Genomic DNA, 56285 nt, shown 5'->3' with positions numbered 1-56285 from the left:
GGAGAGGCCCGCGGCCTCATGGACACCTACTTCGAGCGGTTCGGCGGGGTCAGGGACTACCTGCGCCGCGTGGTGGACGAGGCGAGGGCGACCGGCTACACGGAGACGCTGTTCGGGCGCCGGCGCTACCTGCCCGACCTGAACAGCGACAACCGCCAGCGCCGGGAGATGGCGGAGCGCATGGCGCTCAACGCGCCGATCCAGGGCACGGCCGCGGACATCGTCAAGATCGCCATGCTGAACGTGGACCGGGCGCTGGGTGGGGAGGGGCTGGAGTCCCGCATGCTCCTGCAGGTGCACGACGAGATCGTGCTGGAGGTCGCCTCGGGCGAGCGTGAGCGGGTGGAGGAGCTGGTGCGCCGCGAGATGGCGGGGGCGGTCCGGCTGCGGGCGCCGCTGGACGTGTCGGTGGGCGCGGGAGGCGACTGGGAGTCGGCCGCGCACTGAGTCCCGGCCGGGGGCGTGGGGCGGCCACCCGGCTCCCCGCGCTCCCGCGCGGCGGGTGTCACCCGTGTGGTCGCGGTGGGCGGGGCAGGACGGCGGCCGGGGTGTAGAGAATGCCCCATGGGTATACGTCCGCCGCCCCGCTCGGGCTGTGCGCCCGGGGTGAGCACCGTCCGTCTGCCCGGCCTCTCCCGGACCGCCCGTGCCCTCGTGCTCGTCACCCTGGCGGCGAGGGCCCTGCGGGACGCCTGGAAGGCGCGGGCCGACCGCCTGCGGCGCCTGCCGGGCCGTTCGGGGCCGAGCTGCGCCCGGGTGGGCGACCTGCGGGGCCACGAGGCGGACGGTTCGGTGGCCGTGCGGTTCCGTGCCGTGGGCGCCGCCGTCCGCGCGTCGGTGGCGGCGCTGTGCGCGGCCGTCCACCGTCGCCGCTTCCCGTCCCGGCCCGCCGGAGCGGTCAGCGGGACGTCTGGCCCAGCGGCGCCGTTCGAGCGTCCTCCGGGCCGGCCGGAGCCGGACGCCAGGCCCTGACGCCGGCCGCGCACAGCGCCAGCCCCACGGCGAGACCCGCGCCGGCGCCGAAGCAGACCGTCGGGATCAGGTCCCAGGGCCGGGCCGCCGCTCCCCAGTACGCCCACCAGCGTGAGGCGCGCTGCACCGCTCCGGCCGCCGCGCACGCGCCGATCACCGAGCCCGCCAGCCAGCGGTCGGCCCACGACAGCAGGGGCACGGCCGAGATCGCGGTGGAACCGGTCGGCACCCGCCTCAGCGCCCGCGCCACGAACAGCGCGATCACCGCCGCCGCCAGCACGGAACTCCCGTACTGCAGGTACCAGTACAGCGGGGCACCGGCGATCTGGCGCCCCAGCGCGGGGATCTGCCGTGTCCCCCAGCGGTCGGGGTGGGTGAAGTCGTCCCACACGACATGTGTCAGCGCGCCCAGCGCCGCGGAGACGTACCACCACAGGACCGTCCGGAAGGAGAGCCTGCGGCGTGGGGCGCCGCAGCGCGCCAGCGCCGCCACCCGCTTCTGCCACGTCTGCGGCAGCAGCGCCACCAAGGGCTCGCGTACGGCCAGCCAGGCCCCCGCCAGTGCCCACGCGAGGAGCACGTCGATCGTGAACACCCCGCCCAGGGAGTGCGTGACGTCACCGAACCTCATGCCCCCGGACAGCACGCTGGCCGCGTAGTAGGTCAGGTCGGGTGCGAACGACCCCGCCACCAGGACCGCCGGGACCAGCCGCCCGCGACCGGTTCCGTCCGTGTGCACGGCGGGCAGCACGGCCGCGGCATGGCTGAGGGTGAACGGCACATCGGCTCCCCGCGGCAGTCGTCGGCCGGGTACAACCACCCGGCGATCACACGCGTCCAGTATGAGGGACACATGAGAAAGGCGGGGCGGTACGTCCGGCTTCGGCACGCGGCCCAACCGGACATGGCCAACCGGTGAATACCGGGCGCGTACGGGTCCCGGGTCAAAGGAAGTTGTCGTAGGGTCACTTGGTCGCCGCACCCGGTGAGGGGTGCGGACGGCATGACGACCGGACAGAAGGTCCACGGGAGGGGTTCAGTCGATGGCGGTGCATTTCGGCGCGAGGTTGCGCAAGGGGGCGACGACCACCGCCGTGGCCGCGGCGGCGGTCGCGGCTCTGGCGGCGTCCCAGGCACCGGGAGCGGCCGGCGAGCAGGGCCGGCATCCCACCGGCACCCCGGCCGCCCCCGACATCGAGGCCGCCGGCAGCGGCCGCAGCGGTGACGGCGACGGCTCCGCCACCGGAAACAGCCGCTACTACACCGACCTGCCGCCGCTCAACAGCCCCACCGCGACCCCCAGCCCGAGCGCGGGACCCGTCACCGGCCCGGGCGGGAGCTTCTCGGGCGGCATACCGGCCACCGTTCTCGACGCCTACCAGAAGGCCGAGGCCGAGCTCCGGCGCTCCAAGCCGCAATGCAATCTGCCGTGGCAACTCCTCGCCGCGATCGGCAAGGTGGAGTCGGGTCAGGCCGAGGGCGGCCGGGTCGACGCGGACGGCACGACGTACGGCAAGATCCTCGGCCCGGTGCTGAACGGCGACGGCTTCGCCAGCATCCCGGACACCGACGGCGGCGCGTACGACGGTGACAGCGCCTACGACCGCGCGGTCGGCCCCATGCAGTTCATCCCGTCCACCTGGCGGTGGGCGGGCCGCGACGGCAACGGGGACGGGGTCAAGGACCCGAACAACGTCTACGACGCCGCCCTCGCCGCCGGCCACTACCTGTGCCGTGCGGACCGCGACCTGACGGTCCAGGCCGACATGAACGCCGCGATCCTCGGCTACAACGACTCACAGGACTACCTGAACACCGTTCTGTCCTGGTACGAGTACTACCGCAAGGGGATCCACACGATCCCGGACGGCACGGGCGCACTGCCCTCGCACCACAGCGACGACCGTTCCGGCGCGAGGCCCGCGCCCACGCCGTCGAAGAAGCACCGGCCGCGCCCCGACACCCACAAGCCGGCCGGTGGGGGCACGGCACCCGACCCGAAGCCGTCGGCCCCGGGCAAGCCGGGGACGACGACGCCGCCCACCCCCACCGACACGGTGGACCACCTGGCGGACGGCGGCACCGGTGAACTCTCCGCGCGCACAGGGGACACCTTCGGCCGCAAGGCCGTGGTGAAGGCGGTGACCAAGGCGGGACGGGCCGTGGCGAAGGTGCGCGTGCGGTTCACGGTCAGCGGCGACACGGACGCCCTCTTCGCGGGCGGCGAGAAGGTGGCGACGGTCGTCACCGACGCGTCGGGCAGGGCCACCGCGCCCGCGCTGGTCGCCGGGGCGAAGACGGGCGACTTCAAGGTCAGCGCCTTCGTGGTGGGCCGCACGGTGAGCGTCCTCTCCCTCCCGGCCACCGTCACCGAACGCCGGGCGGACCTCCTCGCCCGTACCGCCGACACCGAGCTGACCTGCACTCCGGGCGGGGAGTTCGCGGACCAGGTCGAGGTGAAGGCCACGTACAAGGGTGCCGTCGCGGACGGCGTCGCCGCCACCGCCACCCTCGTCACCTCGGCCGACGACCCGGCCGAGAACGACGAGGGGCCCTCCTTCAAGGACGCGGACGGCAAGCCCGTACGGACCCTCACCGGCCTGAAGACCGACGCGCACGGCCTGCTGAAGCTTCCGAAGCTGTACGCCGACGACACGACCGGCACCTTCCTGCTCCGCGTCACCACCGCGGGCGGGGCCACCGTGACCGTCGAGCTGAAGGTCGCTCAGGCCGCGCCGTCCTCCGACCCCACCTCGGGCTCCTCGCCCACCCCCTCGCCGAGCGGCTCGCCGAGCCCGTCCGCCTAGTCGCGCTCCTCCACGGTGGCGTCCCCTTCGTCTTCGTCCGAAGGGGGCGCCACCGTCGTCGTTGGCACGACCTGTTCTCATCTCGTGCGCCCGTTGCTACGGTGGCCGACCTGACGATCCATCAGTTGTGGTCGGGGAGGCCCGGATGCGCGCCCTCGTAGCAGCCGCGATCGGTCTCGCCGCCGCGTTCGCCCTGGTGCTCGCCCTGACCGCCGTGGGTTCCCCGACCGGGAAGACGTCCCCGAAACCGCTGCTGACGACGGTTCCCAGCCACCCGTGACGCACCGGAGGACGACGAGATGCGACGCACGGCCGCTCTGATCCTGCTCGCCTTCGCCGTGTTCCTCACGGCGCTGTCCCCGCTGCTGCGCTGGTACGCCTACCCGCGCCTGGCGCGGATCCCCGCGAACCAGTACCAGGCCGTGGTCCTGGAGGCGAGGAACGCCACCCTCCTCGACTACGGCACCATGCAGGCCCGCACGGTCCCGAAGGTCACCATCGTGCAGACCCTCAAGGGCGACGTGGAGGCCGCCGCGGAGATCGACAGGACGGCCGGCCGGGACGTGGTGGTCTGGGACGGCCTCTCCTACGTGCAGGGCCCCGACGGCAAGATGGTCTCCCGCGTGCCCGAGCGCTACATCTTCGACGCGCACAGCCAGGAACCCGTCCACGCGACCGGCGAGACGGTGGACGGCGACCCCGTGCGCCGGGACGGTATCGAGTTCAAGTGGCCGTTCCTGACCCAGAAGAGGGACTACGAGTACTTCGACGCGCAGACGCGCACCACGTCCCCCATCCACTACAAGGGCACGCGGACCTTCCGGGGCCTGCGGGTCTACTACTTCGAGCAGACCGTCCCCTGGAGGAAGGTGCCCTTCCCCAAGAGCATGCCCGTACAGGGCATCACCCCCGAGTCGGTCGCGAGGACCGGCACGACCCGCTGGTACACCACGGTCCGCCGGTTCTGGGTCGAGCCCGTCACCGGCGCGCCCGTCTACGGCGAGGAGAGCCACAAGGAGGAGCTGCGCGGTGGCACGCTCCTCGGCGGCCGCGACAAGGTCACGGCGTTCGCGGGCGACGTGAAGATGCGCGAGGACTACGTCAGGTCGACCGTCGCCCTGGTCGAACACAACCGCGTGCTGATCCTGATGCTGACGTCGTACCTGCCGTGGGGCTTCCTGGGGCTGGGTCTCGGCCTGGCGGCGCTGTCCCTGTACGTCGAGGCGCGCGGCCGGCGGCCCGCCGAGCCGGCCCCCGGGCGGACCGGTGAGCCGGAGCCCGTCACCGCCTGAGCCGGGCGTTCGTGTGCCGGGTGGGCTCCGCGGTGGCCGGGTCCTCGGGCCAGGGGTGCTTGGGGTAGCGGCCCCGCAGCTCCGCCCGCACGGCGCGGTAGCCGCTGCGCCAGAAGGAGGCGAGGTCGGCGGTGACGGCGGCCGGACGCCCGGCGGGGGAGAGCAGATGGACGAGCACCGGCACACCCGCGATCTCGGGTGAGGAGCGCAGTCCGAACATCTCCTGGAGCTTCACGGCCAGTACGGGGCGCTCGGGGTCGGCGTAGTCGACGGTGATCCTGGACCCGCTGGGGACGGTGATCCGTTCCGGGGCCAGCTCGTCCAGGCGGGCGGCGTCCCCGGTGGACCAGGGCAGCAGCCGGGACAGGCACTGACCGGCGTCGATCCGCGCCAGGTCGGCGCGCCGCCTGGCGCGGCCGAGTTCGGGCTCCAGCCATTCGTCCACGCGCGCGTGCAGCGCGTCGTCCCCGACAGCGGGCCAGGGCTCACCCAGACGCAGCCGCAGAAAGGCGAGCCGCTGCCGCAGCAGCCGGGCCTCGGGGGTCCAGCGCAGCAGACCGAGCCCCTCCTCGCGAAGTCCCTCCCGAAGAGCCTCGCCCACGGCCGCCGGGGCGGGCTCCCGCAGGGGGCGCACCGTCAGCTCGACGGCGCCGAGCCGCTCCACGCTCCGGGCGACGACATCCCCGTCGGCCCAGCGCACCTCCTGGGCGGCGGAGCGCACCGCGCCCGCGGCCCGCCGCGCCACCTCCTCGTCCACGACGGCCGCGAGACGCACGCGCGCGTGCCGTGCCCCGACGGGCCGGTCGGCGACGGCGACCGCGAGCCAGGGGGCACCGCGCAGGGCAGAACCGTCCCCGGTCTCCGCCCGACTGCCGTTCACCATGAGATACGACCCGCCGTCGTCCCGCGCCAGACGCTCGGGGAAGGCGAGGGCGGCGACCAGGCCCACGGCATGGTCGTCCGACACGCGCGCCGCACCGGCGGAGGAGCCGCTCGCGTCGGCCCCGTCCGCCGCGTCGGCCGTGTCAGCGGGATCGGCGAGGCCGCCAGGATCGGCGAGGCCGTCAGGTTCGGCAGGGCCGTGGGAAGAAGCCGACGGCGCGGCGTTCTCGTACGCGGCCCGCAGCCGGCGCGCCTCCTCCCGCCAGCGAGCCGCGTACGCGTCGCCCCCGCGCCGGGCCGCCCGCCACACGGCCGCCAGATCGTCCCCGTACTCCTGGGGCGGCTCCTCGCTCAGGAGCGCGACGACCTCGGCGGCGCGCACCGGACCGACGGACGGCGCGGCGTCCAGCAGCGCCCTCGCCAGCCGCGGATGCAGGCCGATCCGGGACATCCGGGCGCCCCGCCGCGTGGCCCGCCCCGCCGTGTCCACCGCGCCGATCGCCGACAGCACCGACCGCGCCGCCGCCATCGCTCCGTCCGGCGGAGCGTCCAGGAAGCGCAGCCCGGTCGCGTCCGGGTCGCCCCAGCACGCGACCTGAAGGGCGAAGGCCGTCAGATCGGCGAGCCTGATCTCCGGCGCCGGGAAGGCGGGCAGCCGTAGGTCCTCGGCCTCGGGCCAGCAGCGGTACACCCGGCCCGCCGCCTCACGGCCCGCCCGACCCGCACGCTGCCGGCCCGCCGCCCGCGAGGCCCGTACCGTCGTCAGCGCGCTCAGCCCGCGCGCGTGGTCCACCCGCGGCTCGCGCGCGAGCCCCGAGTCGACCACCACGCGCACCCCGGGCACGGTCAGCGAGGACTCCGCGACGGAGGTCGAGAGCACCACCCGCCGTCGCGCGCCGGGGGACAGCACCGCGTCCTGCACGGCGGCCGGTGCCCTGCCGTGCACCTGGAGCACCTCCACGCCGTCCAGGCCGCCCAACCGGGCCGCCACGCGCGCGATCTCCCCGACTCCGGGCAGGAAGCACAGCACGTCCCCCTCGCACTCGGCCAGCGCCCGGCGCACCACCGACGCCACGTGCGCCACGAGCGCCGGATCCACGCGCAGCCCGTGCGGCGGCCTCACCGGACGGGCGGGCGGCGCCCACACCACCTCGACGGGATGCGCGACCCCCTGGGCCTCGACGACCGGGGCGCCGCCCAGCAGCCCGGCCCAGCCCGCGGCGTCCGTCGTCGCGGAGGCCGCGACCAGCCGCAGGTCGGGCCGCAGGGTCTCCCGGACGTCGAGCAGGAACGCGGCGGCCGTGTCGGCGTCCAGATGCCGCTCATGGCACTCGTCCAGCACCACCACGTCCACGCCGGACAGCTCCTGGTCGCGCTGCAGCCGCTGGAGCAGCACACCGGTGGTGACGACCTCCACGCGTGTGTGGCGCCCCCTCACCCGCTCCCCGCGCACGGTGTGGCCGACGCTGCCTCCGGGCTTCTCCCCGAGCAGCCACGCCATACGCCGGGCCGCGGCCCGCGCGGCGATCCGCCGGGGCTCGGCGACCACCACCCGGCGTGCCGGACCGCCGCCCACCAGACCGGCCAGGACCAGCGGCACGAGCGTGGTCTTGCCGGTGCCGGGCGGCGCGCACAGCACCGCGGCACCGTGCTCCTCCAGCGCGTCCTGGAGAGCGGGGACGGCGGAGTGGACGGGAAGGCGGTCCAGAGCGTCGTGGCGGATCACCGCACCAGTGTTCCAGGCGGCCAGGTCAGGGGTGGAAGGTGTGACGGCAGCGCGTGCAGTACAGCGTCCCGCGCCACGCGGCCCGGCGCCGCGCCGCCTGGACCACCCGGTCGCGCAGCGACACCAGCCACACGCCGCCGCCGGCCACGCCGACGAACCCCAGCCAGGCCTCCGAGACGAGCAGGGCGCAGCCCAGGACCAGCAGGGCGAGCGGCGCGGTCAGCCGGTCGTCGTGCAGCGGGGGAGGGGCCAGCCGGGGTGCCGCGGCCCGCCGGTCGGGCGGCAGCGACCGCCAGTAGGCGCTCAGCCCGGTGGTGCGGTCGCCGCGCTCGCAGACCGGGCAGCTCTGCATGCGCGGCACCCCCGTACGCCCGGCGCTGCGGCGGCACCTCCCCGACCCGCCCGGGTCGTCGGTGCCCCGTCCCTACTCCGCTCGGATCGTTGCTGCCCCGCGCGCGCCACGCCCATGCGCGCGCCCGCCGCCGTCACCGCGGATCGGCCGGAACCGGCCCCTCGATGACGTGCGGACGCGTGCGGGTCGTACGCGTTCCGGCCGTACGCGTTCCGGCCGTGCGCGTGCCGGTCGGACCGGGAGCGCGCGGGACGGTCGGCTCGGCCGTGCCCGTCAGCCGAGGTCCCGCTCGCGCTCGCACACGAAGATCGCGGTGCCCGGGATCAGGTTCCCGCGCAGCGGAGACCACCCGCCCCACTCGGAGGTGTTCCAGACGGGCCACTCCGGCTCGACCACGTCGACCAGGCGCAGACCGGAGGCGACGACGTCCCGCACCCGGTCGCCGAGCGTGCGGTGGTGCTCCACGTACACCGCGCGGCCCTCCTCGTCCTGCTCGACGTAGGGCGTGCGGTCGAAGTAGGACGCCGACACGGTCAGGCCCTCCGGCCCGGGCTCGTCGGGGAACGCCCAGCGGAGCGGATGCGTCACCGAGAAGACGAACCGGGCGCCGGGGCGCAGCACCCGGTGCACCTCGCGCAGGACCAATACGGGGTCCGCGACGAACGGCAGCGCGCCGTAGGCCGAGCACGCGAGGTCGAAGGAGGCGTCGGCGAAGGGCAGGGCGCCGGCGTCGGCCTGGACCAGGGGAAAGCCGCCACCGATGCGCAGCGCGTGCTGGAGCTGGCGGTGGGAGAGGTCGAGAGCCACCGGGCGGGCCCCCTGCGCGGACAGCCAGCGTGAACACTGGGCCGCGCCCGCGCCGATCTCCAGCACGTCCTTGCCCTTGAGGTCCTCCACCGGGCCGAGCAGCTCGGCCTCGGTCTCGTCCAGTCCCTCGGGGCACCAGACGAAACGGTCGTCCCCGAGGAACGTGCCGTGCTCGACCTGGTACTCGTCGGCGTTGCGGTCCCACCAGCCCCGGTTGGCCCGGGAGCTCTCCGTGACTCCCGCCGCACGTCGGGTGGCTTCCGGCTCGAACTGCTCGGACTCTTGGATGATCTGCTCCCTCGTCGTACTCTTCCGTCCGGCCCGCCTCGGCGGCGCCACGGTGGACTGTTCTGGTCAAAGTGGCCCAAAGGGGCGCGCCGCTGTCCGGTATACGGGTGGCGTCCGGCAAGGACTTGTGCCGGGAATGCGGGGAACCGCCCCCGGTGCGCGCTTCGCACATTGACCCTGTCCGCCTGCCCCCGTATGCTACAAGTTGCGCTGCGGGCCTGCGCGCCTCAGACCTAGCAGGCTGCGCTCGCATCTGTTGTATGTCCCCTCGGTTCTCGAGGCGTCGCCGGGCACTTGGTGCCCATGGTGACGCTTCCTAGGCTGTCCGGCTTCGGCAGAGCGAAACGGGCTCCCGGCGTAAGCAGTACCTACGACTTCAATGTCCGTACCGGAGCCCTTTCCCACATGACGAGCAGCACCGAGACCACCGCCACCACCCCGCAGGTAGCGGTCAACGACATCGGTAACGAGGAAGCCTTCCTCGCCGCGATCGACGAGACGATCAAGTACTTCAACGACGGCGACATCGTCGACGGCGTCATCGTGAAGGTCGACCGGGACGAGGTCCTGCTCGACATCGGTTACAAGACCGAAGGTGTCATCCCGAGCCGCGAGCTCTCGATCAAGCACGACGTCGACCCGAACGAGGTCGTGGCCGTCGGCGACGAGATCGAGGCCCTGGTTCTCCAGAAGGAGGACAAGGAAGGCCGCCTGATCCTCTCGAAGAAGCGCGCTCAGTACGAGCGCGCCTGGGGCACCATCGAGAAGATCAAGGAAGAGGACGGCATCGTCACCGGTACCGTCATCGAGGTCGTCAAGGGTGGTCTCATCCTCGACATCGGCCTCCGCGGCTTCCTCCCGGCCTCCCTGGTCGAGATGCGTCGCGTCCGCGACCTCCAGCCGTACGTCGGCAAGGAGCTCGAGGCGAAGATCATCGAGCTGGACAAGAACCGCAACAACGTGGTCCTGTCCCGCCGTGCCTGGCTGGAGCAGACCCAGTCCGAGGTCCGCCAGACGTTCCTCACGACCCTCCAGAAGGGTCAGGTCCGCTCCGGCGTGGTCTCCTCGATCGTCAACTTCGGTGCCTTCGTGGACCTGGGTGGCGTCGACGGTCTGGTCCACGTCTCCGAGCTGTCCTGGAAGCACATCGACCACCCGTCCGAGGTTGTCGAGGTCGGCCAGGAGGTCACCGTCGAGGTTCTCGACGTGGACATGGACCGCGAGCGTGTCTCCCTGTCGCTGAAGGCGACGCAGGAGGACCCGTGGCAGCAGTTCGCCCGCACCCACCAGATCGGCCAGGTCGTGCCCGGTAAGGTCACGAAGCTGGTGCCGTTCGGTGCGTTCGTCCGCGTGGACGAGGGCATCGAGGGTCTGGTCCACATCTCCGAGCTGGCCGAGCGCCACGTGGAGATCCCGGAGCAGGTCGTCCAGGTCAACGACGAGATCTTCGTCAAGGTCATCGACATCGACCTCGAGCGCCGCCGCATCAGCCTCTCGCTGAAGCAGGCCAACGAGTCCTTCGGTGCCGACCCGGCCTCGGTCGAGTTCGACCCGACCCTGTACGGCATGGCCGCGTCCTACGACGACCAGGGCAACTACATCTACCCCGAGGGCTTCGACCCCGAGACCAACGACTGGCTCGAGGGCTACGAGAAGCAGCGTGAGGAGTGGGAGCGCCAGTACGCGGAGGCGCAGACCCGCTTCGAGCAGCACCAGCAGCAGGTCATCAAGTCCCGCGAGGCGGACGCTGCCGCTGCCGCCGAGGGTGGCGAGGCTGCCGCTCCGGCCGCGACCGGTGGCGGTTCGTACTCCTCCGAGGGTGGCGACACCTCCGGCGCGCTGGCCTCGGACGAGGCGCTCGCCGCGCTGCGCGAGAAGCTGGCCGGCGGCCAGAGCTGACGCTCAGCGTTTGACGCCCAGCTGTTGATCGAGGGCCCGCACCCCACCGGGGTGCGGGCCTTCGGCGTGTTGTGCCCTCGGGCGGCACCGGGTGCTTCGCGCCGACTGCCGCCCGTGCCGCCCGCCCGTGCCGTCCGTGCCGTGCAAGCGGTGCGGCACAGGCGCTCCTGACGGTCCGTGACCGCGAGCCGGTACCCGCCTCCACCGGGCCCGCCCGGGCGAGCCTCGGACGAGCCCCGGACGTGTGCCCGAAGCGGGAATGACCATGCCCCGGCGCACGTTGTGCAGTACGAACACGAGGAGGAGCGGTCTGGTGCTTGATCCGCAGGGTTTGTACGCATGGGAGCCGAAGGGGCTGGCCGTCGTCGACATGGCGCTCGCCCAGGAGTCGGCGGGCCTGGTGATGCTCTACCACTTCGACGGCTACATCGACGCGGGGGAGACCGGCGAGCAGATCGTGGACCGGCTCCTCGACTCACTTCCCCAGCAGGTCGTGGCGCGCTTCGACCACGACCGGCTCGTGGACTACCGGGCCCGCCGCCCGCTGCTCACCTTCAAGCGCGACCGCTGGACGCACTACGAGGAGCCCACCATCGAGGTGCGCCTCGTCCAGGACGCCACCGGTGCCCCCTTCCTGCTGCTGTGTGGTCCCGAGCCGGACGTCGAGTGGGAGCGCTTCGCGGCCGCCGTCCGCCAGATCGTGGAACGCCTAGGCGTCCGGCTGTCCGTGAACTTCCACGGCATCCCCATGGGCGTCCCGCACACCCGCCCGGTGGGACTCACCCCGCACGGCAACCGCGCCGACCTGGTGCCGGGCCACCGCAGCCCCTTCCAGGAGGCGCAGGTGCCGGGAAGCGCTGAGTCCCTGGTCGAGTACCGCCTCATGGAGGCCGGGCACGACGTCCTGGGCGTGGCGGCGCACGTGCCGCACTACATCGCCCGCTCGGCCTACCCGGATGCCGCGCTCACCGTCCTCGAGTCCATCACGGCGGCGACCGGACTCGTCCTGCCCGGCGTCGCCCACGCCCTGCGCACGGACGCCCACCGCACGCAGACGGAGATCGACCGGCAGATCCAGGAGGGCGACGAGGAACTGGTGGCGCTCATCCAGGGCCTTGAGCACCAGTACGACGCCGCGGCGGGCGCCGAGACGCGCGGCAACATGCTCGCCGAACCGGTGGACATCCCGTCGGCGGACGAGATCGGGCAGGAGTTCGAGCGATTCCTGGCGGAGCGGGAAGGCGAGAGCTGATCCGCTAGGGTGACGGACGGTATGACCGCACCCCGCCCGGCCCCCCTCCCGCACGGAGGTCTCCCCTCCCGCACGGAGGCGACCCGGTCGCCCTGACCGGTGGGACGTGATCGGGGGCGACGGGTTCTCCCCGCGGCAGCGGGGCTGGGAGGTGGAGGCGCGGCCATGCTGTCCGTGGGCCTGACCGGCGGCATCGGCGCCGGCAAGAGCGAGGTGTCCCGACTGCTCGTGCGGTACGGGGCGGTACTGATCGACGCGGACCGCATCGCACGCGAGGTGGTCGAGCCCGGGACTCCCGGGCTGGCCGCGGTCGTCGAAGCCTTCGGCCAGGAGGTCCTGCTGCCCGACGGGGGGCTGGACCGCCCGGCGCTGGGCGCGATCGTCTTCGCGGACCCGGAGAAGCTCACCGCCCTCAACGCGATCGTGCATCCCCTGGTGGGCGCCCGCTCCCGGGAGCTGGAGGAGGCGGCGCCGGCGGATGCCGTGGTCGTCCATGACGTGCCGCTCCTGGCCGAGAACGGGCTGGCTCCCCTCTACGACGTCGTGGTCGTCGTCGACGTGAGCCCCGCGACCCAGCTCGACCGGCTCGTTCGGCTGCGCGGCATGAGCGAGGAGGACGCGCGCGCCCGCATGGCCGCCCAGGCGACGCGCGAGAAGCGCCTGGAGATCGCCGACGTCGTCATCGACAACGACGTTCCCCTGGAGCGGCTGGAGCAGAGCGTGGCAGCGGTGTGGGCGGATCTCAGCCGCAGGGCACGGGACGCCCAGGAATAGCGGGCGAGGCGGGGGGCGTTGAACGGGTCCAGCGAGGGAAGGATTCTGCCGTGCCCGAGAACAGCGATCCGGCCGGACGTACTCCGGAGACCCACGTGATCGACTTCCGCGCCGCGGAGCAACTGCTCGCCGCGCGGGACCCCAGGGGCGCGGTGAAGCTGCTCGACGGAGTGATAGCCGCGCACCCCGAGAACACGGCGGCGCGGCTTCTGCGCGCCCGAGCCTTCTTCGCCGCCGCGCAACTGCGCCCCGCCGAGCTGGAGTTCAGCATCGTGCTGGAGCGTGAGCCGGACAACGCGTTCGCGCACTTCGCGCTGGCCCGCACCTATGAGCGCCAAGCCCGGCACGACGAGGCCAAACGGCACTTCCGGCTGGCCGCCGCGCTCGACCCGAACCCGCGCTATCTGAAGGCGGCACGCTTCGAGTCGTAGGCGCGCCCACCGTGCCGCCCGCCACCGCCACCGTCAGCGGTCGTGGTGCTCCGGGGGCGTGTACGGCGGGATCTGGCGGCCGGGCTGCCAGTGCGGGCCCTGGTGGATGTGGTGCAGGATCACCGCGAGGTCGACCGAGACGACCAGCCACAGCACGCCGCAGGCGGCGGCCCAGCCGGGCTGCCCGACGAGTGCGAAGACCACCGTGCCGAACGTCGCCCACACCAGGCCCCAGACGCTCAGCCAGAAACGCGCCCGCAGGGCACTGCGCGCCGTCGTCGGCTCACTGCCTGTGCGCATGGGCACCACCGTTCCTCCCACCACGAGTACCCTCCGCCGCGCACCTGCACCACGGAAGAAGGAGCCCGGCGGGTCGCCCGGTCTCCGATGGAGAACATTCGTTCTCTTCTCGAACTGTCACCCCATCGAGTGATGGCATGCCGGAAACCAGGCGAGTGGGTCCGCCCGTTGAATCGGCATGAGGACAAACACGCGGGACGGATATCAGGGGACCGGCCCCGGCGCCGTCACGCCGGACGGCTGCGCGGTGGAGGTGTCGCCGGCGAGCGGGCGTCCACAGCCACTCGCCGTCCCCGTCTCCGTCCCCGGCCCGTCAGGACTCCCCGGTGCCTCCGGGGTCCCGCGGGCTGCCGGAATCCGTGGTGTCGTCCCGGCCGGAGGACCGGTTCCGGTCGCCCGGGCGGTGCCGCTTCTCCGCGGGACGGCCCTGCGCCCCCGAGCGGCCCTGGCCTCCAGGGCGCCCCCGGCCTCCGAGGGCGCTCGCGAAGCCGCTGCCCGGGGCTGCCGCCAGGCCGCGGAGGCGTTCCAGCTCACGTCGGTCGCGCTTGGTGGGGCGACCGGTGCCGCGGTCGCGGAGCCCGGCCGGGGCCACCGCCTCGCGGGGCGGCGGAGGCGGGCTGTTGTCGACGTAGCACTGGACCGCCTCCGGCGCGCCGACCCGCTTGCGGATCAGCCGCTTCACCACGACCACCCGTTCGCGCCCCTCGTGGCGCAGCCGCACCTCGTCGCCGACACGCACGGCATAGGCGGGCTTCACCCGTTCGCCGTTGACCCGCACATGGCCCCCTCGGCAGGCGGTGGCGCCGATCGACCGGGTCTTGACCAACCGCACGGACCAGATCCAGCTGTCGATACGCACGCTCTCGCCGCTCTGCGGCCCGGCGGCCTCGGCGGCGGTCACCGCGGCGGCGGTCTTCATGTCCGAGGTCCCGGTGTCCGAGGCCCTGGCGCCCGAAGCCTCGGTGCGCGGAGTACCGGTGCGTGAGGTCTCGGAGCCCGGGCGCGGTGTGTCCGCGGCCGCCCCGGCGGATGCGCCCGGGGCGTCGGCGCCCTGGCTCGTCCGCGCCGCGCCGGTGGCCGGACGGTGGGCCGCCCCGGTGTCCCGGCCCCTGGCGACCGGACGGGACGCGTCCGCGCCGACGCCCTTCTCCGCCCTGTTCTCCTCCACACCTGGTGCAGCCATGCCGTCGACCTTAGCCTCCCGGCACCGGCGGACCGGACGGCTTTTTCCGCGCGCGGCGGGGCGACGGCGCCCTCCCCGCCGTCGCCCGCGCTCCCGCGGCCTACCGTGGAGGAATGGACGGCAGCGGTCTGGCCAGGCTGGACGAGCGGATCACGGGATGCCGGGCGTGCCCCCGCCTGGTCGCATGGCGCGAGGAGGTGGCCCGTACCAAGCGGGCCGCGTTCGCGGACCGGACCTACTGGGGGCGGCCGGTGCCGGGCTTCGGGCCGCCGGACGCGCGCCTGCTCGTGGTCGGGCTCGCCCCCGCGGCCCACGGCGGGAACAGGACCGGCCGGATGTTCACCGGGGACCGCTCCGGAGACGTGCTCTACGAGGCGCTGCACGCCGTGGGTCTGGCGTCGCAGCCGACGTCGGTGTCCGCCGGCGACGGCCTCGAACTGTACGGGGTGCGCGTCACCGCCCCCGTGCACTGCGCCCCGCCCGCCAACAAGCCGACGCCCGGGGAGCGGGACACCTGCCGGCCCTGGTTCGTGCAGGAACTGCGGCTGCTGCGCCCGACCCTGCGGTGCGTGGTCGCCCTCGGCGCCTTCGGCTGGCAGTCCACCCTGACCGCCCTGGCGCAGACGGGCGTCCCACTGCCCCGACCCCGGCCCGTCTTCGGACACGGGGCCAGGGTGCCGCTGGAAGCAGTGGAGTTGTTCGGCTGCTTCCATGTCAGCCAGCGCAACACCTTCACCGGCCGCCTCACGCCTCGGATGCTGCGGGACGTGCTGCGTACGGCGGCGGACACGGCGGGCCTGCCCACGGTGCCGGAACCCGCGCCGGAGCCCGGCCGATAGCCCCTGCGGTCCGCCCCCTTGGTCGAATAATCCTTCGAACCACTCCCGGTCTCGTTGCTACCGTCTGCGGTGTGGCGAAACTCAATCAGATCATCGCGGTCGAGAAGGGCGTCAAGTCCAAGTCGCACCAGGACCTGACGGCCGCTCATCACGGTCTGCAGAAGCCCGCGTTGCTGGCCGGCATCTCGCGTACGTACCAGCCCCAAGGACGAGGAGGGCGAGCAGCTGCCGCCCGAGTCCACCCGGGTCCAGGTGCAGGCCGAGGACGTGCTGCGGCAGACCGCCGCGACCCTCACGCGGCTGTTCGACGTGACCGCCACCAAGGACTGGGCCAACTGCGCGGCCACGGCGGACGTGACGGTGGACGGGCGCGTGCTGATCGCCGATGTCCCGGTCTCGTATCTGCTCTTCCTGGAGAAGCAGCTCGTCGACCTCAACACCTTCGTGCGCAAGCTGCCGGTGCTCGACGCCTCCGAGTTCTGGACCCAGGACCCGTCCACGGACGCCTGGAAGACCGAGCCGGTGCGCACCCTGCGGACGAAGAAGGTGCCCCGCAACCACGTCAAGGCCGAGGCCACCGAGAAGCACCCGGCGCAGGTCGAGGTGTACTACGAGGACGTGCCGGTCGGGTACTGGACGACCGTGAAGTTCTCCGGAGCCCTGCCCGCCCGGCGGGTGAACGAACTGCTCGACCGCGTGGAGCGGCTCCAGCAGGCCGTCAAGTTCGCCCGTGAGGAGGCGAACGGCGTGGACGTCGCCGACCAGCGGGTCGGAGACGCGGTGTTCGGCTACCTGTTCGGGTAGTCTCACGAACTCCCCGGCCGCACCGAACGCGGTCGGGGTGCGCGAGGAGCGCAAGCTGAAACTGAGGCTTGTCGTGACTGCGCGGTCCCAGTGGAGGTTCGAGTCCTCCCCGCGGCGCACTCCTGCCGCGGTGGCCCAACCCGGCAGAGGCAGACCGCGATCAATCTCAGACTATTGCTCCAGATTCAGTATTCGCCGCCGATCGCCGGATCGAACGGGCCCAGGCCCCGGACGTCGAAATGCCGGTTCAAGTCCGGCTCGCGCAGCTCGATGCGCGATGGTCCAAAGGCAGGACGCGGCGACATCACGACTGACCTGGGTCCTCAAGCGTGCCGGCGTGCCCACATGGGCGGCATCACAGGGCCCGGGGGCCGGCTACGCCCTCGGGCCCGCTCCACGTCGACACCGTGTGTCAGGTTCGTCCCAATGCCGTCACCTCACGATCCGTTCGCACGGGTCGAGTCGTTCCTCCTGATGAGCCGATCGGGACCGGCTCGTCAGGATGCCGAGTCGTCAGGAGGTGCGCCGTGGTGAACGGGCGAACGGTGCTGGAGCGGTTTCCGGCCGGTGGACCGCGCGGATCATGGCCTGCGGAGGAGTTCGCGCGGGCGCGCCGTCTGGAGGGACAGCCCGCGGAGGTCGTGATGGATCTCGCGACGGACGCGTTCCTGGTCGTCGTTCAGGGGGTGGAGGCGGCGGACCGGTACCCCGGCGGGAAGCTCGCGACCGCCTCACGGATCGACCGGTTCCCGGGCACCCGACCTGGCGCCGACCGGTCAGGCACTGAGCGGGCGTGACCAGGCCGGAGCGGTCCCCGTCAGATGGCACAGCGCGACGTACAGCGGGATCGGCGGCGTGTAGGGGGCGGTGCCGGCGGGGCGGTGGATGAGCTCGGGGGCGTCCAGGGACTCCGGGACGAACGCGCCCGGCGCGTAGTGAGCGGGCGCGGGCCAGTCCAGCACGACGTCGGAGCCGCGCGGGACGATCCACCACCACTCGCCCCGGTCGGCGTAGACGCAGCCCGCCCTCGGCAGCCGGGACAGCAGCAGGGGCCCATGGTGGGCGGGCACGGCCACCGCGTCGCATCCGAGCGGGGAGGTCATGCCGGCGGGCAGGGCAAGCCTTCGGGACACCGTCGGCGTCCGACGGGCCCGTCCGAGACGGACCAGCGAGTCCAGGGCCAGGACCGGCGTGGTCACGGGCCCCGAGAGGCCCGTACGCCTCACCGTCATCCGGCCCCCGCCGCCGTCTGAGCGCCCCTGCCCGGGACGCCCGGGAGCGCGTCCGTGCCGGCGCCCCGCCCGTCGGCCGGAGGGCGTCGCGGGCCCCAGCCCGGGTCGGAACGCCCCTCCCCGACCGTCGGCGGCTTCCTGGCGCCCCAGCCGAGGTCGCCCCGCGCCTGTGTGCCCCCGGTCGTCCGGGACCTGCCGCCGGAACGCGGCAGGTCCCGGGACGGGTGTGCCGACAGGGGCGGCTCGGCGCAGGCGGGACGTCCCGCCTCGAGCTCGGCCCACACCAGCAGTCCAGGACCCGTCTCCTGGACTCCCCATGCCCGGCACAGACCCGCGACGAGAAGCAATCCCCTCCCGTGCTCCTCGTCCGGGCGCTGCGGAACGGGGCGCGGCTCGCCGGGAGCGCACCCCTCGTCCCGTACGGCGATGCGCACCACGCCGTCCGTGTCGCTCAGTTCGCACAGAACGCGCTCGCCGGCGGTGTGCACGATCGCGTTGGTGACCAGTTCCGAGACGACCAGGGCGGCCGTCTCGCAGGTGTCCTCGCACACCGCCAAGACGCCGAGACGGGCACGCGTCAGCTGCCGCGCCCGCGCGACGGAGCCCGGGTGCGCGGCCAGCTCGAACCGGAACCGGCGCCCGGCGGTGGAGCCGGGGACGGGCCCCGCGGTGGCGTACGGTGCGGGGTGGCCTGAGGGGGCGTCTGTTCCTAACGGCGTGGGCGGAATCACGCTTGCCACTATCGCCCCGACCCGAACACTTGGCAAGGGTCACTCTGAAAATTGCAGAGTGCTGTGTGACGGCGGGAGGCCGCATGGCAGACTGCTCGCAACAGATGGCCGATCTATGCCGGTTGGGAACCGGGCCCGGACTCTCGCGTGTCCGCGCCCACTCGCCCGGCCCTGCGGTTCGCGCACCGCGTCCGCGTGCCGGTGCGGCACGGCGACCCGGTGCGGAAAGGTTTCGGCCGGTACCGACGGCCCGTACCGACGGGGTGTCGGGAAGCAGGAGCACGGGAGGGGTGCGGCGATGAGCGAGCCGCGTTCGGCGCCGACGGTCGGTCAGGTCGTCCTCGGTCGACGCCTCCTTGACCTGCGTGAACGTGCCGGCCTCAAGCGGGAGGACGCCGCGCGGGTCCTGCGCGTCGCCCCCGCCACCATCCGCCGTATGGAGACGGCCGAGGTCGGCCTGAAGATCCCCTACCTCCAACTGCTGCTGAAGGCCTACGGGGTCGCGGACGACGAGGCCGACGCCTTCGTACTGCTCGCGGAGGAGGCGAACAAGCCGGGGTGGTGGCAGCGGTTCCACGACATCCTGCCTGGCTGGTTCTCGATGTACGTCAGCCTGGAGGGCGCCGCCTCCCTGATCCGCCAGTACGAGCCCCACTTCGTGCCCGGCATCATGCAGACCGAGGAGTACGCGCGAGGCGTGCTGCGATCCGGCGCCATCGGCCGCACCAGCCCCGAGGACATCGAACGCCATGTGGCGCTGCGCATGCGGCGCCAGGACCTGCTCGCACGCGAGGAGTCGCCCCGCATCTGGGTCGTGATGGACGAGACGGCCCTGCGCCGCCCGGTCACCGGCCCCGAGGTGATGCGCGCGCAGATCGAACGCCTGCTGGAGGTCATGGAACTGCCCCATGTGACGCTGCAGGTCCTCGAGTTCTCCTCGGGCCCGCATCCCGGCACGTACGGGCCCTTCGTCCTGTTCCGATTCGCCATGCCCGAACTTCCGGACATGGTCTACAGCGAGTACCTGACCGGCGCCGTCTACCTGGATGCGCGGGCCGAGGTGGCGACCCATCTCGAGGTCATGGACCGCATGGCGGCCCAGGCCGCCACGGCACACCGCACGAAGGAGATTCTCGACGATCTCCGCAAGGAGCTGTAATGGACCGCATCACGCCAGGCATACCCGTCTACAACGGCATGCCCGCCCGTGACCTGGGCAGCGAGGGCTGGCACAAGCCGTGGAGCGGGGGCAACGGTGGCAACTGCCTGGAGGCGATGAAGCTCGCCGACGGCCGGATCGCCCTGCGCCAGTCCACCGACCCGGACGGTCCCGCGCTGATCTACACCTGTGACGAGATGACCGCCTTCATCGAGGCGGCCAAGGCGGGGGCGGCCGACTTCCTGCTCGCCTGACTCCGCTCGAGCGGAGTGCTCAGACGACCATCGGGCGGTCGTGGGGCCCGATCGGTGCGGGCAGGTGCGACGTGCCCCCGCGCAGGCGCCGGTCCACCGCCGCCGCCACGGACCGGCCCTCCGCGATGGCCCACACGATCAGCGACTGACCGCGCGCCGCGTCCCCGGCGACGTACACCCCGGGCACGTTCGTCGCGAAGTCGTCGTCCCGCGTGATCGTCCCCCGTGGTTGGAGCGCGAGGCCGAGCTGGTCGATCAGCCCGTCCTCACGGTCGGGTCCGGAGAACCCCAGCGCGAGCAGGACCAGGTCGGCGGGGAGTGTCCGCCCGGTGCCCGGCAGCGGATCGCGCCGCTCGTCCACCTCGACCAGATGCAGCGTCCGTACATGCCCTTCGGCGTCCCCGTCGAAGCGGAGCGTGGACGCCGCGAAGAGCCGGGCGTCCGCGTCCGCCGCAGGCGCCGAACGCAGGTCGCGGGCCTCCTCGTGCGCGGCGGAGAGCCGGTAGACCTTCGGATACGTCGGCCACGGATCCGTGTCGTCGTCCCGCTCCGGGTGCGCCAGCGGATAGATGTCCAGCTGGGTCACCGACGCGGCCCCCTCACGCACCGCGGTCCCCAGGCAGTCCGCGCCGGTGTCCCCGCCGCCCACGATCACCACGTGCTTCCCGGCCGCCGACAGCGGCGAGACCTCCAGGTCCCCCTCGCACACCCGGTCGGCCAACGGCAGATAGTCCATCGCCTGATGGATGCCGTCCAGCTCGCGTCCCGGCACGTCCAGTTCGCGCCGGCACGTCGCACCGGTCGCGATCACCACCGCGTCGTAGCGGGCCCGCAGCTCGGCCGCCCCGATGTCCCTGCCGATCGTCGTCGACGTCCGGAACTTCGTCCCCTCCGCGCGCATCTGCTCCAGCCGCCGGTCCAGATGCCGCTTCTCCATCTTGAACGCGGGGATCCCGTAACGCAGCAACCCTCCGACGCGGTCCGCCCGCTCGTACACCGCCACCGTGTGTCCCGCCCGGGTGAGCTGCTGGGCCGCCGCGAGCCCCGTGGGCCCCGACCCGACGACCGCCACGGTCCGTCCGGACAGCCGCTCCGGCGGCCTCGGCGGCGCGAAGCCCTCCGCCCAGGCCCGGTCCGCGATGGCCACCTCCACGTTCTTGATGGTGACGGCGGGCTGGTTGATGGCGAGCACGCACCCCGCCTCGCAGGGGGCCGGGCACAACCGGCCCGTGAACTCGGGGAAGTTGTTGGTCGCGTGCAGCCGGTCGCTCGCCGCCCGCCAGTCCTCGCGCGAGACCAGGTCGTTCCATTCGGGGATCAGGTTCCCGAGCGGGCAGGCCTCGTGGCAGAACGGGATCCCGCAGTCCATGCACCGGTCCGCCTGCCGGCTGATGATCGGAAGCAGCGCACCGGGGACGTACACCTCGTCCCAGTCCCTCACCCGTTCCTCGACGGGTCTGCGGGGCCAGTCCTCGCGGGGTGTGTTCATGAAGCCCTTGGGATCGCCCATGGCAGCCCCCTGCGGACGCGTACGGGACCGTTCCGTGCCACGATACGACGCCCGCGCCCGCACCGCCGCTCGGCGGGAAGCCCGTGCCGCGGCGTGCTGCGCCGCAGGTCAGCGGCCTGCCGTCGAGGGGCCGTGGGTCCCGGCGGCCGAGGCGTCCCGGGCCGTGGCGCCCGAGGTGTCGTCCCGCTCGTCCGGCCGCCACTCCCGCAGCACCGACTCCACCGCGTCCGCGATGCGCCGCCGTGCCTCGGGCCGGGGCACCCCGGTCATCAGCAGATGGTCGTACGGCGTCTCCGTGTGCCGTACGGAGGCGCGCACCGCCGCCGTCACCGCCTGCGCCGTGAGCGCCCGCCCCGCCGCACTGCGCCCCACCCGCCCGCTTCCCCGGGTCGAGGCGTGGGCGGCGATCGTGTGCGCCCGCTGCGGCGGGCACCCGGGGAACAGCCGCCGGATCTCCGCGGCGAACTCCTGCGCGAACCGGATGTCCTCGGCCGCCCGCCGCCGCGCGTCCCGCGCCCGGCGCCTGCGCCGCGCCTCGGCGTCCGCCAGGCAGCGCTCCTCAGCCAGCGCCAGAGCCGCCCGCTCGACCAGCAGCCCCTGCCGCTCGTAGCGGCCGTGGCGCCGGTTGAAACGCACCACCACCGCGGACAGCGCGCTGGCCTCCCGCGACCGCCGCGTCAGCGCCGTGTCGCCTCGCGGCAGGAACACCAGATGCCCGAGGTCCGCGCAGTCCAGGCAGCGCGGCACCCCCTGTTCCAGCACCAGCATCGGCAGCGGGCCCCTGCGGCAGTGGGCGCAGCGCTTTCGGCGCCTGATCGACTGGAACACGAGAAGTCCGCTGGGCGGCGGCGGAGTTGGGATCCGTTCCATGCCCGTCTCCTTCCCCGCCGGCGGACCGCACGACCCCGCGGCGGCCGAAGGGCGACCGGCGGCATCATGGGTCCTGTGCGACTCGAAGCGATCACCTGGGAACGGCTCGGCGACCTCCTCGCCGACCGGCTGCTCGACCTGAAGCCGGCCGACGGCGGCCCCTGGCCGCGCATCGCGTTCGACGGCGCCCCGGCGGCCCGGCCCGGCGACCTGGCCCGGCGGGTGGGTGACGCCCTGCGCGTGAGGGGCCGGGCCTCGCTCGTCGTCGACACGGACGGATTCCTGCGCCCCGCCTCGGTCCGCCTCGAACACGGCCACCGGGACCCCGAGTCCTACTACGACGGCTGGCTCGACACCGGCGCCCTGTGGCGGGAGGTCTTCGGTCCCCTCGAACCCGGCGGCGACGGCCGGGTCCTGCCCGACCTGCGGGACCCGGTCACCGACCGCGCCACCCGCAGCCCCTACCACCGACTCCCCCCGGGCGGCTTCCTGTTGGTCCACGGGCCGCTGCTGCTGAGGCACTGGTTCCCGTTCGACAAGGCCGTGCGGGTACGGCTCTCGGCCGGTGCCCTGCGCCGCCGCACCCCGCAGCCGGAGCACTGGACGCTCCCCGCCTTCGAGCGCTACGAGACGGAGTCCGACCCGGACGCCACCGCCGACACGGTGGTCCGCGCGGACGATCCGGACCATCCCGCCTGGAGCGGCTGGAAGGACTGACGGTGCTCGTGGCCCTCCGGGTGCGTGCCTGCCTGGAGACGGCGAGAATGAAGGGCGCCGGGACATGCGGTGCGTCCCGTGCCGCGCCGGCCGTCCGGTTCCGGGAGGTACTTTCATGACCACCGCCGGAGACATCATGCACCGGGGCGCCCAGTGGATCCCCGCACACGAGACGCTGGACCGTGCCGCGCAGCTCATGCGCGAACTCAACGTCGGTGCGCTGCCCATCAGCGACGCGAACGAGCGGCTGTGCGGCATCCTGACCGACCGGGACATCGTGGTCGGCTGTGTGGCCGTGGGACACGACCCCTCGCGGGTGACCGCCGGTGACATGGCCAAGGGAACGCCACGGTGGATCGAGGCGAGCGCCGACATCCGCGAGGTGCTGGGGGAGATGGAGGAGCACCGGATCCGCCGGCTCCCCGTCATCGAGAACAAGCGTCTCGTCGGCATGATCAGCGAGGCGGACCTGGCCCAGCACCTGTCCGACGACCAGCTGGCCGGCTTCGTCGAGGGCGTCTACGCGGGGACCATGACCCGCTGACCTCGCCCCTCGGGCCCGCCGGGGCCCTGCTGCGATGATCTGCGTATGACGGCATCCGACGGGTACCTCCTCGACAACCAGCAGGCCGAGGCCGGCCGGCGCTTCGACGCCCTCGCCGCCCTCTTCGACCCCACGACGTTCCGCCACATCGAGGATCTGGGGATCGGGCCCGGATGGCGCTGCTGGGAGGTCGGCGCGGGCGGCACCTCGGTCGTGTCCTGGCTGGCCGGCAGGGTGGGCCCGACGGGTCAGGTCGTCGCCACCGACATCGACACCTCCTGGGCCGCATCGGCCACGGCCTCCCCGATCGAGGTCCGCACCCACGACGTGGGGGCGGAGGAACCACCGGGCGCGCACTTCGATCTCGTGCACGCCCGGCTCGTCCTGGTCCATGTCCCGGACCGGGAACGGGCGTTGCGCTCGATGATCAAGGCACTGCGCCCGGGCGGCAGACTGCTGATCGAGGACGCGGACCCGGCCCTCCAGCCCCTGATCTGTCCCGATGAGCACGGCCCCGAGCAGCGGCTCGCCAACCGGCTGCGCACCGGCTTCCGCACCCTCCTGGCCGAGCGGGGCGCCGACCTGTCCTACGGCCGCAGGCTGCCGCGCCTGCTGCGTGAGGCGGGCCTGGGCCGCGTGGCGGCCGACGCGTACTTCCCGCTCACCTCACCGGCCTGCGCCGCCCTCGAGAGCGCGACCGTCCAGCAGATCCGCGACCGGCTCGTCGCCGCCGGCCTCGCCACCAACGAGGAGATCGACCGCCATCTCGACCACGTGGCCCGCGGCACGATGGATCTGGCGACGGCGCCGATGATCTCCGCCTGGGGCTTCAAGGAGTAGGCCGGCTCCCTCACCCCCCTCCCTCGCCCCCCGCCGACCGCCCGCCGCCGTGCGGTGGTCGCCCGCCCGCCTGCCGCACCGCCACGGCCCCCGCCGCGCACCCCGCCCTCGCCGCCTCCTCCGGCCCCGCCCCGCCGACCAGGGCCGCCAGGAACGCCCCGGTGAAGGCGTCGCCGGCCCCGGTCGTGTCGTAGGGCGTCGCGGGGACCGCCGGGATCCGGGCTCTGAGCGCCCCCGAGACGGCCACCAGCGCCCCGCGCGCGCCCAGCTTGGCGACCACCAGGGGCACCAGGCGGCTCAGCTTCACCGCCGCGTCCGCCGGGTCGGGCAGTCCGGTCAGCAGGCACGCCTCGTCCTGGCTGGGCAGCAGCACATCGACCCCGGTGGCGAGCGAGAGGAACCTGTCCACGCCGAGCTCCGCGAGGAACCCCGCCGACGCCGGGTCCACGCTGACCGGCACGCCACGCGCGCGTGCCGCCGCACCGGCCGCCGCCACCAGGGCCCGGCTCGGTGCGGAGAAGAACAGATAGCCCGAGAGATGCAGGTGCGCGACACCGTCGAGCAGGCCGTCCGACCAGTCGCCCGCGTCCAGCCGCAGCGACGCCCCGCTGTCCGCGAGGAACGTGCGCTCCGCCGCGGCGCCCGTGTCCACGAGGCAGACCACCGTTCCCGTAGCGGCGGAGGGATCGGCCACCAGGTGGGGCCGCACACCGCACGCCCTCAGCTCCCGCTCGTGCCAGGCGGCCGACTCGGCTCCGACCCGGGCCAGCATCCGCACGTCCGGGCAGCCCTGGTGGGCGGCCCAGCACGCCACGTTCGCCCCCGCGCCACCGGGCAGCGTGCGGATCACGGCCGCCGTGTCGGTGCCCGGGGCGAGCGGGCCCCGGTGCTGGGCGACCACGTCCGTGACGACGTCGCCGGCGACGAACAGCGCGCCGCTCACGCCCCGGCCCAGGCCGTGGCGATCCGCGCCGCGAGCCTCACGTTGCCCCGCACGGCCGCCAGGTTGGCCTCCAACGAGGCCCCGTCCGTGTGCCGGACGAGATGGTCGAGCAGGAACGGGGTGACCGCCTGGCCCGTGACGCCCTCGGCCTCGCACGCCCGCAGCGCCTCGGCGAGCACGCGCGCGTGCAGATCGGGATCGAGCTGTTCCTCCCGCGGGACCGGGTTGGCCACGACCAGCGCCGACGCCGGACCGCGCAGCGCGTCCTGCGCCCGCATGACCTCCGCCACCTGTCCCGGCGACCGAAGGGTCCACTCGACCGGATGCCCGGAGTCGGACAGGTAGAAGCCGGGGAAGCGGTCCGTGCTGTATCCGGCCACCGCCACGCCCAGTGTCTCCAGGCGCTGCAGCGTCGCGGGCACGTCCAGGATCGACTTCACGCCCGCGCACACCACGGTGATCCGGGTCCGGGCCAGCAGTCCCAGGTCGGCGGACTCGTCCTGGGTCAGGGTCCACTCCCGGTGGACGCCGCCGAGGCCGCCCGTCGCGAACACCCGTACCCCCGCGAGAGAGGCCAGCTGCGCGGTCGCGGACACCGTCGTCGCCCCGCTCGCTCCCGCCGCCACCGCGAGGGGGAGGTCCCGGTGCCCCAGCTTGCGGATCCCCTCCTCGTTCGCGACGCGCTCCACCTGCTCCTTGCCGAGGCCGACATGAGCCCGGCCGTCGAGGACGGCGATCGTCGCGGGTACGGCGCCCTCCTGCCGCACGGCGTCCTCCAGTTCCCGCGCGACCTGGAGATTGCGTGGGCGCGGCAGCCCGTGCGCGATGATCGTCGACTCCAGCGCCACCACCGGGCGGCGCGTGGCGAGCGCCTCCCGTACCTCTTCGGACACCACCAGCACGCGCCTGCCTCCTGTCGTACGGTCCTCCTTCATCTCTGGCGGGTGGCGCCCGCGGTCAAACCCTTGCCCGGAAACGGGGCCGCGGCTCGGAGGGGACGTGGCTCAGAACAGCGGTTCGGGCAGGACGCCCTCGAGTGCCAGCAGCTTGCGCTTGGTCTCCAGGCCGCCGCCGAACCCGCCGATGCCCCCGTCGCGCTCGACCACGCGGTGGCACGGCACGATGACGGGCAGCGGGTTCGACCCCATCGCCACCCCCACCGCCTGGGCCGCGCCGGGCTGGCCGACCCGGCCGGCCAGGTCGCCGTAGCCCACCACCGTCCCGTACGGCACCCCGGACGCGAGCTCGCGCAGCACCTGGCGGTTGAACCCCGTGATCAGCGACCAGTCCAGTGGCAGCGTGAAGTCGCGGAGCTCGCCCGCGAAGTACGCCGTCAGCTGGCGTATCGCCTCGGCCAGCAAGGGGGAGCCGGGATCCTCGACCGGCTGGGCGCCGAGCCGGGAGGCCAGCCGGTCCAGCGCCTTGTCGCGGATCGTGTCCGTCGCGTGGAACACCACGTTCACCAGGCCGTCGCGTGTGGCGGCCAGAAACAGCGGACCGATGTCCGTGGCGACCACGGCCCACACCGGCGGCTGCTCTTCCTGCCCATGACTGTCCATGGGCCCACCGTACGGCGAGGCACTGACAACGACCCCGCACCCCGGCGCTGGCCGGAGCCCGGGAGCGGGGCCGTGACCGGGGATCAGGGGGCGGTGACGGCGGTGCGCACCACGTCGGGCACGTTCGTGATGAGGCCGTCCACCCCGAAGCCGGTCAGCCGCCGGGCGTCGTCGGCGCGGTTGACGATCCAGGCGAAGACCTTCACCGGCTGTCCGTGCGGGCCCCTGAGGGCGTGGACCTCGGAGACGTACGGTGCGGAGAGCTTGGTGTACTCGGAATTGACCTGGTCGGCGAACCGGGCGTACGCCTTCAGCTCCGTCACCTTCGGTGTGCCCAGATACGCCGTCCTGATCGCGGGCCGCAGCGCGTGGACCTTGCGCACGCTGGCCGCGCTGAAGCTCTGCACGAGCAGCCGGTCGCGCAGATGGCCGCGGTCGAGCCAGCCCTGCCTGCCGAGCAGATCGAGGGTCTGGCGCTCGATCCCCGGGTACAGCTGCGGGTTCTTGATCTCCAGGACCAGGCTCTGGTGGTTGTGCGCGACGCGCCGCATGTACTGCCACAGCGTCGGCACGCGCGCGCCCGCGAACCGGCGCCCGAACCAGCTGCCGGCGTCCAAGCGCGCGATCTCCCGCGCGGTGAAGTCCTTCACCCTCCAGGGGGACCGCTGCGGGAACAGTCGCTTGACGTCGGTCGTGCGGTCCAGCGTGGCGTCGTGGATGACGACGAGCTGTCCGTCCCTGGTGCGCTGGACGTCGTTCTCGACCCAGCCGACCCCCATGGCCGCCGCCTTGTCGATCGCGGCCAGCGTGTTCTCGGGGGCGTATCCGGAGGCGCCGCGGTGGCTCACCACCACCGGACGGTCACCGCCGGCCGCTCCCGCGTGGGGCGTGGCCAGTATGGCGGCGCCGAGTCCGAAGAACGCGGTGATCGTGGCGGTGGCGACGCGCACCCGCATGTGTCCTCCTCATGTCGTACCCGTACGTCGGTCACGTACGGCACCAGACTGACATCAGAGAGTAAGAACGCGCGGTCGCGCAAAGCCCACACAACGGCCGGAGTCACCGAGAGTCGCTCACACGCACCGCACAAGTGGGGCAGCACCGTGATTCTTTGCCGGAAAATCGTTCGACCGTTCCGGCGCGAGTCATACTCTCTGCGACAGCCCTGACCGCGCTCGCGGTCCTGGGGATGGGGGGCATTCTCGAAATCCGGGACACATCAGGGCGGAGGGCAGTCGCGCATGCAGGGCACCGTCGACGGCTTCAGCTACGGACTCGTCACGCCGGTCGTGGCGTTCCTCATGGCCTGCCTCGGCAGCGCGCTCGGACTGCGCTGCACCGTCAGATCGATGGTCGTCACCCGGTCCTGGCGCGCGGGCTGGCTCGCCCTGGGATCGGCCGCGATCGGGTCCGGCGTGTGGACCATGCACTTCATCGCCATGATGGGATTCACCGTCAGACAGACTCCCATCCACTACGACCGGGCGATCACGTTCGCATCCCTCGCCGTCGCCATCCTGATGGTCGGCGTGGGGGTGTTCATCGTGGGCTACCGGGGAGCCACCGGGGTGGCGCTCTTCACCGGTGGCACCGTCACGGGCCTGGGCATCGCGTCGATGCACTACCTGGGGATGGCCGGGATGCGGCTGAACGGCGTGCTCGAGTACAACACGCTCGTCGTCGCCGTCTCCGTGCTCGTCGCGGTCGCCGCGGCGACCGCCGCTCTCTGGGCCGCCGGCCGGCGGCGCGGTTTCGTCTGGACCGTGGGCGCGAGCCTGGTCATGGGCCTGGCGGTCTGCGTCATGCACTACACGGGCATGGCCGCCCTCACCGTCCATCTGCACGACTCCTCCGGCAGCCCGGAGGGCGAGTCGCCCGCCGCCCTGCTCGCGCCGCTGATGATCGGCCCGCTGGTCTTCCTGTGCCTGGCGGGCGCCGTCGTCCTGTTCGACCCGCTGATGATCAAGGGCACTCCCGACTGGACCCCCGACGAGCGCAAACCAGGTGTCCCGGCCCATCCGGAGCTCGTCCACAGCCTCCACCACCCGGGCACCCGCAGCCGCCGGCCCGTCGAGCACCAGGCGTCCCGCACCCCGCAGCGGCGCTGATCCGACCCTCGTTGTCAGTGGGGGGTCGTACGGTGGATGACATGCGGCCCGTTTCACACATCGAACGCACGGTGGCGCCCTTCGAGGTCGTCAGCCCCTACCAGCCCAACGGCGATCAGCCCGCGGCGATCGCCGAGCTGGAAAAGCGCATCCGCGCCGGTGAGAAGGACGTCGTCCTGCTCGGAGCCACCGGCACCGGCAAGTCCGCCACCACCGCGTGGATGATCGAGAAGCTTCAGCGCCCCACCCTGGTGATGGCGCCGAACAAGACGCTGGCCGCCCAGCTGGCCAACGAGTTCAGGGAACTCCTGCCGAACAACGCGGTCGAGTACTTCGTCTCGTACTACGACTACTACCAGCCCGAGGCGTACGTCCCGCAGTCGGACACCTACATCGAGAAGGACTCCTCGATCAACGAGGAGGTGGAGCGGCTGCGCCACTCCGCGACCAACTCGCTGCTGACCCGCCGCGACGTCGTCGTGGTCGCCTCCGTCTCGTGCATCTACGGCCTCGGCACCCCGCAGGAGTACGTCGACCGGATGGTCAGCCTCAGCGTGGGCGAGGAGATCGACCGCGACCAGCTGCTGCGCCGTTTCGTGGACATCCAGTACACGCGCAACGACGTGGCGTTCACCCGCGGGACCTTCCGGGTGCGCGGCGACACCATCGAGATCTTCCCGGTCTACGAGGAGCTGGCCGTCCGGATCGAGATGTTCGGCGACGAGATCGAGGCGCTCTCCACCCTCCATCCGCTCACCGGCGAGGTCATCAGCGACGACCGGCAGCTGTACGTGTTCCCGGCCTCCCACTACATCGCCGGACCCGAGCGCATGGAGCGGGCGGTCAACGGCATCGAGAAGGAGCTGGAGGAGCGCCTGGCCACGCTGGAGAAGCAGGGCAAGCTGCTGGAGGCGCAGCGGCTGCGCATGCGCACGACGTACGACATCGAGATGCTCCGCCAGATCGGCACCTGCTCCGGCGTGGAGAACTACTCGATGCACTTCGACGACCGGCTGCCCGGCTCACCGCCGAACACCCTGCTGGACTACTTCCCGGACGACTTCCTTCTCGTCATCGACGAGTCGCACGTCACGGTGCCCCAGATCGGCGCGATGTACGAGGGCGACGCCTCCCGCAAGCGCACCCTCGTGGACCACGGCTTCAGGCTTCCCTCCGCCCTGGACAACCGGCCCCTGAAGTGGGAGGAGTTCCAGGAGCGCATCGGCCAGACCGTGTATCTGTCGGCCACGCCGGGAAACTACGAGCTCTCCCGTGCGGACGGCCACGTCGAGCAGATCATCCGCCCCACCGGCCTGATCGACCCCGAGGTCGTGGTCAAGCCCACCGAGGGCCAGATCGACGACCTGGTGCACGAGATCCGCGCACGCACCGAGAAGGACGAGCGTGTCCTGGTCACGACGCTCACCAAGAAGATGGCCGAGGACCTCACCGACTACTTCCTGGAACTCGGCATCCAGGTGCGCTATCTGCACAGCGACGTGGACACCCTGCGCCGCGTCGAGCTGCTGCGCGAGCTGCGGGCGGGCGAGTACGACGTCCTGGTGGGCATCAACCTGCTGAGGGAGGGCCTCGACCTGCCCGAGGTGTCCCTGGTGGCCATCCTCGACGCCGACAAGGAAGGCTTCCTGCGCTCGGGCACCTCGCTCATCCAGACCATCGGCCGTGCCGCGCGCAATGTCTCCGGCCAGGTCCACATGTACGCCGACAAGGTCACCCCGGCGATGGAGAAGGCCATCGAGGAGACCAACCGGCGCCGGGAGAAGCAGATCGCCTACAACACGGCCAAGGGCATCGATCCCCAGCCGCTGCGCAAGAAGATCAACGACATCGTGGCCCGGATCGCCCGCGAGGACGTCGACACCGAGCAGCTCCTCGGCTCTGGCTACCGCAAGGCGAAGGACGGGAAGGGGGCGAAGAGCCCCGTCCCCGCGCTCGGCAGTCACACGGCGAGCGGCGCCAAGACGGCGAAGGGCGCCAAGGGCAAGGCCCAGGAGACGGTCCCGACCGACCGTCCCGCGGCCGAACTCGCCGGTCAGATCGAGGAGCTGACCGACCGGATGCGCGCCGCCGCCGCGGACCTCCAGTTCGAGATCGCCGCCCGGCTGCGCGACGAGGTCTCCGAGATGAAGAAAGAACTGCGCCAGATGAGGGAGGCGGGCCTGGCCTGACGCCCGTTCCCCGCCGCCGGACCCAGGCCCGACCCGCTGTGTTGCAGGACCGACACAAACACCCGGCCGGGGCTCGGCGCTGTCGGCGCCGCCCCGTAGGGTCGTGGTGTCCGCGGAATGCGCGGCCGACAGGGGACAGTGCGAGAGGGGATCAGCGCGTGACCGTGAATATGACCAAGGGTCAGGCCATCAGCCTTCAGAAGGGCGACGGGGGCACCCTGACCGCGGTGCGCATGGGGCTGGGCTGGCAGGCCGCCCCGCGGCGGGGGCTGTTCGGTTCCCGCACCCGGGAGATCGACCTGGACGCCTCCGCGGTGCTGTTCGCCGACAAGCAGCCCGTCGACGTGGTCTTCTTCCGCCACCTCGTGAGCGACGACGGCTCGGTGCGGCACACCGGTGACAACCTCGTCGGCGGCGTGGGCCAGGGCGGCGACGACGAGGCGATCCTCGTCGACCTCCAGCGGGTCCCGGTCCACATCGACCAGATCGTCTTCACCGTGAACTCGTTCACCGGCCAGACCTTCCAGGAGGTGCAGAACGCGTTCTGCCGCCTGGTCGACGAGTCCAACGGCCAGGAGCTGGCCCGCTACACCCTCGCCGGCGGCGGCGCGTACACGGCGCAGATCATGGCCAAGGTGCATCGCGCGGGCGACGGCTGGACGATGACGGCCCTCGGCACGCCCGCCAACGGCCGCACCTTCCAGGACCTGATGCCCTCGATCCTCCCGCACCTGTAGTCGGCCGCGGGTGGGCGGGATCTCCGGGCGGCCGGGCGCCGTGCACTCCCCGGCACGGCGGGCGTGAGCCGCGAGGGGGCACATCCGATGACGGCCGAGCTGGTCCGCGGGCAGAACCACGCCCTTCCCCAGGCGCGCCTCGAGGTCCGGGTGTCCACCGGCCGGCCGGTCCTGGTGGCGGCCACGCTCGGCGACGCCGAGGGCAGGGTGCCCGGTCCCGAGTGGGTGGCCCACCCGGGTGCGCCCACCCTGCCCGGGGTCGAGGTCTCCGGACAGGCCGACCGCGAACACCGCCTGGTGTTCGACCCGGCCGCCCTGCCGGACGGCGTGGACCAGGTCGCCGTGCTGCTCGCCCTGCCGGCGGGGAGCGGCGGCCCGGTGCGGTTCGGAGCGCTCGCCGCTCCCGTCGTCGCGGTCTGCGGGCCGGACGGCGCCGAGGTGGCCGGCTACACGATCACCGGACTGGACACCGAGTCCGCCGTGATCGCGCTGGAGTTCTACCGACGGCGGGACGCCTGGAAGGTGCGCGCGGTCGGCCAGGGCTACGCGGGCGGACTGCGCGACCTGTTCACGGACCGGGGACTGCCAACGGCGCAGCGGTTCGCGGCCGGCGTCGAGGCAGCGGTGGCGCGCGGAGCGGACCGCTCCGTCACCCCGGCTGCGCCGCGCCCCGCGGAGGACGAGCACACCCGGCGAACCCCGGCGGCCGCGGCGCGAGGATCCGCGGACGACGTTCAGCAGGATGCGCCCCCCGCCCCGCAACCGCTTTCGGACAGCGGCCCTTTCGACTACACCCACCCCGGCCGACGCGCCTCGGCATCGTCCTCGCCGCCCGTGGCCCCGCCCGGCCGGCCCGCGCGGCCCGTCGCCGGTGACGCGACCGGCTGGTCCATGGACGAGCGGCTCTACAACCAGGTGTGGGGCATGTTCGAGGACCTCGCGCGGGCGGTGGCCGCCCACCGTGGTGCCGTCGACTTCGCCGCATCGCGCAGGGAGCGGGAACTGGAGTCGGCCCTCGCCGATCCGCGCAGCCGTATCGGGCACCGGGGCGACGCCGCCCGCGACGCGGCCCGTGGCAGGTACGAGCAGCTCGTCGCACAGGCCGACGCGGCGCTGGACCGCGATCTCGACCAGTTGAAGGCCGAGTCGGATGTCGTCGAGCCCGCTCTGCCGGCGGCGTTCGCCGGCTGGGAGAGCCCGGTGTGGCAGGGCTACCGGCCGCCGATGGAGATCCCGATGGCCGTGCGCCTCGGTGATCTACGACTTCCGGAGAGCGGGGGCCTGCGCATCCCCATGCTGATCAGGCTGCCGCTGGAGCGCGGCCTGTGGATCGACAGCGGCCACACCTCAGGGGTCCCGCAATCGCCCGCGGCGCTGGACGACGTACGTCGCCTCGCCATGGACACCGCGGTGACCCACGCGGCGCGGCTGCTCGCGGTGTATCCACCGGGCGAGTTCGCGGTCCATGTCATCGACCCGGCCGGATCGGGCGCCGCGGCCTTCGCGCCCCTGGTGAGCTCCGGGGTGCTCACGGAAGAGCCCGCCGCCGGCGCGACGGGTGCCGCCGAGACGCTGACGAAGCTCACCCGGCACGTCGACCTGGCGCAGATGGCGGTGCGCGGCGGCGCCCTCGACGCCCTGCCTCAGGGGGTGGACACGGCGCAGCAGCTGCTGATCGTCAACGACTTCCCGCACGGTTTCGACGACCTGGCCGTGACGCGGCTGCGCTATCTGGCGGACGAGGGACCGGCCGTCGGCGTCCATCTGATGATGGTCGCGGACCGTGCGGACGCCGCCGCCTACGGACCGCTGCTCGACCCGCTGTGGCGTTCACTGCTGCGGCTCACACCCGTGCCCGACGACCATCTCGCCGACCCCTGGGTCGGCCATGCCTGGACCTACGATCCGCCCCATGTCCCGCCGGGCGGTCACGTGCTTCCCCAGGTCCTCGACCTGGTGGCCCGGACGCGCCGCTCCTGGAATCGCTGAGACCGCCGACCCGGCCGAACACCTCGGCCAAGAACGAGTAAAGGCGCCCTGAGCAGTTTATTTGACCTCCTCTTTGTCAATCACTTTACCTTTCCTTGGTTTTTCGAGTACTGTCTTCCCCACGGAGGGGAGTACTCCCTATCTGCTGCGGCGCACCCGTCAATACGGATCGGACCGGATCCCGGGGCGTCGGCCCGCGGGCCTCGGGGCGCGTCACGCGTCCGGGCCCCCGCGGGTGGAAGAGACCTCCGGCAGCGACGACGCTGACAACTGCCGTGACGTACTGCCGGAGGCGCAGTGAATGTTTCCCCGACCCTGTGGGTCCTGACCATCGTGGGCCTCGCCGCCCTGATCGCGGTCGACTTCTTCATCGGCCGCAAGCCGCACGACGTGTCGGTGAAGGAAGCCGGAATCTGGACGGTCGTCTGGATCGCCCTGGCCGGGCTGTTCGGTGTCGGACTGCTCGCCCTCGGGGGCGGTCGGCCCGCCGGGGAGTTCTTCGCCGGGTTCATCACCGAGAAGTCGCTGAGCGTCGACAACCTCTTCGTCTTCGTCCTGATCATGGCGAAGTTCGCGGTGCCCTCGAAGTACCAGCAGCGGGTGCTGCTCGTCGGCGTGCTCATAGCCCTGGTGCTGCGGGCCGGCTTCATCGCCGCGGGCGCCGCGATCATCGCTTCCTTCTCCTGGATCTTCTACCTCTTCGGCGCGTTCCTGATCTGGACCGCGTGGAAGCTGATCCAGGAGGCCCGAGCCGACAAGGAGGACGAGGAGTACGAGGAGAACAGGCTGCTGAAGGCCGTCGAGCGACGCTTCGGCGTCGCGGACCGCTACCACGGCACGAAGCTGTGGGTGCGGCAGAACGGCAAGCGGGTCATGACGCCGATGCTGGTCGTGATGCTCGCGATCGGCACCACGGACGTCCTGTTCGCCCTGGACTCCATCCCCGCGATCTTCGGCCTCACCCAGGACCCGTACATCGTCTTCACGGCCAACGCGTTCGCGCTGATGGGCCTGAGGCAGCTGTACTTCCTGATCGGCGGCCTGCTCAAGAAGCTGGTCCACCTGTCCTACGGCCTGTCGATCATCCTCGGCTTCATCGGAGTCAAGCTGGTGCTGCACGCGCTGCACGAGTCCGGGGTCCACGTCCCCGAGATCTCCATCCCGGTCTCGCTCGGCGTGATCTGCGCCGTCCTGATCATCACGACGATCACCAGTCTGATCGCCTCCAGGAAGGAGCGGACCGCTGCCGCCCGTCAGCCGCAGGACCGGCCGGATGTCCGCTCGCCGCGATGACCGCCCGGACATGCGGGTGCCCCGCGCGTCTGCGACGATCACCGCATGATCGTCGGGATCCGGTCGCTCGCGGCACGGTGGACGGCCGCCGTACCGGTGGCGGCGGTCGTCCTGCTGGCCCTGACCTGGGGTCGGAAACTGCCCGGGGAGGGCGTCGCCCTGGTGACGCTGATCCTGGCGGGCGCCGTGCTGGCCGCGGTCCATCACGCCGAGGTGGTCGCGCACCGGGTCGGTGAGCCCTTCGGCTCGCTCGTCCTCGCCGTCGCCGTCACGATCATCGAGGTCGCGCTGATCGTGACCCTCATGGCGGACGGCGGCGCGAAGAGCGCGACCCTGGCCCGTGACACGGTCTTCGCCGCCGTGATGATCACCTGCAACGGCGTCGTCGGACTGAGCCTGCTCGTGGCCTCGATGCGTCATGGCACGGCGGTGTTCAACCCCGAGGGCACCGGCGCCGCCCTCGCCACGGTGGCGCCCCTGGCCACCCTGAGCCTGGTGCTGCCGACGTTCACCACGAGCAAGCCCGGCCCGGAGTTCTCCTCGGCCCAGCTCACCTTCGCCGCCGTGTCCTCGCTCATCCTGTACGGCCTGTTCGTGGCGACGCAGACCGTGCGCCACCGCGACTACTTCCTGCCGATCACCCGGCAGGGCGAGGTCATCCTCGCCGACCGCCACGCCGACGCTCCCTCCGCCCGCACGGCCGGCCTCAGCCTGGGCCTGCTCTTCCTCGCCCTCGTCGGCGTGGTCGGACTGGCCAAGGGGGTCTCCCCGGCCATCGAGTCGGGGGTGGCGGCGGCGGGGATGCAGCAGGCGGTCGTCGGTGTGGTCATCGCGCTGCTCGTCCTGCTGCCCGAGACCATCGCCGCGCTGCGCTCCGCGCGGCGCGACCGTGTGCAGACCAGCCTCAATCTCGCGCTCGGCTCCGCGATGGCCAGCATCGGCCTGACCGTGCCCGCGGTGGCCCTGGCCTCCGTGTGGCTGCCCGGACGGCTCGTGCTCGGCCTCGGTCCCGTCGCCATGGTGCTGTTCACGCTGACCGTGGTGGTGAGCTCCCTGACCGTGGTGCCCGGGCGTGCCACACCGCTGCAGGGCGGCGTGCACCTGGTGCTGTTCGCGGCGTACCTGGAGCTGGCGGTCAACCCCTGAAGGTCTGTCCGCCCATTCCTGCCTGCCGTGCGGCGCGGTGGGTGCCGCGTGATAGACCGGGGGCTGCGCAGCGGCTCCTCGGGGCCGCAGATCCGAACGGACCGGAGGAACCGTGCCCCCCACCCTCGCCCACACCCCGATCATGGTCCTCAACGGCCCCAACCTGAACCTGCTGGGGCAGCGCCAGCCCGAGATCTACGGCTCCGACACGCTCGCGGACGTCGAGGCCCTGTGTGTGAAGGCGGCGGCGGCCCACGGGGCCACGGTGGACTTCCGCCAGTCCAACCACGAGGGCGAACTGATCGACTGGATCCACGAGGCGCGGCTGCACCACGTCGGCATCGTGATCAATCCGGCCGCCTACACGCACACCTCGGTCGCGCTCCTCGACGCGCTCAACGCCTGCGACGGGCTGCCGGTGGTGGAGGTCCACATCTCCAACGTCCACCGGCGTGAGGAGTTCCGTCACCGTTCGTACGTCTCCCTGCGCGCCGACGGCGTCATCGCCGGCTGCGGCGTGCAGGGGTACGCCTTCGCGGTGGAGCGCGTCGCGACCCTGGCCGGAGCCTGAGGGGCCCGGCCCGAACGTCGAGGAGCGCGCACGCGAACCACCGGTACGGGTGAACGGCTCACCCGGTGCGCTCGCTCACCACCCTCGGGCGCGCCACTCCGGCAGCTGCGGACGCTCGGCGCCCAGCGTGGTGTCGTCGCCGTGCCCCGGATAGACCCAGGTCTCGTCGGGAAGCACGTCGAAGATCTTCGTCTCGACGTCGTGGATCAGGCTGGCGAAGGCCTTCGGGTCCTTGTGGGTGTTGCCCACCCCGCCCGGGAAGAGGCAGTCGCCGGTGAACACGTGCGGGTGCCCGTGCGGGTCGTCGTAGACGACGGCGATCGAGCCCGGTGTGTGGCCGACCAGATGGCGGGCGGTGAGCTCCACGTTCCCCACCCGGATCGTGTCCCCGTCGTCCACGGGGACGTCCGTCGGCACCGGGATGCCCTCGGTGTCCTCGCGTCCCGCGTACGTCCGCGCGCCCGTGGCGGCGACGATCTCGGCGAGCGCCTGCCAGTGGTCGGGGTGCTGGTGGGTGGTGACGACGGACGCGATGCCGTCGTCACCGATCGTCCCGAGCAGGGTGTGCGCGTCGTTGGCCGCGTCGATCAGCAACTGCTGGTCGGTCGCCCGACAGCGCAGCAGATACGCGTTGTTGTTCATCGGGCCGACCGCGATCTTGGTGATCATCAGGTCCTTCAGCTCGTGCACATCCGCCGGGCCGCCGACCGTCACCGCTCCGCTGTACGTCATGGCGGTCAGCCTACCGACGGGATCACAGCGGAGGCAGTACGGGAAGCGCCACGCCCTCGTCGAGCACGGTCACGCCCTCGCCCCGGGTGCGCCCCGCGAGCCAGCCCATCAGCGCCGAGGCCCGTCCCGTCAGGGTGATCGGTTCGCCGTCCCGCCGGCCGGTGGCCCGGACGGGTCGGCTCGGGTCCTCCAGGGCGGACAGCTCCATGGCCGGGACCTCGGGGTGGCCCGAGAACCGCTGCGTGAGGAAGTCGATCTCCCGCTCCACGAACTCCGCCGGCAGGTCGTCGAGCTCGTAGCCGATCCCGAGGTCGACATGGTGCAGCTCGACCTCGACCCAGCGCCGGAACGGCAGCCGGGCGGCCGAGTCGGTGACCCCGTTGCGCAGCTCGACCGTGCGGGACCAGTCGGCGGGCTCGGCCGACACCTTCTCGAAGCGGGCCGCGCTCTCCCGCACGTCCGCGAGCTGGACCTCCAGGGGACGCGGGGCGCCCTGCTCGATGTCGGTGTCCCGGGCCTGACCGGAGACGTACATGGGGCGCCCTTCGAGCACGTTGACGAGGGCGTCGGCGTTGCGGGCGAGGTGGGCGAGGACATGGCCACGGGTCCAGCCCGGCAGGCGTGACGGCTTCGCCACCGAAGCGTTGTCCAGTGCGGAGGCTGCGCGGAGCAGTCGTTCGGTCGCATCACGTACAGAGGCCAGGTCGCGCGCGTGATCCATCATGGGGCCGACCCTAGCCCCACCACTCCTTCGGGTGAAGGACGTCGACCGGACCCGCAAATCGAATGCACGTGCTATATGGTCGAAGTCGACGTCGGGCATGCTGGAGGGTCCGGGATTGTTGTGAACCCATGAATCCGACCGGCGTTGTCAGTGGCTCCCCCTAGTCTGAGAAAGCACGGGGGCCCCGCCCCTGTCGCTTCTCTCAAGAAAGGTGCGGACCGGCGTGGCCGACCGTCTCATCGTCCGTGGCGCGCGCGAGCACAATCTGAAGAATGTCTCGCTCGACCTGCCACGTGACTCGCTCATCGTCTTCACGGGCCTGTCGGGGTCGGGCAAGTCCTCGCTGGCCTTCGACACGATCTTCGCGGAGGGCCAGCGCCGCTACGTGGAGTCGCTGTCCTCGTACGCCCGGCAGTTCCTCGGACAGATGGACAAGCCGGACGTCGACTTCATCGAGGGACTGTCGCCCGCGGTCTCCATCGACCAGAAGTCCACCTCCCGCAACCCGCGCTCGACGGTCGGCACGATCACCGAGGTCTACGACTACCTGAGGCTGCTCTTCGCGCGCATCGGCAAGCCCCACTGCCCCGAATGCCGGCGCCCCATCTCGCGCCAGTCGCCGCAGGCCATCGTGGACAGGGTCCTGGAGCTTCCGGAGGGAAGCCGCTTCCAGGTGCTGTCGCCGCTGGTGCGTGAGCGCAAGGGGGAGTTCGTCGACCTCTTCGCCGACCTGCAGACCAAGGGCTACAGCCGCGCGCGCGTGGACGGCGAGACGATCCAGCTCTCCAGCCCGCCCACGCTGAAGAAGCAGGAGAAGCACACCATCGAGGTGGTGGTCGACCGCCTCACGGTGAAGGACTCCGCCAAGCGCCGCCTCACCGACTCCGTGGAGACCGCGCTCGGCCTGTCCGGCGGCATGGTCGTGCTCGACTTCGTCGACCTTCCCGAGGACGACCCCGAGCGCGAGCGCATGTACTCGGAGCACCTGTACTGCTCGTACGACGACCTGTCCTTCGAGGAGCTGGAGCCCCGCTCCTTCTCCTTCAACTCGCCCTTCGGCGCCTGCCCCGAGTGCACCGGCATCGGTACGCGCATGGAGGTCGACCCGGAGCTGATCGTCCCGGACGAGGACAAGAGCCTGGACGAGGGAGCCATCCACCCCTGGTCGCACGGGCACACCAAGGACTACTTCGGCCGCCTCGTCGACGCCCTGGCCGGCGCGCTGGGCTTCCGCACCGACATCCCGTTCGCGGGACTCCCGCAGCGAGCCAAGAAGGCCCTGCTGCACGGGCACAAGACCCAGATCGAGGTCCGCTACCGCAACCGGTACGGGCGCGAGCGGGTGTACACGACGCCCTTCGAAGGGGCCGTCCCCTTCGTGAAGCGCCGGCACAGCGAGGCCGAGAGCGACGCCAGCCGTGAGCGCTTCGAGGGCTACATGCGCGAGGTGCCCTGCCCGAGCTGCCAGGGCACCCGCCTCAAGCCGGTCGTCCTCGCGGTCACGGTCATGGACAAGTCCATCGCCGAGGTCTCCGGGATGTCGATCAGCGACTGCGCGGACTTCCTCGGCCGACTGAAGCTGGACGCCCGCGACAAGAAGATCGCCGAGCGGGTCCTGAAGGAGGTCAACGAGCGGCTGCGGTTCCTGGTCGACGTCGGCCTGGACTACCTGTCGCTGAACCGCGCGGCGGGCACGCTCTCCGGCGGAGAGGCCCAGCGCATCCGGCTGGCCACCCAGATCGGCTCCGGCCTCGTCGGCGTCCTCTACGTCCTGGACGAACCGTCCATCGGCCTGCACCAGCGCGACAACCACCGGCTGATCGAGACCCTGGTCCGGCTGCGCGACATGGGCAACACCCTCATCGTGGTCGAGCACGACGAGGACACCATCAAGGTCGCCGACTGGATCGTCGACGTCGGCCCCGGCGCGGGCGAGCACGGCGGCAAGGTCGTGCACAGTGGCTCCCTCGAGGAACTGCTCGCCAACGCCGAGTCCCAGACCGGCCAGTACCTCTCGGGCAGGAAGTCGATCCCGCTGCCCGGGATCAGGCGCCCGCACGACCCGTCCCGGCAGCTCACGGTGCACGGCGCCCGCGAGAACAACCTCCAGGACATCGACGTCTCCTTCCCGCTCGGCGTGTTCACCGCCGTCACCGGCGTGTCGGGATCGGGGAAGTCCACGCTGGTCAACGACATCCTCTACACGCACCTGGCCCGCGAGCTGAACGGCGCGCGGAGCGTGCCCGGCCGGCACACGCGCGTGGACGGCGACGACCTCGTGGACAAGGTGGTGCACGTCGACCAGTCGCCCATCGGCCGCACGCCCCGGTCCAACCCGGCCACGTACACCGGTGTCTTCGACCACGTCCGCAAGCTGTTCGCCGAGACCGCCGAGGCGAAGGTGCGCGGCTACCTGCAGGGCCGCTTCTCCTTCAACGTCAAGGGCGGCCGCTGCGAGAACTGCGCGGGCGACGGCACCATCAAGATCGAGATGAACTTCCTCCCGGACGTCTACGTCCCGTGCGAGGTCTGCCACGGCGCCCGCTACAACCGGGAGACCCTGGAGGTCCACTACAAGGGCAAGTCCATCGCCGACATCCTCAACATGCCGATCGAGGAGGCGCTGCACTTCTTCGAGGCCGTCCCGGCGATCGCCCGGCACCTGAGGACACTGAACGACGTCGGTCTCGGCTACGTCCGCCTGGGTCAGTCCGCCACCACCCTGTCCGGCGGCGAGGCCCAGCGCGTGAAGCTCGCCAGCGAACTGCAGAAGCGCTCCACCGGGCGCACGGTCTACGTGCTGGACGAGCCGACCACCGGTCTGCACTTCGAGGACATCAGCAAACTGCTCACCGTGCTCGGCGGACTGGTCGACAAGGGCAACACGGTCATCGTCATCGAGCACAACCTCGACGTCATCAAGACCGCCGACTGGATCGTGGACATGGGGCCCGAGGGCGGCGCCGGCGGCGGCCTGGTCGTCGCCGAGGGCACGCCGGAGGAGGTCGCGGGGGTCCCGTCCAGCCACACCGGGAAGTTCCTGCGCGAGGTCCTCGGAGCCGAGCGCGTCAGCGACGCGGCCTCCGTGAGGGCACCGCGCAGGACGGCGGCGAGGAAGACCGTCGCGGCAGGGTCGGCGGCGAAGAAGACCACGACGGCCAAGACGGTGAGGACGGCCAACAGCACGGCGGCCAAGAAGGCGGCCGGAGCCAAGAAGGCGGCCGGAGCCGTGAAGAAGGCGGCACCCGCGAAGAAGACCACGCGGGCCCCCAAGGCCTGACGCCGGGACGCAGGACCCCGCCCCGGAACGCTCCGCGCGTTCCGGGGCGTCGCCGACCGGGTGTGCCCGCGGGCCGAACGGCCCTCACGCACCCGCCAGTTCGGACCCGTAGGGCGGTTCGGCTCCCGCCCGGGAGCAGGTGATGGCCGCGGCGCGGGCCGCGAAGCCCAGCAGCCCGGTCCAGTCGTCGGGGCCCAGGCCGGCCAGGGCGGCGGGGGAGAGGGCGTCACGGGCGGCCAGACCGTGCAGCAGCGCCGCGTTGACGGTGTCGCCGGCGCCGATGGTGTCCACGACGTCGACCTTCACCCCCGGCACGGAGTGCTCCGACCCGTCGCGGGTGAGGACGGTCAGCCCGTCGCCGCCATGGGTGACGACGACAGCCGAGGGCCCGCGGTCCAGCCACGCACGCGGGGTGCCGCCCAGCCACGAGGCGTCCTCGGCCGAGAGCTTGAGCAGGGACACCGACGGCAGCCAGCTCCAGAAACGCGCTCGGTAGGCGTCCGGGTCCGGGATCAACCCGGTGCGGATGTTCGGGTCGAGTGCCGTGAACACGCCGCGCGCGTGGGCGTCGCGCAGCACCTCCTCGTACGCGGAGGCGCCCGGTTCGAGGACGAGGGAGCAGGTGCCGAACGAGACGGCCCGGGTGTGGCCCGGAAGCCGCGCCGGCGCCGTGAACAGCCGGTCGGCGGTGCCGTCGACGTAGAAGGTGTAGGCCGCCGAGCCCTGCGCGTCGATCGCCGCGACCGCCAGCGTGGTCGGCTCCGTGCCGCGCTGCACGGCCGAGACGTCCACGCCCGCCCGCCGCAACCCGTCGAGCAGGCTCTCGCCGAAGGCGTCGTGGGACAGGCGGGAGAGGAAGGCCGTGCGGGAGCCGAGCCGGCCGAGGGCGACGGCGGTGTTGTACGGTCCGCCGCCGGGCGTGGGCCTCAGCGGCGCGAGCGCCCCCGCGCCCTGCGGCACCAGGTCGATCAGGGCCTCACCGGCGACGACGATCACAGGACAGTCCCCTTCCCCTTCTCCGCGCGTACGTCCCTGCCCCATCCTGCCCCGCCCACGCGCCCCGCCGGGCCCCGCCCCGTCCCCGCCCCGACTCGGTACGACCGCCCCGGGTATCGTCGGCCGTGGCGCACCGGCCGGCGCGCACCCGCTTGACCAGGGGAGTCCCCATGTCCGCCCGTCCCGCGGCCACCCGTCGTACCGTCCTTCGCGGCGCGGCCCTCGCCCCCGTCGCCGGGATCGGCCTGACGGCCTGTTCCACGGGCGGCCAGGCGACGCCCGCCGAGCCGACCGCGCCGGTGGCCCTGGGATCCGAGAGCGAGGTCCCCAAGGGCGGCGCGAAGCTGTACCGGGACGCGAACGTCGTGGTGAGCCGCGCCCAGGACGGTTCCCTGAAGGCGTACAGCACGATCTGCACGCACGCCGGGTGCGCCATCGGCAAGCTCTCCGGCACGACCCTCGTCTGCCCGTGCCACGGCAGCCGGTTCGACGCTGTCACCGGCGAGGTGGTGCAGGCCCCGGCCACCGAGCCGCTGCACGAACTGTCCGTCGAGGTGAAGAACGGCCGGATCGTGGCGGGCCCGGCGGCCTGACGGCTCACCCGGGCAGGCGCCTCACTCCCAGTCCCACCCGATCCCCACCACACCCGCCCTGACCCGCTGCTCCACCAGGTGCACCGAGCGATGGCGCCCGCTCAGGCTCAGCTCCTGCCGGCCGCTGCGCGGGGCGGCGGCCGAGTGCTGGGCGAAGCGGTGGCAGCGCACCGGTAGCGCCTCCTCGTCGAAGCTCACCTGGAGCGCGTACTGCCCGCCCGCGCAGGCGAAGCCACGCAGGTACTCCCGGGAGGCGTCCGCGGTGCCGTCCTCGAAGGCGTAGCGGAACAGGAACGTGTCGCCGGTGCGCAGGCTCGTGTCGAAGAGCAGCTCCGCGGCCAGGACGCCGGTGTCCTCGTGCCAGCGCACCCGTCCCGTCCGGCAGTTCTCCAGCGCGTGCACCCCGACCCGGTCCGGGCGGCATCCGGGGTCGCCGTGGTGAACGGCGACGAAGCGGTCCACATGGTCCGCGTGGGCCCGCACGATGTGCTGCGACTCGCGGGCCAGCAGCTCCCGCCGCCTCCCGATGCGGACACGTTCGTGGTGGCCGATGCTGTGCACCCCGCAGTCCAGCGGTGAACCGAGCTCCGCCAGAAGGTGCTCCAGCGCACCCGACGCCTCCACCAGGGAGCGATAGGAGCGGCCCGGGGGACGGTCCGCGCCGGCCGGATCGTCCGCCGAGGTCAGCAGCCGGATCAAGGACTCGTCCGGGAGCTGGAGTATCTCCTCCAGGGCGCGCACCGCGCGCAGGGACTCGGGTCGCTGGGGGCGCCGCGCGCCTTGCTGCCAGTAGCTCAGGCTCGTCACGCCGACCCGGACCCCGTACCGCGACAGATGGTGCTGCACCCGTTGCAGGGGCAGTCCACGGGCGGTGATCGCGGCGCGCAGCGCGACGTGGAAGGGGCCGCCGAGCAGGGCCGCCTCCAACTCCGCCGGGGCGACGTCAGCGTGCTGTGTGCCGTGCGGCATACAGGGGGCCTTTCTGTGAATGCCCGCGGAGGCTGGTCGGACCGCCCGCGAGAGGTAGTGCCGGGCCGGACGGGGCGTGCGGGGTCCGTTCACAAGCGGACCTCGCCGATCACGGCCCGAGGGCTTCCCGCATTGAAGCGTGTCCACCAGGCCCCGACAACACTGGATGCGTACGCCACGGAAGACTCCGTGCCCGTGTGGCCGGTTCACAAGGCCCGATCCCGGCGCCGCGAGCCCCCTCGGTCACCGGCCGCGTCCGGGGTTGTCCACAGGGTCATCGCGCTGTCGGCCCCCGCCAGTAGGGTGTGAGACATGGCCGACCCCTCCAGCTACCGCCCCAAGCCGGGACAGATCCCGGACTCTCCCGGGGTGTACAAGTTCCGGGACGAGCACCGCCGGGTGATCTACGTCGGAAAGGCGAAGAGCCTGCGCCAGCGCCTGGCGAACTACTTCCAGGACTTGGCGCATCTTCACCCGCGCACGCGCACCATGGTCACCACGGCCGCGTCCGTGGAGTGGACGGTCGTGTCCACGGAGGTCGAGGCCCTCCAGCTGGAGTACACCTGGATCAAGGAGTTCGACCCCCGGTTCAACGTCAAGTACCGCGACGACAAGAGCTATCCGTATCTCGCGGTGACGATGAACGAGGAGTTCCCGCGGGTCCAGGTGATGCGCGGCCACAAACGCAAGGGCGTGCGCTACTTCGGTCCCTACGGGCACGCGTGGGCGATCCGCGACACGGTGGACCTGCTGCTGCGCGTCTTCCCCGTGCGCACCTGCTCCGCCGGGGTGTTCAAGAACGCCGCCCGCACCGGTCGCCCCTGCCTGCTCGGCTACATCGGCAAGTGCTCCGCTCCCTGCGTCGGCCGGATCGAACCCGAGGACCACAGGGACCTGGCCGAGGAGTTCTGCGACTTCATGGCGGGGCGCACCGGCACCCACCTGCGCCGCCTGGAGAAGCGGATGGCCCTGGCCGCCGAGGAGATGGAGTACGAGCGGGCGGCCCGCCTGCGCGACGACATCGAGGCGCTGAAGAAGGCCATGGAGAAGAGCGCGGTCGTGCTCACCGACGCGACCGACGCCGATCTGATCGCGGTCGCCGAGGACGAGCTGGAGGCGGCCGTGCAGATCTTCCACGTCCGCGGCGGACGTGTCCGCGGCCAGCGCGGCTGGGTCACCGACAAGGTCGAGGACGTCACCACCGCGGCCCTGGTCGAGCACGCCCTCCAGCAGCTGTACGGCGAGGAGAGGGGCGACGCCGTCCCCAGGGAGGTCCTGGTCCCGGCGCTCCCCGAGCCCATAGAGCCCGTGCAGGACTGGCTCACCGACCGCCGCGGGTCCGGTGTGTCGCTGCGCGTCCCGCAGCGCGGCGACAAGAAGGCGCTGATGGAGACCGTGCAGCGCAACGCCCAGCAGACCCTCGCCCTGCACAAGACCAAGCGAGCCTCCGACCTGACCACCCGCTCGCGCGCCCTGGAGGAGATCGCCGAGGCCCTCGACCTGGACGGCGCCCCGCTCCGGATCGAGTGCTACGACATCTCGCACCTGCAGGGCGAGGACGTCGTGGCGTCCATGGTCGTCTTCGAGGACGGGCTGCAGCGCAAGAGCGAGTACCGGCGCTTCCAGATCAAGGGCTTCGAGGGCCAGGACGACGTCAGGTCCATGCACGAGGTGGTCACCCGCCGCTTCAAGCGCTACCTCGCGGACAAGGAGAGGACGGGGGAGTGGGCGGACGGGGAGCCGCTCACCGAGGACGACGGCCGGCCCAGGCGGTTCGCCTACCCCCCGCAGCTCGTCGTCGTGGACGGCGGGCAGCCCCAGGTCGCCGCCGCCAAGCGGGCCCTGGACGAGCTCGGTGTCGACGACATCGCCGTGTGCGGGCTCGCCAAGCGGCTGGAGGAGGTGTGGCTGCCCGACGAGGACGACCCGGTGGTGCTGCCCCGCACCAGCGAGGGCCTCTATCTGCTCCAGCGCGTCCGCGACGAGGCGCACCGCTTCGCGATCACCTATCAGCGGTCCAAACGGACCAAGCGTCTGCGGTCGAGCCCGCTGGACGACGTGGCCGGCCTCGGCGAGACACGCAAACAAGCACTGATCAAGCATTTCGGCTCGGTGAAGAAGCTCCGGTCCGCGACAATCGACCAGATCCAGGAGGTCCCCGGCATCGGCCGCAAGACGGCCGAGACGATCGCCGTGGCCCTCGCCCAGGCGGCCCCGGCCGCACCCGCCGTGAACACGGCGACCGGAGAGATCATGGAAGAGGAGGAACCCGCGACGACGGGTTCCCCGGGGGAGCCCGTGTCCGCGGGTCCCTCGCACGAGCGACGGGGGCAGGAGACATGAGCGAGCACGACAAGAGCGCGGAAGAACGCTCAGCACAGGGCCGCCCGGCTCATGAGGAGACGGGCGCCGAGAACGGGACGCGCCGGCCCCCGGGCCAGAAAGACGGAGCACAGGTGACGACGGGCAGTGAGAGTGCGGGCATGCCGGACGCGGGCATCCCCGAACTGGTGATCATCTCCGGGATGTCCGGCGCGGGCCGGTCGACGGCGGCCAAGTGTCTGGAGGACCTCGGCTGGTTCGTCGTGGACAACCTGCCGCCGGCCCTGATCCCCACCATGGTGGAGCTGGGCGCCCGCTCCCAGGGCAACGTCGCCCGGATCGCGGTCGTGGTGGACGTCCGCGGCCGGCGCTTCTTCGACAACCTCCGCGAGTCCCTGGCGGACCTGGAGGCCAAGCACGTCACCCGGCGGATCGTGTTCCTGGAGTCCTCGGACGACGCCCTGGTGCGCCGCTTCGAGTCCGTCCGCCGACCGCACCCCCTCCAGGGCGACGGCCGTATCGTCGACGGCATCGCCGCCGAGCGGGAGCTGCTGCGGGAGCTGCGCGGTGACGCCGATCTGGTGATAGACACCTCCAGCCTCAACGTGCACGAGCTGCGCGCGAAGATGGACGCCCAGTTCGCGGGCGAGGAGGAGCCCGAGCTGCGGGCCACCGTCATGTCCTTCGGCTTCAAGTACGGCCTCCCGGTGGACGCCGACCTCGTCGCGGACATGCGTTTCCTGCCCAACCCCCACTGGGTCCCCGAGCTGCGCCCCTTCACCGGACTCAACGAGGAGGTCGCCGCCTACGTCTTCAACCAGCCCGGCGCCAAGGACTTCCTGGACCGCTACGCCGAGCTGCTGCGGCTCATCGCGGCTGGGTACCGCCGCGAGGGCAAGCGCTATGTGACCATCGCGATCGGTTGCACGGGCGGCAAGCACCGCTCCGTCGCGATGTCCGAGAAGCTGGCCGCCCGCCTGGCGGCCGAAGGCGTGGAGACCGTGGTCGTGCACCGGGACATGGGGCGCGAGTGACCGGACGTACTCTGCGGCTGAGCAGGCTGCGGCGGGTGGTGGCCGAGGGACGTGGCCCACATCCCGCCGAGGCCCGCGGCGGCCGGGCGCGCCGCCGCGCCGCCCAGCCCAAGGTGGTCGCCCTCGGCGGCGGCATGGGCCTGTCCGCCTCGCTCGCCGCGCTGCGCCGTATCACCGGTGACCTGACGGCCGTGGTCACCGTCGCCGACGACGGGGGATCCAGCGGTCGTCTGCGCGACGAGCTCGGGGTGCTGCCGCCCGGCGACCTGCGCAAGGCGCTGGCCGCGCTGTGCGGCGACGACGACTGGGGTCAGACCTGGTCGCGCGTCATCCAGCACCGTTTCCACTCCCAGGGCGACCTGCACGACCACGCGGTCGGCAACCTGCTGATCGTGGCCCTGTGGGAGCAGCTCGGCGATCATGTCCAGGCGCTCGACCTGGTGGGCCGGCTGCTGGGGGCCCACGGCCGGGTGCTGCCCATGTCCGCCGTGCCCCTGGCGCTCGAGGCCCTGGTCAAGGGGCACGACCCGGAGCACCCGGACGAGGTCGGCACCGTGCGGGGTCAGGCGACCGTCGCGCTCACCCGCGGAGAGGTGCAGTCCGTGCACCTGCTGCCGCCCGACCCGCCCGCGGTGTCCGAGGCCGTCGCGGCGGTCCTGGACGCCGACTGGGTGGTGCTCGGACCCGGCTCCTGGTTCTCCTCGGTGATCCCGCACCTGCTGGTGCCGGAGCTCCTGGACGCGCTGACGGAGACGAAGGCGCGCCGGGTGCTCTCCTTGAACCTCGCGCCGCAGCCGGGAGAGACCGCGGGCTTCTCCCCGCAGCGTCATTTGGAGGTTTTGGGACGACACGCCCCTAAACTCGCCCTGGACGTGGTGCTCGCCGACCAGGCCGCCGTGCCCGACCGCGCCTTGCTCAACGAGGCCGCCAAGCGGTTCGGCGCCGCGGTCGAGCTGGCACCGGTGGCCCGGGCCGACGGAACCCCGCGGCACGACCCGGAGCTGCTGGCCGCCGCGTACGACCGTATTTTTCGGATGCATGGAAGGATCGGCCCATGGCGATGACGGCAGCGGTGAAAGACGAGATCTCCCGGCTTCCCGTCACCCGGACCTGCTGCAGAAAGGCGGAGGTCTCGGCGATCCTGCGGTTCGCGGGCGGGCTGCACCTGGTCAGCGGCCGGATCGTGATCGAGGCGGAGCTGGACACCGCGATGGCGGCCCGGCGGGTCAAGCGCGACATCCTGGAGATCTTCGGCCACAGCTCCGAGCTGATCGTGATGGCGCCCGGCGGCCTGCGCCGCGGTTCGCGCTATGTGGTGCGGGTCGTGGCGGGCGGTGACCAGCTGGCCCGCCAGACCGGACTCGTCGACGGCCGGGGCCGCCCGATCCGCGGTCTGCCGCCGCAGGTCGTGTCCGGGGCCACCTGCGACGCGGAGGCCGCCTGGCGCGGCGCCTTCCTGGCGCACGGCTCGCTGACCGAGCCCGGCCGCTCCTCCTCGCTGGAGGTGACCTGCCCCGGCCCGGAGGCGGCGCTCGCCCTGGTCGGCGCCGCCCGCAGGCTCTCCATCGCCGCGAAGGCCCGCGAGGTGCGCACCGTCGACCGCGTGGTCGTGCGGGACGGCGACGCGATCGGCGCGCTGCTGACCCGGCTGGGCGCGCACGAGTCGGTGCTGGCCTGGGAGGAGCGGCGGATGCGCCGCGAGGTCCGCGCCACGGCGAACCGCCTGGCCAACTTCGACGACGCCAACCTGCGCCGTTCGGCCCGTGCCGCCGTAGCCGCCGGGGCGCGGGTCGCCCGCGCTCTGGAGATCCTCGGCGAGGAGGTCCCCGAGCACCTCGCGGCCGCGGGGCGGCTGCGGATGGAGCACAAGCAGGCATCCCTGGAGGAGTTGGGCGCTCTCGCCGACCCGCCGCTGACCAAGGACGCGGTCGCGGGCCGCATCCGCCGTCTGCTCGCGATGGCCGACAAGCGGGCCACCGACCTCGGCATCCCGGGCACCGAGTCCAATCTCAGCGAGGAGATGGCGGACAACCTGGCGGGCTGATGGAGCCCCCCCCCGCCGCGCCCGCCAACACGCCGGTGCCGTCGCCCGTTTGGGACGACGGCACCGGCTCCTGTCGTCCACGGGGGATACGGCGGAATCACGCGAGGGTCCTCGGGTGTCCGAGGCCCCCGGGCACCGCCCGCCGCCCTCGTTCGCGGGCGGTCCGTACCCCTACTGGCGGGTAAGGACCGCACTGCCGTGTATGAGGCGTCTGGATGTCACTACGGCGGCTTCGGAGGGGTAGGGTCGTGGGTGGTCGGGGACATCACATACAGCTCGCCGGCGTCCGCAGCCGGCTACCAACGAGGAGATCGGTTCGTGACGATCCGCGTAGGCATCAACGGCTTTGGCCGCATCGGTCGTAACTATTTCCGCGCACTGCTGGAGCAGGGCGCGGACATCGAGATCGTGGCCGTCAACGACCTGGGTGACACCGCGACCACCGCCCATCTGCTGAAGTACGACACGATCCTCGGCCGGCTGAGGGAGGAGGTGTCCCACACGCAGGACACCATCACCGTCGGCGGCAAGACGATCAAGGTCCTCTCCGAGCGCGACCCCGCCGACATCCCGTGGGGCGAGCTGGGCGTGGACATCGTCATCGAGTCGACCGGCATCTTCACCAAGAAGGAAGACGCCGAGAAGCACATCGCCGGTGGCGCGAAGAAGGTCATCATCTCGGCCCCGGCCAAGAACGAGGACGTCACCATCGTCATGGGCGTCAACCAGGACGCGTACGACCCGGCCGGCCACCACGTCATCTCCAACGCCTCCTGCACCACCAACTGCGTGGCCCCGATGGCGAAGGTCCTCGACGAGAACTTCGGCATCGTCAAGGGTCTGATGACCACGGTGCACGCGTACACCAACGACCAGCGCATCCTGGACTTCCCGCACAAGGACCTGCGCCGTGCCCGCGCGGCCGCCGAGAACATCATCCCGACCACCACCGGCGCCGCGAAGGCCACCGCCCTGGTCCTGCCCCAGCTCAAGGGCAAGCTGGACGGCATGGCCATGCGCGTCCCGGTGCCCACCGGCTCGGTCACCGACCTGGTCGTGGAGCTCAGCCGCGAGGTCACCAAGGAAGAGGTCAACGCCGCCTTCCAGAAGGCCGCCGAGGGCGAGCTGAAGGGCATCCTCGAGTACACCGAGGACGAGATCGTCTCCTCGGACATCGTCAACGCGCCGGCGTCCTGCACCTTCGACTCCTCCCTGACCATGGTCCAGGAGGGCAAGAGCGTGAAGGTCATCGGCTGGTACGACAACGAGTGGGGCTACTCCAACCGACTGGTCGACCTGACGGTCTTCGTCGGCAACCAGCTCTGATCGCCGCATCAGGCATCCCGATGCGATAGCGGGGCTCGGGCAGCGCAGCGTCGCGCCGCCCGGGCCCTGACGCGCGTCACCGGTGCCCGTGTGCCGCCCCGACTCCGACGCGCGTCACCGGCCCCGTGCCACCGGGCCCCGCCCGTGTGCCGGGCCGACCTGCCCTCGTACGATCAAGAGCCCCTCCCCAGGAGTCCCCTTTATGAAGACGATCGACGAACTCCTCTCCGAAGGCGTGGACGGCAAGCGGGTCTTCGTCCGCGCCGACCTGAACGTCCCGCTGGCCGACGGCCTCATCACCGACGACGGCCGCATCCGCGCCGTCCTGCCCACCGTCAAGGCCCTCGCCGACGCGGGCGCCAAGGTGGTGGTCGCCTCGCACCTGGGCCGTCCCAAGGGCGCTCCGGACCCCGCCTTCTCCCTGCTGCCCGCCGCCGAGCGCCTCGGCGAGCTCCTCGGCGCGCCCGTCGCCTTCGCGGACGACACCGTGGGCCCCGCCGCCCATGACGCGGTGGACGGACTGCAGCCCGGACAGGTCGCGGTGATCGAGAACCTGCGCTTCAACCCCGGCGAGACGTCCAAGGACGACACCGAGCGCGGCGAGTTCGCCGACCGGCTCGCCGCGCTCGCCGACGTGTACGTGGGTGACGGCTTCGGCGCGGTGCACCGCAAGCACGCCTCCGTGTACGACCTCCCGGCCCGGCTGCCGCACTACGCCGGCCACCTCATCGCCACCGAGGTCGGCGTGCTGAAGAAGCTCACCGAGGACGTGAAGCGGCCCTACGTCGTCGCGCTCGGCGGCGCCAAGGTGTCGGACAAGCTGGCTGTCATCGACCACCTGCTGGACAAGGCCGACCGGCTGCTCATCGGCGGCGGCATGGCCTACACCTTCCTCAAGGCCAAGGGCCACGAGGTCGGCATCTCGCTCCTCCAGGAGGACCAGATCCCGGCCGTCACCGAGTACATCGCGCGCGCGGAGAAGAACGGCGTCGAGCTGCTCCTGCCCGTCGACGTGCTGGTCTCCGCGGACTTCCCGGACCTGAAGACCAAGGCCCCGGCCAACCCCACCGTCGTCGCCGCGGACGCGATCCCGGCCGACCAGGAGGGTCTGGACATCGGTCCCCGGACCCGCCAGTTGTACGCCTCGAAGCTCGCCGACGCGGCCACCGTCTTCTGGAACGGCCCCATGGGCGTCTTCGAGCACCCCGACTACGCCGAGGGCACCAAGGCGGTCGCCCAGGCCCTCGTCGACTCCCCGGCCTACACCGTGGTCGGCGGTGGCGACTCCGCCGCCGCCGTCCGCATCCTGGGATTCGACGAATCCGCATTCGGCCACATCTCGACCGGTGGCGGCGCCTCCCTCGAATACCTCGAGGGCAAGACGCTCCCCGGCCTCGCCGCACTGGAGGACTGACCTCGATGAGCACGCGCACGCCGCTGATGGCGGGCAACTGGAAGATGAACCTCAACCACCTGGAGGCCATCGCCCACGTCCAGAAACTCGCCTTCGCCCTGGCCGACAAGGACTACGACGCCGTCGAGGTCGCGGTCCTGCCGCCCTTCACCGATCTGCGCTCCGTGCAGACCCTGGTCGACGGTGACAAGCTCAAGATCAAGTACGGCGCCCAGGACGTCTCGGCGCACGACTCCGGTGCCTACACCGGTGAGATCTCGGGCTCGATGCTCGCGAAGCTGAAGTGCACGTTCGTGGCGATCGGCCACTCCGAGCGCCGGCAGTACCACGACGAGACCGACGAACTGGTGAACGCGAAGGTCAAGGCCGCCTACAAGCACGGCCTGACCCCGATCCTGTGCGTCGGCGAGGAGCTGGAGGTCCGCGACGCGGGCAACCACGTCGCCCACACGCTGTCCCAGGTCGAGGGCGGTCTGAAGGACCTGCCGGCCGAGCAGGCCGCGACGGTCGTGATCGCCTACGAGCCCGTCTGGGCCATCGGCACCGGCAAGGTCTGCGGCGCCGACGACGCCCAGGAGGTCTGCGCGGCGATCCGCGGCAAGCTCGCCGAGCTGTACTCGCAGGAGGTGGCCGACCAGGTCCGCATCCAGTACGGCGGCTCCGTGAAGTCCGGCAATGTGGCGGAGATCATGGCGAAGCCGGACATCGACGGCGCGCTGGTCGGTGGTGCCTCGCTGGACGCCGACGAGTTCGTCAAGATCGTCCGCTTCCGCGACCAGTGAACCGTCGCCGCGGGTGAAGCGGCAGGTTGCGAGTATGCGGTAGGGACGATTCGTCGTACCCTTGCGGGGCCGAGACCGTTCGGTGGAATGTGAAGGTTCCCCGACGGCTTCGGCCCCGTCGTCATCCGAATCCGAGGAAGTTGGTCCAGCCGTGGTTCTGGGGTTCTCGATCGCCCTGATCGTCTTCAGCCTGATGCTGATGATGCTGGTGCTGATGCACAAGGGGAAGGGCGGCGGCCTCTCCGACATGTTCGGTGGCGGCATGCAGTCCTCCGTCGGCGGCTCCTCGGTCGCCGAGCGCAACCTCGACCGGATCACCATCGTGATCGGTCTGCTCTGGCTCGCCTGCATCGTGGTGCTCGGCATCCTGATGAAGGTCAACGGCTGACATCGGCGCGCTCCATGCCGGTGAACCGCACATAGAGTACGTAACGCCCCATGTTCGGTACGGGTCTTAGGACGCCGCCTATCATGGGGCGTGCGTCTGGCGGCGGGGGTAACTCCCATCACTGGACGCGCGTTGGGCCTTACGTAGACTGAGGCGCTCGCAGCGAAGAGAAACGCCGACCTGCTTCGCGGCACCATCACGCAGGGAGTTACGACCGTGGCAAGTGGCAACGCGATCCGAGGAAGCCGGGTCGGGGCGGGGCCGATGGGCGAGGCCGAGCGCGGCGAGTCCGCGCCGCGACTGCGCATCTCTTTCTGGTGCTCCAACGGGCACGAGACGCAGCCGAGCTTCGCCAGTGACGCCCAGGTTCCCGACAACTGGGACTGCCCGCGCTGCGGCTTCCCGGCCGGTCAGGACCGGGACAACCCGCCGGACCCGCCGCGCACCGAGCCCTACAAGACGCATCTCGCGTATGTACGGGAACGGCGCAGCGACGCGGACGGCGAGGCGATCCTCGCCGAGGCGCTCGCGAAACTCCGGGGCGAGATCTGAGAGCTGCCCCGCAGTCCCCAGCGGGCGCGCGACGAGGGCCACGGCACCTCGCCTGGCGATGCACCGCGTCCGACGCCGCGCGCTGATCCGCCGGGGATCACGGGACAGTCCTTGGCGACGCGGGTCCGGGAGGACCGCGCCGCCTTCTCCTCACGTACGGGCCTCCGTGGTCCGGCGCCGCTCGCGGCCGCCCTTTCCGGGCCCGCCGCGTCATCGCGTTGACATCCAGCCGCCGGCAGGACGTATCTGTTGTTGACCCCGTCGACGGCGTGACGGCCGGTCACCCGACGGACTGATCAACTAGGTTGGATCCCGCAGCGGGGCGAGCACACGCGAGGAAGAAGGCTGAAGTCCCAGATGAACGCAGACAGTCGTACCAGGCTCAACCAGACGCCCGAATGGACCGCTCTCGCCAAGCACCGTGAGGAGCTCGGCGAGGTGCGGCTGCGGGAGCTGTTCGAGGCCGCCCCCGGGCGCGGCTCCGACTACGCCCTGCGGGTCGGCGACCTGTACGTGGACTACTCCAAGCACCTGGTGACCGACGAGACCCTGCGGTTGCTGCGCGAGCTGGCCGCCGCCACCGACGTGTTCGGGCTGAGGGACGCCATGTTCCGCGGCGAGAAGATCAACATCACCGAGGGGCGGGCGGTCCTGCACACCGCGCTGCGCGCGCCGCGCGGCGCGGTGGTCGAGGTCGACGGCGAGAACGTGGTGCCGGACGTCCACGCGGTGCTGGACAAGATGGCCGCCTTCGCCGACCGGGTCCGCTCGGGCGCGTGGAAGGGCCACACCGGCAAGCGCATCAAGAACGTGGTCAACGTCGGCATCGGCGGTTCCGACCTGGGCCCGGCGATGGCGTACGAGGCGCTGCGCGCCTTCAGCGACCGCTCGCTGACCCTCCGCTTCGTGTCCAACGTGGACGGCGCGGACCTCCATGAGGCCACCCGCGGTCTGGACCCGGCCGAGACGCTGTTCATCATCGCCTCGAAGACGTTCACCACCATCGAGACCATCACCAACGCCACCTCGGCGCGCGAGTGGCTCCTGTCCGGCCTGGGGGCCGGACAGGAGGCGGTCGCCCGGCACTTCGTCGCGCTGTCCACGAACGCGGGGAAGGTCACCGAGTTCGGCATCGACCCCGACAACATGTTCGAGTTCTGGGACTGGGTCGGCGGACGGTACTCCTACGACTCGGCGATCGGCCTGTCGCTGATGGTCGCCATCGGCCCGGACCGCTTCCGGGAGATGCTGGACGGCTTCCACACCGTCGACGAGCACTTCCGCACGGCGCCCGCCGAGTCCAACGTGCCGCTGCTGCTGGGCCTGCTGGGCGTGTGGTACGGCAACTTCCACGACGCGCAGTCGCACGCCGTGCTGCCGTACTCGCACTACCTGTCCAAGTTCACCGCGTACCTCCAGCAGCTGGACATGGAGTCCAACGGCAAGTCGGTGGACCGCGACGGCGAGCCGGTCGCCTGGCAGACCGGCCCCGTGGTGTGGGGCACGCCCGGTACCAACGGCCAGCACGCCTACTACCAGCTCATCCACCAGGGCACCAAGCTGATCCCGGCCGACTTCATCGGGTTCGCCGAGCCGGTCGGGGAGCTGAGCGAGGGCCTCAAGGCGCAGCACGACCTGCTGATGGCCAACTTCCTCGCGCAGACCCAGGCGCTGGCCTTCGGCAAGACGGCCGAGGAGGTGCGCGCCGAGGGCGTTCCCGAGGAGCTGGTGGCGCACAAGACGTTCAAGGGCGACAAGCCCACCACCACGATCCTGGCCAGGGAGCTGACGCCCGCCGTCCTCGGCCAGCTCATCGCCCTCTACGAGCACAAGGTGTTCGTCCAGGGCGCGATCTGGAACATCGACTCCTTCGACCAGTGGGGTGTCGAACTCGGCAAGGTGCTCGCCAAGCGCATCGAGCCCGCCCTCACCGAGGGCGCCGAGGTGGCGGGCCTCGACGGCTCCACCAAGGCGCTCGTGGCCAGGTACCGGGAGCTGCGCGGGCGTTGACAGGGGTCAGGGGGCGGAGCGCTCGGCTCCGCCACGAACGACGCCTCGGCGCCGATCGCCAGCGACACCGGGTTGAAGGGCGCGTCCAGCGAGCCCATCGGCGTCGACTTGGTGATCTT

The 56285-nt window shown here is 72.0% G+C and carries 53 protein-coding genes and 1 pseudogene (1 of these 54 running past the window's edge); 36 read left to right on the top strand and 18 right to left on the bottom strand.

From position 1 onward, the window contains the following. Both polA and AB0C59_RS25480 read left to right on the top strand, forming a co-directional pair. Window positions 1-447, top strand: the 3' end of a protein-coding gene (gene polA / locus AB0C59_RS25485; protein WP_363008399.1) for a DNA polymerase I. 2280 nt of this gene lie to the left of the window's left edge; the window shows 447 of its 2727 coding nt (coding positions 2281-2727); its start codon lies off the left edge, out of view; it ends in the stop codon at window positions 445-447. A 117-nt stretch (window positions 448-564) separates the two neighbouring features. Then, complete coding sequence (locus AB0C59_RS25480; protein ID WP_363008397.1) at window positions 565-972, top strand: hypothetical protein; 408 nt, start codon at window positions 565-567, stop codon at window positions 970-972. Here AB0C59_RS25480 and AB0C59_RS25475 read toward each other — a convergent pair. After that, window positions 899-1753, bottom strand: coding sequence for a DUF4184 family protein (locus AB0C59_RS25475; protein WP_363008395.1), 855 nt, complete (start codon window positions 1751-1753; stop codon window positions 899-901). The genes AB0C59_RS25480 and AB0C59_RS25475 overlap by 74 nt on opposite strands. 262 nt (window positions 1754-2015) lie before the next feature. Between AB0C59_RS25475 and AB0C59_RS25470 the strand changes: the two genes are divergently transcribed. From AB0C59_RS25470 to AB0C59_RS25460, 3 genes are all read left to right on the top strand, one after another. Beyond that, the gene (locus AB0C59_RS25470) at window positions 2016-3779 is read left to right on the top strand and encodes a lytic transglycosylase domain-containing protein (protein WP_363008393.1); all 1764 of its coding nucleotides are present in this window, start codon (window positions 2016-2018) and stop codon (window positions 3777-3779) included. A 145-nt stretch (window positions 3780-3924) separates the two neighbouring features. Continuing rightward, complete coding sequence (locus AB0C59_RS25465) at window positions 3925-4059, top strand: SPW_0924 family protein (RefSeq protein WP_363008391.1); 135 nt, start codon at window positions 3925-3927, stop codon at window positions 4057-4059. A gap of 19 nt (window positions 4060-4078) precedes the next feature. Next, window positions 4079-5071 carry a DUF3068 domain-containing protein gene (locus tag AB0C59_RS25460; RefSeq protein WP_363008389.1) on the top strand — a complete coding sequence of 331 codons (993 nt, stop codon included), beginning with the start codon at window positions 4079-4081 and terminating at the stop codon, window positions 5069-5071. Here AB0C59_RS25460 and hrpB read toward each other — a convergent pair. The 3 genes from hrpB to AB0C59_RS25445 all read right to left on the bottom strand — a co-directional run bounded on the left by hrpB (window position 5061) and on the right by AB0C59_RS25445 (window position 9177). Next, window positions 5061-7679, bottom strand: a complete 2619-nt coding sequence (gene hrpB / locus AB0C59_RS25455; protein WP_363008387.1) for an ATP-dependent helicase HrpB — start codon at window positions 7677-7679, stop codon at window positions 5061-5063. The genes AB0C59_RS25460 and hrpB overlap by 11 nt on opposite strands. A gap of 25 nt (window positions 7680-7704) precedes the next feature. Continuing rightward, a complete protein-coding gene (locus tag AB0C59_RS25450) occupies window positions 7705-8031 on the bottom strand; it encodes a hypothetical protein (RefSeq protein ID WP_363008385.1) in 327 nt (108 codons plus the stop codon). 273 nt (window positions 8032-8304) lie between these two features. Next, window positions 8305-9177, bottom strand: coding sequence for a class I SAM-dependent methyltransferase (locus tag AB0C59_RS25445; RefSeq protein WP_363008383.1), 873 nt, complete (start codon window positions 9175-9177; stop codon window positions 8305-8307). Between the two features lie 354 nt (window positions 9178-9531). Between AB0C59_RS25445 and rpsA the strand changes: the two genes are divergently transcribed. The 4 genes from rpsA to AB0C59_RS25425 all read left to right on the top strand — a co-directional run bounded on the left by rpsA (window position 9532) and on the right by AB0C59_RS25425 (window position 13482). Continuing rightward, the gene (gene rpsA / locus AB0C59_RS25440; protein WP_363008381.1) at window positions 9532-11025 is read left to right on the top strand and encodes a 30S ribosomal protein S1; all 1494 of its coding nucleotides are present in this window, start codon (window positions 9532-9534) and stop codon (window positions 11023-11025) included. Between the two features lie 313 nt (window positions 11026-11338). Then, window positions 11339-12277: a PAC2 family protein gene (locus AB0C59_RS25435; protein ID WP_363008379.1), complete on the top strand. Its 939-nt coding sequence runs from the start codon at window positions 11339-11341 to the stop codon at window positions 12275-12277. A gap of 165 nt (window positions 12278-12442) precedes the next feature. Further along, window positions 12443-13051 carry a dephospho-CoA kinase gene (coaE, locus tag AB0C59_RS25430; RefSeq protein ID WP_363008377.1) on the top strand — a complete coding sequence of 203 codons (609 nt, stop codon included), beginning with the start codon at window positions 12443-12445 and terminating at the stop codon, window positions 13049-13051. 50 nt (window positions 13052-13101) lie between these two features. After that, a complete protein-coding gene (locus AB0C59_RS25425; RefSeq protein ID WP_363008375.1) occupies window positions 13102-13482 on the top strand; it encodes a tetratricopeptide repeat protein in 381 nt (126 codons plus the stop codon). 33 nt (window positions 13483-13515) lie between these two features. Here AB0C59_RS25425 and AB0C59_RS25420 read toward each other — a convergent pair whose 3' ends face one another. Continuing rightward, a complete protein-coding gene (locus AB0C59_RS25420; protein WP_363008374.1) occupies window positions 13516-13782 on the bottom strand; it encodes a DUF6343 family protein in 267 nt (88 codons plus the stop codon). 313 nt (window positions 13783-14095) lie between these two features. Next, a complete protein-coding gene (locus tag AB0C59_RS25415; RefSeq protein ID WP_363008475.1) occupies window positions 14096-14701 on the bottom strand; it encodes an RNA-binding S4 domain-containing protein in 606 nt (201 codons plus the stop codon). Window positions 14702-15078: 377 nt separating this feature from the next. On the opposite strand from AB0C59_RS25415, the gene AB0C59_RS25410 reads away from it, so the two are divergent. The 3 genes and pseudogenes from AB0C59_RS25410 to AB0C59_RS25400 all read left to right on the top strand — a co-directional run bounded on the left by AB0C59_RS25410 (window position 15079) and on the right by AB0C59_RS25400 (window position 17405). Further along, window positions 15079-15804 carry a uracil-DNA glycosylase gene (locus tag AB0C59_RS25410; RefSeq protein WP_363008372.1) on the top strand — a complete coding sequence of 242 codons (726 nt, stop codon included), beginning with the start codon at window positions 15079-15081 and terminating at the stop codon, window positions 15802-15804. Window positions 15805-15875: 71 nt separating this feature from the next. Beyond that, window positions 15876-16608, top strand: a pseudogene (locus tag AB0C59_RS25405) (hypothetical protein). A 527-nt stretch (window positions 16609-17135) separates the two neighbouring features. Then, window positions 17136-17405 (top strand): hypothetical protein, encoded by a 270-nt coding sequence (locus AB0C59_RS25400; RefSeq protein WP_363008487.1) that lies wholly within the window; start codon window positions 17136-17138, stop codon window positions 17403-17405. Here the strand turns inward: AB0C59_RS25400 and AB0C59_RS25395 are convergent. Both AB0C59_RS25395 and AB0C59_RS25390 read right to left on the bottom strand, forming a co-directional pair. Continuing rightward, on the bottom strand, window positions 17385-17840 hold the full coding sequence (locus AB0C59_RS25395; protein WP_363008370.1) for a hypothetical protein: 456 nt from the start codon (window positions 17838-17840) through the stop codon (window positions 17385-17387). The two genes, AB0C59_RS25400 and AB0C59_RS25395, sit on opposite strands and share 21 nt — an antisense overlap. Then, window positions 17837-18580 (bottom strand): ATP-binding protein, encoded by a 744-nt coding sequence (locus tag AB0C59_RS25390; protein WP_363008368.1) that lies wholly within the window; start codon window positions 18578-18580, stop codon window positions 17837-17839. Before AB0C59_RS25390 ends, AB0C59_RS25395 begins: the two co-directional genes overlap by 4 nt. A 289-nt stretch (window positions 18581-18869) precedes the next feature. Here AB0C59_RS25390 and AB0C59_RS25385 point away from each other — a divergent pair, with 289 nt between their 5' ends. Then, a complete protein-coding gene (locus AB0C59_RS25385; protein ID WP_363008366.1) occupies window positions 18870-19730 on the top strand; it encodes a helix-turn-helix transcriptional regulator in 861 nt (286 codons plus the stop codon). Then, the gene (locus tag AB0C59_RS25380) at window positions 19730-19984 is read left to right on the top strand and encodes a DUF397 domain-containing protein (protein WP_363008364.1); all 255 of its coding nucleotides are present in this window, start codon (window positions 19730-19732) and stop codon (window positions 19982-19984) included. The genes AB0C59_RS25385 and AB0C59_RS25380 overlap by 1 nt, the downstream gene beginning before the upstream one ends. 19 nt (window positions 19985-20003) lie before the next feature. Here AB0C59_RS25380 and AB0C59_RS25375 read toward each other — a convergent pair whose 3' ends face one another. Beyond that, window positions 20004-21494 (bottom strand): glutamate synthase subunit beta, encoded by a 1491-nt coding sequence (locus tag AB0C59_RS25375; protein ID WP_363008362.1) that lies wholly within the window; start codon window positions 21492-21494, stop codon window positions 20004-20006. 108 nt (window positions 21495-21602) lie between these two features. Continuing rightward, a complete protein-coding gene (locus AB0C59_RS25370) occupies window positions 21603-22364 on the bottom strand; it encodes a DUF2293 domain-containing protein (RefSeq protein WP_363008360.1) in 762 nt (253 codons plus the stop codon). A 66-nt stretch (window positions 22365-22430) separates the two neighbouring features. Here AB0C59_RS25370 and AB0C59_RS25365 point away from each other — a divergent pair, with 66 nt between their 5' ends. From AB0C59_RS25365 to AB0C59_RS25355, 3 genes are all read left to right on the top strand, one after another. Beyond that, entirely contained in the window at window positions 22431-23081 is a 651-nt protein-coding gene (locus tag AB0C59_RS25365) for a uridine kinase (RefSeq protein ID WP_363008358.1), read from the top strand. A gap of 115 nt (window positions 23082-23196) precedes the next feature. After that, window positions 23197-23625: a CBS domain-containing protein gene (locus AB0C59_RS25360; protein ID WP_363008356.1), complete on the top strand. Its 429-nt coding sequence runs from the start codon at window positions 23197-23199 to the stop codon at window positions 23623-23625. A 45-nt stretch (window positions 23626-23670) separates the two neighbouring features. Continuing rightward, complete coding sequence (locus tag AB0C59_RS25355) at window positions 23671-24465, top strand: methyltransferase domain-containing protein (protein ID WP_363008354.1); 795 nt, start codon at window positions 23671-23673, stop codon at window positions 24463-24465. A gap of 10 nt (window positions 24466-24475) precedes the next feature. Here the strand turns inward: AB0C59_RS25355 and AB0C59_RS25350 are convergent, their stop codons facing one another. From AB0C59_RS25350 to AB0C59_RS25335, 4 genes are all read right to left on the bottom strand, one after another. Beyond that, window positions 24476-25408: a PfkB family carbohydrate kinase gene (locus AB0C59_RS25350; protein WP_363008352.1), complete on the bottom strand. Its 933-nt coding sequence runs from the start codon at window positions 25406-25408 to the stop codon at window positions 24476-24478. Beyond that, window positions 25405-26310, bottom strand: coding sequence for a pseudouridine-5'-phosphate glycosidase (locus AB0C59_RS25345; RefSeq protein ID WP_363008350.1), 906 nt, complete (start codon window positions 26308-26310; stop codon window positions 25405-25407). Before AB0C59_RS25345 ends, AB0C59_RS25350 begins: the two co-directional genes overlap by 4 nt. Window positions 26311-26412: 102 nt before the next feature. Continuing rightward, window positions 26413-26967: a methylated-DNA--[protein]-cysteine S-methyltransferase gene (locus AB0C59_RS25340; RefSeq protein ID WP_363008348.1), complete on the bottom strand. Its 555-nt coding sequence runs from the start codon at window positions 26965-26967 to the stop codon at window positions 26413-26415. A gap of 83 nt (window positions 26968-27050) precedes the next feature. Next, window positions 27051-27923, bottom strand: coding sequence for a glycerophosphodiester phosphodiesterase family protein (locus AB0C59_RS25335; protein WP_363008346.1), 873 nt, complete (start codon window positions 27921-27923; stop codon window positions 27051-27053). A 285-nt stretch (window positions 27924-28208) separates the two neighbouring features. Between AB0C59_RS25335 and AB0C59_RS25330 the strand changes: the two genes are divergently transcribed. From AB0C59_RS25330 to aroQ, 7 genes are all read left to right on the top strand, one after another. After that, window positions 28209-29075 carry an MHYT domain-containing protein gene (locus tag AB0C59_RS25330; protein ID WP_363008344.1) on the top strand — a complete coding sequence of 289 codons (867 nt, stop codon included), beginning with the start codon at window positions 28209-28211 and terminating at the stop codon, window positions 29073-29075. A 41-nt stretch (window positions 29076-29116) separates the two neighbouring features. After that, window positions 29117-31264: an excinuclease ABC subunit UvrB gene (uvrB, locus tag AB0C59_RS25325; RefSeq protein ID WP_363008342.1), complete on the top strand. Its 2148-nt coding sequence runs from the start codon at window positions 29117-29119 to the stop codon at window positions 31262-31264. 158 nt (window positions 31265-31422) lie between these two features. Beyond that, a complete protein-coding gene (locus AB0C59_RS25320) occupies window positions 31423-32001 on the top strand; it encodes a TerD family protein (protein ID WP_363008340.1) in 579 nt (192 codons plus the stop codon). Window positions 32002-32088: 87 nt separating this feature from the next. Next, on the top strand, window positions 32089-33990 hold the full coding sequence (locus AB0C59_RS25315) for a TerD family protein (RefSeq protein ID WP_363008338.1): 1902 nt from the start codon (window positions 32089-32091) through the stop codon (window positions 33988-33990). Window positions 33991-34287: 297 nt separating this feature from the next. Then, entirely contained in the window at window positions 34288-35283 is a 996-nt protein-coding gene (locus AB0C59_RS25310; RefSeq protein WP_363008336.1) for a TerC family protein, read from the top strand. Window positions 35284-35328: 45 nt separating this feature from the next. Next, the gene (locus AB0C59_RS25305; RefSeq protein ID WP_363008334.1) at window positions 35329-36429 is read left to right on the top strand and encodes an ionic transporter y4hA; all 1101 of its coding nucleotides are present in this window, start codon (window positions 35329-35331) and stop codon (window positions 36427-36429) included. A 112-nt stretch (window positions 36430-36541) separates the two neighbouring features. Beyond that, window positions 36542-37000 (top strand): type II 3-dehydroquinate dehydratase, encoded by a 459-nt coding sequence (gene aroQ / locus AB0C59_RS25300; protein WP_363008332.1) that lies wholly within the window; start codon window positions 36542-36544, stop codon window positions 36998-37000. Window positions 37001-37075: 75 nt separating this feature from the next. Here aroQ and AB0C59_RS25295 read toward each other — a convergent pair whose 3' ends face one another. Together AB0C59_RS25295 and AB0C59_RS25290 are read right to left on the bottom strand one after the other, a co-directional pair. Continuing rightward, entirely contained in the window at window positions 37076-37732 is a 657-nt protein-coding gene (locus tag AB0C59_RS25295) for an MBL fold metallo-hydrolase (RefSeq protein WP_363008330.1), read from the bottom strand. A gap of 22 nt (window positions 37733-37754) precedes the next feature. Continuing rightward, window positions 37755-38456 (bottom strand): maleylpyruvate isomerase family mycothiol-dependent enzyme, encoded by a 702-nt coding sequence (locus tag AB0C59_RS25290; RefSeq protein ID WP_363008328.1) that lies wholly within the window; start codon window positions 38454-38456, stop codon window positions 37755-37757. A gap of 223 nt (window positions 38457-38679) precedes the next feature. On the opposite strand from AB0C59_RS25290, the gene uvrA reads away from it, so the two are divergent. After that, complete coding sequence (gene uvrA / locus AB0C59_RS25285; RefSeq protein WP_363008326.1) at window positions 38680-41736, top strand: excinuclease ABC subunit UvrA; 3057 nt, start codon at window positions 38680-38682, stop codon at window positions 41734-41736. Window positions 41737-41820: 84 nt separating this feature from the next. Here uvrA and AB0C59_RS25280 read toward each other — a convergent pair whose 3' ends face one another. After that, window positions 41821-42732, bottom strand: coding sequence for a carbohydrate kinase (locus AB0C59_RS25280; RefSeq protein WP_363008324.1), 912 nt, complete (start codon window positions 42730-42732; stop codon window positions 41821-41823). Between the two features lie 170 nt (window positions 42733-42902). Here AB0C59_RS25280 and AB0C59_RS25275 point away from each other — a divergent pair, with 170 nt between their 5' ends. Further along, the gene (locus AB0C59_RS25275) at window positions 42903-43325 is read left to right on the top strand and encodes a Rieske (2Fe-2S) protein (protein WP_363008322.1); all 423 of its coding nucleotides are present in this window, start codon (window positions 42903-42905) and stop codon (window positions 43323-43325) included. 21 nt (window positions 43326-43346) lie between these two features. Here the strand turns inward: AB0C59_RS25275 and AB0C59_RS25270 are convergent, their stop codons facing one another. Continuing rightward, complete coding sequence (locus tag AB0C59_RS25270; RefSeq protein ID WP_363008320.1) at window positions 43347-44294, bottom strand: hypothetical protein; 948 nt, start codon at window positions 44292-44294, stop codon at window positions 43347-43349. 312 nt (window positions 44295-44606) lie between these two features. Here AB0C59_RS25270 and uvrC point away from each other — a divergent pair, with 312 nt between their 5' ends. The 10 genes from uvrC (at window position 44607) to pgi (ending at window position 56166) form a co-directional block, all read left to right on the top strand. After that, window positions 44607-46637: an excinuclease ABC subunit UvrC gene (gene uvrC, locus AB0C59_RS25265; RefSeq protein WP_363008318.1), complete on the top strand. Its 2031-nt coding sequence runs from the start codon at window positions 44607-44609 to the stop codon at window positions 46635-46637. Then, on the top strand, window positions 46634-47650 hold the full coding sequence (gene rapZ / locus AB0C59_RS25260; protein ID WP_363008316.1) for an RNase adapter RapZ: 1017 nt from the start codon (window positions 46634-46636) through the stop codon (window positions 47648-47650). The genes uvrC and rapZ overlap by 4 nt, the downstream gene beginning before the upstream one ends. After that, a complete protein-coding gene (gene yvcK / locus AB0C59_RS25255) occupies window positions 47647-48714 on the top strand; it encodes a uridine diphosphate-N-acetylglucosamine-binding protein YvcK (RefSeq protein WP_363008314.1) in 1068 nt (355 codons plus the stop codon). The genes rapZ and yvcK overlap by 4 nt, the downstream gene beginning before the upstream one ends. Next, the gene (whiA, locus tag AB0C59_RS25250) at window positions 48705-49694 is read left to right on the top strand and encodes a DNA-binding protein WhiA (protein ID WP_363008312.1); all 990 of its coding nucleotides are present in this window, start codon (window positions 48705-48707) and stop codon (window positions 49692-49694) included. Before yvcK ends, whiA begins: the two co-directional genes overlap by 10 nt. Before the next feature lie 318 nt (window positions 49695-50012). Beyond that, window positions 50013-51020 carry a type I glyceraldehyde-3-phosphate dehydrogenase gene (gene gap / locus AB0C59_RS25245; RefSeq protein ID WP_363008310.1) on the top strand — a complete coding sequence of 336 codons (1008 nt, stop codon included), beginning with the start codon at window positions 50013-50015 and terminating at the stop codon, window positions 51018-51020. A 202-nt stretch (window positions 51021-51222) separates the two neighbouring features. After that, window positions 51223-52434, top strand: coding sequence for a phosphoglycerate kinase (locus AB0C59_RS25240; RefSeq protein WP_363008308.1), 1212 nt, complete (start codon window positions 51223-51225; stop codon window positions 52432-52434). A gap of 5 nt (window positions 52435-52439) precedes the next feature. Further along, window positions 52440-53216 carry a triose-phosphate isomerase gene (tpiA, locus tag AB0C59_RS25235; protein WP_363008306.1) on the top strand — a complete coding sequence of 259 codons (777 nt, stop codon included), beginning with the start codon at window positions 52440-52442 and terminating at the stop codon, window positions 53214-53216. Between the two features lie 151 nt (window positions 53217-53367). Then, window positions 53368-53604 carry a preprotein translocase subunit SecG gene (gene secG / locus AB0C59_RS25230; RefSeq protein WP_363008304.1) on the top strand — a complete coding sequence of 79 codons (237 nt, stop codon included), beginning with the start codon at window positions 53368-53370 and terminating at the stop codon, window positions 53602-53604. A 216-nt stretch (window positions 53605-53820) separates the two neighbouring features. After that, a complete protein-coding gene (locus AB0C59_RS25225) occupies window positions 53821-54156 on the top strand; it encodes an RNA polymerase-binding protein RbpA (RefSeq protein WP_078947476.1) in 336 nt (111 codons plus the stop codon). A gap of 357 nt (window positions 54157-54513) precedes the next feature. Beyond that, a complete protein-coding gene (pgi, locus tag AB0C59_RS25220; RefSeq protein ID WP_363008302.1) occupies window positions 54514-56166 on the top strand; it encodes a glucose-6-phosphate isomerase in 1653 nt (550 codons plus the stop codon). Window positions 56167-56285 lie beyond the last annotated feature (119 nt).

This window comes from Streptomyces sp. NPDC048664 (assembly GCF_040650555.1).
In the GTDB taxonomy this organism is placed as follows: Bacteria; Actinomycetota; Actinomycetes; order Streptomycetales; family Streptomycetaceae; genus Streptomyces.
This window is presented reverse-complemented; position numbering and strand designations above follow the sequence as displayed.

What these genes read in the sequence shown, in the direction of transcription:
- AB0C59_RS25480 (WP_363008397.1), top strand. Translation starts at nt 565, where the DNA reads ATGGGTATACGTCCGCCGCCCCGCTCGGGCTGTGCGCCCGGGGTGAGC.
- AB0C59_RS25470 (WP_363008393.1), top strand. Translation starts at nt 2,016, where the DNA reads ATGGCGGTGCATTTCGGCGCGAGGTTGCGCAAGGGGGCGACGACCACC.
- AB0C59_RS25465 (WP_363008391.1), top strand. Translation starts at nt 3,925, where the DNA reads ATGCGCGCCCTCGTAGCAGCCGCGATCGGTCTCGCCGCCGCGTTCGCC.
- AB0C59_RS25460 (WP_363008389.1), top strand. Translation starts at nt 4,079, where the DNA reads ATGCGACGCACGGCCGCTCTGATCCTGCTCGCCTTCGCCGTGTTCCTC.
- AB0C59_RS25450 (WP_363008385.1), bottom strand. Translation starts at nt 8,031, where the DNA reads ATGCAGAGCTGCCCGGTCTGCGAGCGCGGCGACCGCACCACCGGGCTG.
- rpsA (WP_363008381.1), top strand. Translation starts at nt 9,532, where the DNA reads ATGACGAGCAGCACCGAGACCACCGCCACCACCCCGCAGGTAGCGGTC.
- coaE (WP_363008377.1), top strand. Translation starts at nt 12,443, where the DNA reads ATGCTGTCCGTGGGCCTGACCGGCGGCATCGGCGCCGGCAAGAGCGAG.
- AB0C59_RS25420 (WP_363008374.1), bottom strand. Translation starts at nt 13,782, where the DNA reads ATGCGCACAGGCAGTGAGCCGACGACGGCGCGCAGTGCCCTGCGGGCG.
- AB0C59_RS25415 (WP_363008475.1), bottom strand. Translation starts at nt 14,701, where the DNA reads ATGAAGACCGCCGCCGCGGTGACCGCCGCCGAGGCCGCCGGGCCGCAG.
- AB0C59_RS25410 (WP_363008372.1), top strand. Translation starts at nt 15,079, where the DNA reads ATGGACGGCAGCGGTCTGGCCAGGCTGGACGAGCGGATCACGGGATGC.
- AB0C59_RS25395 (WP_363008370.1), bottom strand. Translation starts at nt 17,840, where the DNA reads ATGACGGTGAGGCGTACGGGCCTCTCGGGGCCCGTGACCACGCCGGTC.
- AB0C59_RS25385 (WP_363008366.1), top strand. Translation starts at nt 18,870, where the DNA reads ATGAGCGAGCCGCGTTCGGCGCCGACGGTCGGTCAGGTCGTCCTCGGT.
- AB0C59_RS25380 (WP_363008364.1), top strand. Translation starts at nt 19,730, where the DNA reads ATGGACCGCATCACGCCAGGCATACCCGTCTACAACGGCATGCCCGCC.
- AB0C59_RS25375 (WP_363008362.1), bottom strand. Translation starts at nt 21,494, where the DNA reads ATGGGCGATCCCAAGGGCTTCATGAACACACCCCGCGAGGACTGGCCC.
- AB0C59_RS25370 (WP_363008360.1), bottom strand. Translation starts at nt 22,364, where the DNA reads ATGGAACGGATCCCAACTCCGCCGCCGCCCAGCGGACTTCTCGTGTTC.
- AB0C59_RS25365 (WP_363008358.1), top strand. Translation starts at nt 22,431, where the DNA reads ATGGGTCCTGTGCGACTCGAAGCGATCACCTGGGAACGGCTCGGCGAC.
- AB0C59_RS25360 (WP_363008356.1), top strand. Translation starts at nt 23,197, where the DNA reads ATGACCACCGCCGGAGACATCATGCACCGGGGCGCCCAGTGGATCCCC.
- AB0C59_RS25355 (WP_363008354.1), top strand. Translation starts at nt 23,671, where the DNA reads ATGACGGCATCCGACGGGTACCTCCTCGACAACCAGCAGGCCGAGGCC.
- AB0C59_RS25340 (WP_363008348.1), bottom strand. Translation starts at nt 26,967, where the DNA reads ATGGACAGTCATGGGCAGGAAGAGCAGCCGCCGGTGTGGGCCGTGGTC.
- AB0C59_RS25335 (WP_363008346.1), bottom strand. Translation starts at nt 27,923, where the DNA reads ATGCGGGTGCGCGTCGCCACCGCCACGATCACCGCGTTCTTCGGACTC.
- AB0C59_RS25330 (WP_363008344.1), top strand. Translation starts at nt 28,209, where the DNA reads ATGCAGGGCACCGTCGACGGCTTCAGCTACGGACTCGTCACGCCGGTC.
- uvrB (WP_363008342.1), top strand. Translation starts at nt 29,117, where the DNA reads ATGCGGCCCGTTTCACACATCGAACGCACGGTGGCGCCCTTCGAGGTC.
- AB0C59_RS25315 (WP_363008338.1), top strand. Translation starts at nt 32,089, where the DNA reads ATGACGGCCGAGCTGGTCCGCGGGCAGAACCACGCCCTTCCCCAGGCG.
- AB0C59_RS25305 (WP_363008334.1), top strand. Translation starts at nt 35,329, where the DNA reads ATGATCGTCGGGATCCGGTCGCTCGCGGCACGGTGGACGGCCGCCGTA.
- AB0C59_RS25295 (WP_363008330.1), bottom strand. Translation starts at nt 37,732, where the DNA reads ATGACGTACAGCGGAGCGGTGACGGTCGGCGGCCCGGCGGATGTGCAC.
- AB0C59_RS25290 (WP_363008328.1), bottom strand. Translation starts at nt 38,456, where the DNA reads ATGATGGATCACGCGCGCGACCTGGCCTCTGTACGTGATGCGACCGAA.
- AB0C59_RS25275 (WP_363008322.1), top strand. Translation starts at nt 42,903, where the DNA reads ATGTCCGCCCGTCCCGCGGCCACCCGTCGTACCGTCCTTCGCGGCGCG.
- AB0C59_RS25270 (WP_363008320.1), bottom strand. Translation starts at nt 44,294, where the DNA reads ATGCCGCACGGCACACAGCACGCTGACGTCGCCCCGGCGGAGTTGGAG.
- uvrC (WP_363008318.1), top strand. Translation starts at nt 44,607, where the DNA reads ATGGCCGACCCCTCCAGCTACCGCCCCAAGCCGGGACAGATCCCGGAC.
- rapZ (WP_363008316.1), top strand. Translation starts at nt 46,634, where the DNA reads ATGAGCGAGCACGACAAGAGCGCGGAAGAACGCTCAGCACAGGGCCGC.
- whiA (WP_363008312.1), top strand. Translation starts at nt 48,705, where the DNA reads ATGGCGATGACGGCAGCGGTGAAAGACGAGATCTCCCGGCTTCCCGTC.
- AB0C59_RS25240 (WP_363008308.1), top strand. Translation starts at nt 51,223, where the DNA reads ATGAAGACGATCGACGAACTCCTCTCCGAAGGCGTGGACGGCAAGCGG.
- tpiA (WP_363008306.1), top strand. Translation starts at nt 52,440, where the DNA reads ATGAGCACGCGCACGCCGCTGATGGCGGGCAACTGGAAGATGAACCTC.
- pgi (WP_363008302.1), top strand. Translation starts at nt 54,514, where the DNA reads ATGAACGCAGACAGTCGTACCAGGCTCAACCAGACGCCCGAATGGACC.